This window comes from Enterobacter sp. BWH64 (assembly GCF_001037645.1).
In the GTDB taxonomy this organism is placed as follows: domain Bacteria; phylum Pseudomonadota; class Gammaproteobacteria; order Enterobacterales; family Enterobacteriaceae; genus Enterobacter; species Enterobacter hormaechei_C.
On record NZ_KQ089922.1, the window covers coordinates 875702 to 933372 of the forward strand.

The 57671-nt window shown below is 56.6% G+C and carries 53 protein-coding genes, 1 rRNA gene and 1 pseudogene (2 of these 55 running past the window's edge); 17 read left to right on the forward strand and 38 right to left on the reverse strand.

The window, feature by feature from the left end:
* Both SK50_RS04180 and SK50_RS04185 read left to right on the forward strand, forming a co-directional pair.
* Positions 1-594, forward strand: the final stretch of a protein-coding gene (locus SK50_RS04180; protein WP_048229109.1) for a sensor domain-containing diguanylate cyclase. The gene continues 807 nt to the left of window position 1, outside the view; the window shows 594 of its 1401 coding nt (coding positions 808-1401); the start codon falls outside the window, past its left edge; its stop codon occupies positions 592-594.
* Positions 595-859: 265 nt separating this feature from the next.
* Positions 860-2425, forward strand: coding sequence for an EAL domain-containing protein (locus SK50_RS04185; RefSeq protein WP_015570189.1), 1566 nt, complete (start codon positions 860-862; stop codon positions 2423-2425).
* Between the two features lie 6 nt (positions 2426-2431).
* Here SK50_RS04185 and soxS read toward each other — a convergent pair whose 3' ends face one another.
* Positions 2432-2758: a superoxide response transcriptional regulator SoxS gene (gene soxS, locus SK50_RS04190; protein WP_003860277.1), complete on the reverse strand. Its 327-nt coding sequence runs from the start codon at positions 2756-2758 to the stop codon at positions 2432-2434.
* A gap of 98 nt (positions 2759-2856) precedes the next feature.
* Between soxS and soxR the strand changes: the two genes are divergently transcribed.
* The 4 genes from soxR to SK50_RS04210 all read left to right on the forward strand — a co-directional run bounded on the left by soxR (position 2857) and on the right by SK50_RS04210 (position 7789).
* Complete coding sequence (gene soxR / locus SK50_RS04195) at positions 2857-3315, forward strand: redox-sensitive transcriptional activator SoxR (RefSeq protein WP_003860275.1); 459 nt, start codon at positions 2857-2859, stop codon at positions 3313-3315.
* A gap of 356 nt (positions 3316-3671) precedes the next feature.
* Positions 3672-4343, forward strand: a complete 672-nt coding sequence (locus SK50_RS04200) for a glutathione S-transferase family protein (protein WP_017694715.1) — start codon at positions 3672-3674, stop codon at positions 4341-4343.
* A gap of 297 nt (positions 4344-4640) precedes the next feature.
* The gene (gene ghxP / locus SK50_RS04205) at positions 4641-5990 is read left to right on the forward strand and encodes a guanine/hypoxanthine transporter GhxP (protein WP_006810466.1); all 1350 of its coding nucleotides are present in this window, start codon (positions 4641-4643) and stop codon (positions 5988-5990) included.
* A 152-nt stretch (positions 5991-6142) separates the two neighbouring features.
* Positions 6143-7789, forward strand: a complete 1647-nt coding sequence (locus SK50_RS04210; RefSeq protein WP_003860270.1) for a Na+/H+ antiporter — start codon at positions 6143-6145, stop codon at positions 7787-7789.
* Positions 7790-7864: 75 nt separating this feature from the next.
* On the opposite strand, the gene SK50_RS04215 is transcribed toward SK50_RS04210, so the two are convergent.
* A complete protein-coding gene (locus SK50_RS04215; RefSeq protein WP_017382631.1) occupies positions 7865-8752 on the reverse strand; it encodes a LysR family transcriptional regulator in 888 nt (295 codons plus the stop codon).
* Positions 8753-8854: 102 nt separating this feature from the next.
* Here SK50_RS04215 and SK50_RS04220 point away from each other — a divergent pair, with 102 nt between their 5' ends.
* Together SK50_RS04220 and SK50_RS04225 are read left to right on the forward strand one after the other, a co-directional pair.
* Positions 8855-9265: a CidA/LrgA family protein gene (locus SK50_RS04220; RefSeq protein ID WP_017382632.1), complete on the forward strand. Its 411-nt coding sequence runs from the start codon at positions 8855-8857 to the stop codon at positions 9263-9265.
* Positions 9258-9947 (forward strand): LrgB family protein, encoded by a 690-nt coding sequence (locus SK50_RS04225; protein WP_017382633.1) that lies wholly within the window; start codon positions 9258-9260, stop codon positions 9945-9947. The genes SK50_RS04220 and SK50_RS04225 overlap by 8 nt, the downstream gene beginning before the upstream one ends.
* A gap of 33 nt (positions 9948-9980) precedes the next feature.
* Here SK50_RS04225 and actP read toward each other — a convergent pair whose 3' ends face one another.
* The 3 genes from actP to acs all read right to left on the reverse strand — a co-directional run bounded on the left by actP (position 9981) and on the right by acs (position 14028).
* A complete protein-coding gene (actP, locus tag SK50_RS04230; RefSeq protein ID WP_017382634.1) occupies positions 9981-11630 on the reverse strand; it encodes a cation/acetate symporter ActP in 1650 nt (549 codons plus the stop codon).
* On the reverse strand, positions 11627-11941 hold the full coding sequence (locus tag SK50_RS04235; RefSeq protein WP_017382635.1) for a DUF485 domain-containing protein: 315 nt from the start codon (positions 11939-11941) through the stop codon (positions 11627-11629). Before SK50_RS04235 ends, actP begins: the two co-directional genes overlap by 4 nt.
* 128 nt (positions 11942-12069) lie before the next feature.
* Positions 12070-14028, reverse strand: a complete 1959-nt coding sequence (gene acs, locus SK50_RS04240; RefSeq protein ID WP_048229113.1) for an acetate--CoA ligase — start codon at positions 14026-14028, stop codon at positions 12070-12072.
* A gap of 423 nt (positions 14029-14451) precedes the next feature.
* Here acs and gltP point away from each other — a divergent pair, with 423 nt between their 5' ends.
* Positions 14452-15765: a glutamate/aspartate:proton symporter GltP gene (gltP, locus tag SK50_RS04245; protein WP_015570199.1), complete on the forward strand. Its 1314-nt coding sequence runs from the start codon at positions 14452-14454 to the stop codon at positions 15763-15765.
* A gap of 80 nt (positions 15766-15845) precedes the next feature.
* Here the strand turns inward: gltP and SK50_RS04250 are convergent, their stop codons facing one another.
* From SK50_RS04250 to fdhF, 3 genes are all read right to left on the reverse strand, one after another.
* Positions 15846-16520, reverse strand: a complete 675-nt coding sequence (locus tag SK50_RS04250; protein ID WP_015570200.1) for a tetratricopeptide repeat protein — start codon at positions 16518-16520, stop codon at positions 15846-15848.
* A gap of 121 nt (positions 16521-16641) precedes the next feature.
* Entirely contained in the window at positions 16642-16794 is a 153-nt protein-coding gene (locus tag SK50_RS04255; protein WP_023295770.1) for a Hok/Gef family protein, read from the reverse strand.
* Positions 16795-17115: 321 nt separating this feature from the next.
* Entirely contained in the window at positions 17116-19263 is a 2148-nt protein-coding gene (fdhF, locus tag SK50_RS04260) for a formate dehydrogenase subunit alpha (protein ID WP_080024796.1), read from the reverse strand.
* A gap of 256 nt (positions 19264-19519) precedes the next feature.
* Here fdhF and SK50_RS04270 point away from each other — a divergent pair, with 256 nt between their 5' ends.
* Complete coding sequence (locus SK50_RS04270) at positions 19520-20251, forward strand: response regulator (protein WP_015570202.1); 732 nt, start codon at positions 19520-19522, stop codon at positions 20249-20251.
* Here SK50_RS04270 and SK50_RS04275 read toward each other — a convergent pair.
* The 6 genes from SK50_RS04275 to SK50_RS04300 all read right to left on the reverse strand — a co-directional run bounded on the left by SK50_RS04275 (position 20233) and on the right by SK50_RS04300 (position 26390).
* On the reverse strand, positions 20233-21252 hold the full coding sequence (locus SK50_RS04275; protein ID WP_015570203.1) for a carbohydrate kinase family protein: 1020 nt from the start codon (positions 21250-21252) through the stop codon (positions 20233-20235). The genes SK50_RS04270 and SK50_RS04275 overlap by 19 nt on opposite strands.
* The gene (locus SK50_RS04280; RefSeq protein ID WP_023295772.1) at positions 21252-22112 is read right to left on the reverse strand and encodes a ketose 1,6-bisphosphate aldolase; all 861 of its coding nucleotides are present in this window, start codon (positions 22110-22112) and stop codon (positions 21252-21254) included. The genes SK50_RS04275 and SK50_RS04280 overlap by 1 nt, the downstream gene beginning before the upstream one ends.
* 10 nt (positions 22113-22122) lie before the next feature.
* Complete coding sequence (locus tag SK50_RS04285) at positions 22123-22809, reverse strand: D-lyxose/D-mannose isomerase (protein ID WP_045344647.1); 687 nt, start codon at positions 22807-22809, stop codon at positions 22123-22125.
* A 98-nt stretch (positions 22810-22907) separates the two neighbouring features.
* Positions 22908-23849: an ABC transporter substrate-binding protein gene (locus tag SK50_RS04290; protein WP_003860240.1), complete on the reverse strand. Its 942-nt coding sequence runs from the start codon at positions 23847-23849 to the stop codon at positions 22908-22910.
* Between the two features lie 28 nt (positions 23850-23877).
* Positions 23878-24873, reverse strand: a complete 996-nt coding sequence (locus tag SK50_RS04295; RefSeq protein ID WP_003860239.1) for an ABC transporter permease subunit — start codon at positions 24871-24873, stop codon at positions 23878-23880.
* Positions 24874-24875: 2 nt separating this feature from the next.
* Positions 24876-26390, reverse strand: coding sequence for a sugar ABC transporter ATP-binding protein (locus SK50_RS04300; RefSeq protein WP_023302933.1), 1515 nt, complete (start codon positions 26388-26390; stop codon positions 24876-24878).
* Positions 26391-26571: 181 nt separating this feature from the next.
* Between SK50_RS04300 and SK50_RS04305 the strand changes: the two genes are divergently transcribed.
* A complete protein-coding gene (locus SK50_RS04305) occupies positions 26572-28869 on the forward strand; it encodes a hybrid sensor histidine kinase/response regulator (RefSeq protein WP_015570208.1) in 2298 nt (765 codons plus the stop codon).
* On the opposite strand, the gene alsK is transcribed toward SK50_RS04305, so the two are convergent.
* The 6 genes and pseudogenes from alsK to alsR form a co-directional block, all read right to left on the reverse strand.
* Entirely contained in the window at positions 28802-29746 is a 945-nt protein-coding gene (alsK, locus tag SK50_RS04310) for an allose kinase (RefSeq protein WP_032620751.1), read from the reverse strand. The genes SK50_RS04305 and alsK overlap by 68 nt on opposite strands.
* Complete coding sequence (gene alsE, locus SK50_RS04315; RefSeq protein WP_015570210.1) at positions 29730-30425, reverse strand: D-allulose 6-phosphate 3-epimerase; 696 nt, start codon at positions 30423-30425, stop codon at positions 29730-29732. The genes alsK and alsE overlap by 17 nt, the downstream gene beginning before the upstream one ends.
* 10 nt (positions 30426-30435) lie before the next feature.
* Positions 30436-31416, reverse strand: a complete 981-nt coding sequence (gene alsC, locus SK50_RS04320; protein WP_048229116.1) for a D-allose ABC transporter permease — start codon at positions 31414-31416, stop codon at positions 30436-30438.
* Entirely contained in the window at positions 31395-32927 is a 1533-nt protein-coding gene (alsA, locus tag SK50_RS04325) for a D-allose ABC transporter ATP-binding protein AlsA (RefSeq protein WP_032620755.1), read from the reverse strand. The genes alsC and alsA overlap by 22 nt, the downstream gene beginning before the upstream one ends.
* A 76-nt stretch (positions 32928-33003) precedes the next feature.
* Positions 33004-33939 (reverse strand): annotated as a pseudogene (alsB, locus tag SK50_RS04330) (D-allose transporter substrate-binding protein).
* Between the two features lie 64 nt (positions 33940-34003).
* Positions 34004-34894 carry a MurR/RpiR family transcriptional regulator gene (gene alsR / locus SK50_RS04335; protein ID WP_015570213.1) on the reverse strand — a complete coding sequence of 297 codons (891 nt, stop codon included), beginning with the start codon at positions 34892-34894 and terminating at the stop codon, positions 34004-34006.
* Between the two features lie 351 nt (positions 34895-35245).
* Here alsR and rpiB point away from each other — a divergent pair, with 351 nt between their 5' ends.
* Both rpiB and yjdP read left to right on the forward strand, forming a co-directional pair.
* Positions 35246-35695, forward strand: a complete 450-nt coding sequence (gene rpiB, locus SK50_RS04340; protein WP_023295775.1) for a bifunctional allose-6-phosphate isomerase/ribose-5-phosphate isomerase RpiB — start codon at positions 35246-35248, stop codon at positions 35693-35695.
* A gap of 69 nt (positions 35696-35764) precedes the next feature.
* On the forward strand, positions 35765-36088 hold the full coding sequence (gene yjdP / locus SK50_RS04345) for a DDRRRQL repeat protein YjdP (protein WP_017382647.1): 324 nt from the start codon (positions 35765-35767) through the stop codon (positions 36086-36088).
* Positions 36089-36142: 54 nt separating this feature from the next.
* Here the strand turns inward: yjdP and phnP are convergent, their stop codons facing one another.
* The 16 genes from phnP to SK50_RS04425 all read right to left on the reverse strand — a co-directional run bounded on the left by phnP (position 36143) and on the right by SK50_RS04425 (position 48036).
* Complete coding sequence (gene phnP / locus SK50_RS04350) at positions 36143-36901, reverse strand: phosphonate metabolism protein PhnP (protein WP_032620756.1); 759 nt, start codon at positions 36899-36901, stop codon at positions 36143-36145.
* A gap of 9 nt (positions 36902-36910) precedes the next feature.
* Complete coding sequence (gene phnO, locus SK50_RS04355; protein WP_048229118.1) at positions 36911-37345, reverse strand: aminoalkylphosphonate N-acetyltransferase; 435 nt, start codon at positions 37343-37345, stop codon at positions 36911-36913.
* Positions 37338-37889, reverse strand: a complete 552-nt coding sequence (phnN, locus tag SK50_RS04360; RefSeq protein ID WP_032104477.1) for a ribose 1,5-bisphosphokinase — start codon at positions 37887-37889, stop codon at positions 37338-37340. The genes phnO and phnN overlap by 8 nt, the downstream gene beginning before the upstream one ends.
* Complete coding sequence (gene phnM, locus SK50_RS04365) at positions 37886-39022, reverse strand: alpha-D-ribose 1-methylphosphonate 5-triphosphate diphosphatase (protein WP_015570219.1); 1137 nt, start codon at positions 39020-39022, stop codon at positions 37886-37888. The genes phnN and phnM overlap by 4 nt, the downstream gene beginning before the upstream one ends.
* Positions 39019-39699 carry a phosphonate C-P lyase system protein PhnL gene (phnL, locus tag SK50_RS04370; RefSeq protein WP_045344645.1) on the reverse strand — a complete coding sequence of 227 codons (681 nt, stop codon included), beginning with the start codon at positions 39697-39699 and terminating at the stop codon, positions 39019-39021. The genes phnM and phnL overlap by 4 nt, the downstream gene beginning before the upstream one ends.
* Positions 39700-39856: 157 nt before the next feature.
* Positions 39857-40612 (reverse strand): phosphonate C-P lyase system protein PhnK, encoded by a 756-nt coding sequence (gene phnK / locus SK50_RS04375; RefSeq protein ID WP_015570221.1) that lies wholly within the window; start codon positions 40610-40612, stop codon positions 39857-39859.
* Positions 40609-41454, reverse strand: coding sequence for an alpha-D-ribose 1-methylphosphonate 5-phosphate C-P-lyase PhnJ (gene phnJ, locus SK50_RS04380; protein WP_006810438.1), 846 nt, complete (start codon positions 41452-41454; stop codon positions 40609-40611). The genes phnK and phnJ overlap by 4 nt, the downstream gene beginning before the upstream one ends.
* Complete coding sequence (locus SK50_RS04385) at positions 41447-42511, reverse strand: carbon-phosphorus lyase complex subunit (protein ID WP_015570222.1); 1065 nt, start codon at positions 42509-42511, stop codon at positions 41447-41449. The genes phnJ and SK50_RS04385 overlap by 8 nt, the downstream gene beginning before the upstream one ends.
* A complete protein-coding gene (gene phnH / locus SK50_RS04390) occupies positions 42511-43095 on the reverse strand; it encodes a phosphonate C-P lyase system protein PhnH (protein WP_032652244.1) in 585 nt (194 codons plus the stop codon). Before phnH ends, SK50_RS04385 begins: the two co-directional genes overlap by 1 nt.
* A complete protein-coding gene (gene phnG / locus SK50_RS04395; protein WP_017694700.1) occupies positions 43092-43544 on the reverse strand; it encodes a phosphonate C-P lyase system protein PhnG in 453 nt (150 codons plus the stop codon). The genes phnH and phnG overlap by 4 nt, the downstream gene beginning before the upstream one ends.
* On the reverse strand, positions 43545-44270 hold the full coding sequence (phnF, locus tag SK50_RS04400; RefSeq protein ID WP_048229121.1) for a phosphonate metabolism transcriptional regulator PhnF: 726 nt from the start codon (positions 44268-44270) through the stop codon (positions 43545-43547).
* Between the two features lie 20 nt (positions 44271-44290).
* Complete coding sequence (gene phnE, locus SK50_RS04405) at positions 44291-45070, reverse strand: phosphonate ABC transporter, permease protein PhnE (protein WP_023302942.1); 780 nt, start codon at positions 45068-45070, stop codon at positions 44291-44293.
* A 147-nt stretch (positions 45071-45217) separates the two neighbouring features.
* A complete protein-coding gene (phnD, locus tag SK50_RS04410) occupies positions 45218-46234 on the reverse strand; it encodes a phosphonate ABC transporter substrate-binding protein (protein ID WP_032104778.1) in 1017 nt (338 codons plus the stop codon).
* A 23-nt stretch (positions 46235-46257) separates the two neighbouring features.
* The gene (gene phnC, locus SK50_RS04415) at positions 46258-47046 is read right to left on the reverse strand and encodes a phosphonate ABC transporter ATP-binding protein (protein ID WP_003860210.1); all 789 of its coding nucleotides are present in this window, start codon (positions 47044-47046) and stop codon (positions 46258-46260) included.
* Positions 47047-47182: 136 nt separating this feature from the next.
* Positions 47183-47620 carry a VOC family metalloprotein YjdN gene (gene yjdN, locus SK50_RS04420; protein ID WP_048229124.1) on the reverse strand — a complete coding sequence of 146 codons (438 nt, stop codon included), beginning with the start codon at positions 47618-47620 and terminating at the stop codon, positions 47183-47185.
* 80 nt (positions 47621-47700) lie between these two features.
* Positions 47701-48036: a zinc ribbon domain-containing protein YjdM gene (locus SK50_RS04425; protein ID WP_003860206.1), complete on the reverse strand. Its 336-nt coding sequence runs from the start codon at positions 48034-48036 to the stop codon at positions 47701-47703.
* 591 nt (positions 48037-48627) lie between these two features.
* Here SK50_RS04425 and crfC point away from each other — a divergent pair.
* Positions 48628-50982 carry a clamp-binding protein CrfC gene (gene crfC, locus SK50_RS04430; RefSeq protein ID WP_015570228.1) on the forward strand — a complete coding sequence of 785 codons (2355 nt, stop codon included), beginning with the start codon at positions 48628-48630 and terminating at the stop codon, positions 50980-50982.
* Positions 50979-51857, forward strand: a complete 879-nt coding sequence (locus SK50_RS04435) for a diguanylate cyclase regulator RdcB family protein (RefSeq protein ID WP_048229126.1) — start codon at positions 50979-50981, stop codon at positions 51855-51857. The genes crfC and SK50_RS04435 overlap by 4 nt, the downstream gene beginning before the upstream one ends.
* A gap of 32 nt (positions 51858-51889) precedes the next feature.
* Here the strand turns inward: SK50_RS04435 and kdgT are convergent, their stop codons facing one another.
* Positions 51890-52882, reverse strand: coding sequence for a 2-keto-3-deoxygluconate transporter (gene kdgT, locus SK50_RS04440; RefSeq protein WP_017382657.1), 993 nt, complete (start codon positions 52880-52882; stop codon positions 51890-51892).
* Between the two features lie 646 nt (positions 52883-53528).
* Here kdgT and proP point away from each other — a divergent pair.
* Positions 53529-55031 (forward strand): glycine betaine/L-proline transporter ProP, encoded by a 1503-nt coding sequence (gene proP / locus SK50_RS04445; RefSeq protein ID WP_015570231.1) that lies wholly within the window; start codon positions 53529-53531, stop codon positions 55029-55031.
* Between the two features lie 33 nt (positions 55032-55064).
* Here proP and SK50_RS04450 read toward each other — a convergent pair whose 3' ends face one another.
* Positions 55065-56018 carry a nickel/cobalt transporter gene (locus tag SK50_RS04450; RefSeq protein ID WP_026094411.1) on the reverse strand — a complete coding sequence of 318 codons (954 nt, stop codon included), beginning with the start codon at positions 56016-56018 and terminating at the stop codon, positions 55065-55067.
* A gap of 485 nt (positions 56019-56503) precedes the next feature.
* On the opposite strand from SK50_RS04450, the gene SK50_RS04460 reads away from it, so the two are divergent.
* Positions 56504-57671, forward strand: a 16S ribosomal RNA gene (locus tag SK50_RS04460); it runs 374 nt beyond the window's last position.

A 57671-nucleotide genomic window follows, 5' to 3' on the forward strand; every position in this document is an offset into this window, starting at 1 on the left:
AACATCCTTTTGCCGGATAACTCCATTCTCAACATTGGCCTGGATATCACCGAACGTAAAAAAGCAGAACAGCAGCTGACCGTCAAAGCCACCACGGACGATCTGACGGGCTGGCTGAATCGCTCGACAATCTTACAGCGTCTCAAAATAGCGCTGGCAGCCAGTTCGCCGCAGGATGTCAGTAGCCGCTTCTGTCTCCTGATGTTCGATCTCGATTATTTCAAGCAGATCAACGATCGGTGGGGACATCAGGTTGGCGATGCGGCATTGATCCACTTTTGCGACCGTATTCGCGAGGTGAGCCCGGCCGGGTCGGCGCTGGGACGGGTGGGGGGCGAAGAGTTTGTTCTTCTGCTGGCGCACACGGATGGTATAGCCGCTACGTTGCTCTCTTCCCGGCTGCGTGCCGCGCTGATCTCAAAACCGCTGCGTGTGGGCGATAAAACGCTGGTACTCTCTTTCAGCGCCGGGGTGGTTGAAGTCTGTCAGGGGCAACGGGATACTTCTGCCATACTGATGCGTGCCGATAAGGCATTATATGACGCCAAGCGTACGGGAAGAGGAAAAACGGTCCTGGCGTCTGATTATTTATAAATCAGCATAAGAACAAAGAGCAGGCTATTTCAGCCAGCGAATTTTCCACACCTGTCGCGGGTAATTATTTTCCTTATCAGAAACGAAATGAATACTTTTAGTTTGGCTTACGGGAAAATATTATCGGCATCACGAATTTTAGGATTTTTAATACCAAAAGTCAGTTGCTAACTTCCCATGATTCATGCAACGTAATCACCTGTTTATCAAAGCAGCCGGTCTTCATTGCTACAGGCGTACAACATGCAGGGATACAGAGCGGGAAATGAATCGTAGCGCGCTGCGCAACATGCTCAAAGTGGTCGGGATTATCATGGTAGTTATGCTGCCGGTGATGCTTGCGCTATGGTTTGCCCAGCTTAGAGCCGTGTCGGAAATCAGCGCCCAGCTGCGCACGTTTGCTGAACTTGCTTTAAACAAAACTGAACGGGTTATTCAACAGGTTGATCTGGCCCGGGAAGACGCGGAAAAATATCAGGGAAAAGTGTGTACGCCGGAGCATCGTCAATATATGTTGAACGTTTCCCGCGGTCGTCTTTTTGTTGCCGATTTAATTTATGCTGAAGGCCAGTCGTTTCTCTGCTCGACCCTTTTTACGCCGGATCATCCTTACACCATTCCCGCTGCCAATTACACACGTAAACCCGACGTTGCTATCTATTATTTTCGCGATACGCCATTTTTTGATGGTTATAAAATGATATATATGCAGCGCGGAAATTATGTCGCAGTGGTCAACCCGCTTTCGTACAGTGAGGTGATGTCAGACGATCGTTCCCTGTCGTGGGGGGTGTATGACACCGTCAGCAATGCATTCTTTTCTGTAAGCCAGAAAGCCAATATTTCTTTATTGCATTCGATGCTTCGACATCAGGAAACGACTTTTCAGAAAGGTGACCGTTTTTATACGATCGTGAAATCCGGGCAGCGGCCGATTGCGGCCATCGTTTCAACCTCCAGCGCCCGTTTTTATAAAACGCTTTATCATCAGGCTACCCTGACGCTACCGCTGGGGATAATTTGCAGCATTATTATTCTGCTGGTGTGGTCGCGTACACACCGTGAATTCAATTCGCCTGGCCGACTTCTGCACCGGGCGCTGAATAAACGCCAGCTGTGCGTCCATTATCAGCCCATTATTGATATTAAAAATAACCAGTGCGTGGGGGCAGAGGCGTTGTTGCGCTGGCCTGGATTCAACGGTCAGGTTATGAGCCCGGCGGAATTTATTCCCCTGGCAGAAAAAGAGGGGATGATTGAGCGCATTACGGATTACGTCGTGGAGGAGGTGTTCAGCGATCTGGGCCATTTTCTTGCCGCTCATCCCGATCTGTATGTCTCGATTAACCTGTCGGCGTCGGATTTTCACTCTTCGCGTCTTATCGCCCTGATCTCCGACAAAGCCCGCTTTTACTCGGTTCGCGCGCAGCAAATCAAAATTGAGGTGACGGAGCGGGGGTTTATTGACGTGCCAAAAACCACGCCGGTCATTCAGGCGTTTCGCCAGGCGGGGTATGAAGTGGCGATTGATGATTTCGGAACCGGTTACTCTAACCTGCATAACCTCTATTCGCTGAACGTCGATATCCTGAAAATCGACAAATCCTTTATCGATACCTTAACCACCAACAGCACCAGCCACCTGATTGCCGAGCACATCATTGAGATGGCGCAAAGCCTGCGGCTGAAAACCATTGCGGAAGGGGTCGAGACGGGGGAGCAGGTGAGCTGGTTGCTGAAGCGTGGCGTGCAGTATTGTCAGGGATGGCACTTCGCGAAAGCGATGCCGCCCCAGGCATTTATGGCCTGGCAGCAGCAACCCTTGCGTTAACACGCATTAATTGAGCTGATGGCGGTAGTCGCTCGGCGTACGGTCAAACTCGCGGCGGAAGACGCGGGAAAAGGTCTGCTGCGACACATAGCCCAGATCCATTGCGATATCAAAAATGGGCCGCTGCGTTGAGCGTAACGCCTGCGCCGCCAGCAGGAGCCTGCGCTGGCGAATGTAATCACCCAGCGTTTGATGCATTACGGTGCGGAACATTCTCTGTAAATACCATTTCGAATAGCCCGACTTCTTAGCGACCACATCAATGTTCAACGGCTGGTCGATATGTTCATCAATCCATTCAATAAGTGTCTGAATAATTTGCTGATGCGACATAAGGTTACCCCTCTGTGGAGACATCTGTCCTGGTTGATTCGTCGTTTTCTCTGCGGGGGAGTATAATTCCTCAAGTTAACTTGAGGTAAAGAGGTTTTATGGAAAAGAGATTACCGCGCATCAAAGCGCTGTTAACCCCCGGTGAAGTGGCTAAGCGAAGCGGTGTGGCGGTGTCGGCACTCCACTTCTATGAAAGCAAAGGGTTAATAAAAAGTATCCGTAACGCCGGAAACCAGCGGCGCTACACCCGCGATGTGCTCCGCTACGTGGCGATCATCAAAATTGCGCAACGTATCGGCATTCCTCTGGCCACCATCGGTGACGCGTTCGGCGTATTGCCGGAAGGGCACTCGCTGAGCGCGAAGGAGTGGAAGCAGCTGTCGTCCCAGTGGCGAGAAGAGCTGGATCGTCGTATTCACACGCTGGTGGCCCTGCGCGATGAGCTGGACGGCTGCATTGGTTGCGGGTGTTTATCACGCAGCGATTGTCCGCTACGTAACCCGGGTGACAGGCTGGGCGAGCAGGGAACGGGGGCGCGGTTGCTGGAGGAGGATTGAGAGGTGTTTGCCGGATGGCGCTTCGCTTACCCGGCCTACGCTCTCGGTTTTGCTGGTCGGGTAAGGCGCAGCCGCCACCCGGCAACAAGCATAAAGAACTAAAGCGCCACTAAGGGCGCTTTAGTTTTTTCCGGTCTTTGTCTTTCTCTCTATCCCGCTGGCTCACGGGAGGGTTTCCCCCGACATCAGTACCCCTCGTGTCGAGCTTGTGGAGGAGGTTCCGGTTTGTACTGACACTTTAATTCTATGCCCGGCCGCCGTTTTTGCCACCGGAGACGGTGAGATTTTAGCCGAATTTTTTTCGTGAAGTTGTTCAGTTTTCTATAGTTAAAAAGTATGAATCACCGGAGAACATCATGCTAACGGTCCACCACCTTAATCAGTCTCGTTCACATCGCGTCCTCTGGGCGCTGGAAGAGCTGGGTCTGACGTATGAGATTGTGCGCTACCAGCGCGAGAAATCCATGCTTGCACCGGATTCGCTCAAAAAAGTGCATCCGCTGGGGAAATCCCCGGTACTGGAAGATAACGGACTGGTGCTGGCCGAATCAGGCGCGATTCTGGAATATCTTCAGGAAACGTACGATTCGGCGTCACGATTCAAACCGTTAGATCCCGCCCATAAAGTGCAGTATCGCTTCTGGCTGCATTACGCTGAAGGGTCTTTGATGCCGCTCCTGTTAATGAAGCTGGTGTTTAACAGCCTCGGCAAACCACCCGTCCCGTTTGGCCTGCGCACGCTGGGTAAGGCGCTGGGGCAGGGGGTGCAAAAAGCGTATCTCAACCGCCAGCTGGAAACGCATGCGCGCTTTATTAACGATCATCTTGCCGAAAACAGCTGGTTTGCCGGCGACACGCTGACCATGGCTGATATCCAGATGAGTTTTCCCCTCTTCGCCCTGCTGGCGAGAGGCGGCATCGACAATCTCGACCACATAGCGGCGTGGAAACAGAGAGTGGAGGCACGTCCGGGCTGGCAGACAACGCTTGCGAAAGGCGGCCCGCTGACAATCCCCGGCGAGGGATGAAATGTAACGAAATTGCGCATGGACGATAACGTTTGCGCATCCTCTGCTTAATTCTTCATCGTCATGAGGCAATTTTAGCGAAAAACGAGAAAGTTCAGTTGAAAAGGGCGGGTATTAGGCTAGATAATCGTTTGCCTACATTTGACCACCCGTTTTGTAAGCGCGGAGCTAAACGTTTGCTTTTTTTGTGACGCCCCTTTCGTCGCAAACGCAGCACAAGGATTTGACGTTTCGCTGGCAGTGGAGTCTCCACCACGCTTACGGACTTTCAATAAAAATTTTCAGGGGATGTTTTCTATGTCTACGCCATCTGCGCGTACCGGCGGTTCACTTGACGCCATGTTTAAAATTTCTGCTCGCGGCAGTACCGTGCGCCAGGAAGTTGTTGCCGGTCTGACCACGTTTCTGGCGATGGTGTACTCCGTCATCGTGGTGCCAGGCATGCTCGGCAAAGCGGGCTTCCCGCCAGCGGCGGTCTTCGTTGCCACCTGCCTGGTTGCGGGTGTGGGTTCGATTGTGATGGGCCTGTGGGCGAACCTGCCGCTGGCGATCGGGTGCGCCATCTCCCTGACCGCGTTTACCGCCTTCAGCCTGGTGCTGGGCCAGCATATCAGCGTCCCGGTAGCGCTCGGCGCCGTGTTCCTGATGGGCGTGCTGTTCACCGTAATTTCAGCAACCGGCATTCGTAGCTGGATTTTGCGCAACCTGCCGCAGGGCGTGGCGCACGGCACCGGCATCGGTATTGGCCTGTTCCTGCTGCTGATCGCTGCCAACGGCGTGGGTCTGGTCATCAAGAACCCGCTGGACGGCCTGCCGGTTGCGCTGGGTAACTTCGCGAGCTTCCCGGTGATCATGTCGCTGGTGGGTCTGGCGGTGATCATTGGCCTGGAAAAACTGAAAGTGCCGGGCGGCATTCTGCTGACCATTATCGGCGTGTCCATCGTCGGCCTGATCTTCGACCCGACCGTTCATTTCTCCGGGATTTTCGCCATGCCGTCGCTGAGTGATGACAAAGGCAACTCCCTGATTGGCAGCCTGGATATTGTGGGCGCGCTGAACCCGGTGATCCTGCCAAGCGTGCTGGCGCTGGTAATGACCGCGGTGTTTGATGCCACGGGCACCATCCGCGCGGTGGCCGGTCAGGCTAACCTGCTGGATAAAGACGGACAGATTATTGACGGCGGCAAAGCGCTGACCACCGACTCCCTGAGCAGCGTTTTCTCTGGCCTGGTAGGTGCGGCGCCTGCGGCGGTGTACATTGAGTCCGCAGCGGGTACGGCGGCAGGCGGTAAAACCGGCCTGACGGCCATCACCGTTGGCGTGCTGTTCCTGCTGATCCTGTTCCTCTCTCCGCTCTCTTATCTGGTGCCGGCTTACGCGACCGCACCTGCGCTGATGTACGTCGGCCTGCTGATGCTGAGCAACGTGGCGAAAATCGACTTCGCGGATTTTGTTGATGCTATGTCCGGCCTGATCACTGCGGTATTCATCGTGCTGACCTGTAACATCGTGACCGGCATTATGATCGGCTTCGCCTCGCTGGTGATTGGGCGTCTGGTCTCCGGTGAGTGGCGTAAGCTGAACATCGGTACCGTGGTCATCGCCGTTGCGCTGGTGGCGTTCTACGCGGGCGGCTGGGCCATCTGAATTGACTTTTTATGCGAAAACGGGTGGCTCAGGCCGCCCGTTTTTATTTTCAGGACTCATCCTGTTGCCTTTTACGTTACTCTGGAGAGGATAGAATAAGAGGCACGACGCCTCAGGTTTGGCATATAAGAAACACAGCAAACAGGGAACGCATGGAAATTTTCTTCACAATACTCATCATGACCCTTGTGGTCTCATTATCCGGGGTGGTTACACGCGTACTGCCCTTCCAGGTCCCCCTGCCTTTAATGCAAATAGCTATCGGTGCGCTGCTGGCGTGGCCGACGTTCGGTCTGCACGTGGAGTTCGATCCGGAACTGTTCCTCGTGCTGTTTATCCCGCCGCTGCTGTTTGCCGATGGCTGGAAAACGCCGACGCGCGAATTTCTGGAGCACGGGCGAGAGATCTTCGGCCTGGCGCTGGCGCTGGTGGTGGTCACCGTGGTCGGGATTGGTTTTCTGATCTACTGGGCCGTACCGGGGATCCCGCTCATACCCGCCTTTGCGCTGGCCGCCGTGCTGTCGCCTACCGACGCCGTGGCGCTGTCCGGCATTGTGGGCGAAGGGCGCATTCCAAAGAAAATCATGGGCATTTTGCAGGGCGAGGCGCTGATGAACGACGCCTCTGGCCTGGTCGCCCTGAAGTTTGCCGTGGCGGTTGCCATGGGCACCATGGTCTTTACCGTCGGCGGCGCGACCCTGGAATTCTTCAAGGTGGCGATTGGCGGTATCCTCGCGGGCTTCGTAGTGAGCTGGCTGTACGGACGCTCGCTGCGCTTCCTTAGCCGCTGGGGTGGTGATGAACCGGCGACGCAGATCGTCCTGCTGTTCCTGCTGCCGTTCGCCTCTTACCTGATTGCCGAACACATTGGCGTGTCGGGCATTCTGGCGGCGGTAGCCGCGGGGATGACCATCACCCGCTCCGGCGTTATGCGTCGCGCGCCGCTGGCGATGCGCCTGCGCGCGAACAGTACCTGGGCTATGCTCGAGTTTGTGTTTAACGGCATGGTGTTCCTGCTGTTGGGCCTGCAACTGCCGGGCATTATGGAATCCTCGCTGATTGCGGCCGAAGCGGATCCAAACGTTGAAGTCTGGATGCTGTTTACCGATATCGTGCTCATCTACCTTGCGCTGATGCTGGTGCGTTTCGGCTGGCTGTGGACGATGAAGAAATTCAGCGTTCGCTTCCTGACCAAAAAGCCGATGGAGTTTGGCTCGTGGACTACGCGCGAGCTGCTGATTGCCTCTTTCGCGGGCGTGCGCGGGGCGATCACCCTTGCTGGTGTGCTCTCCATTCCTCTGCTGCTGCCGACGGGTGACGTCTTCCCGGCGCGCTACGAGCTGGTGTTCCTGGCGGCGGGCGTGATCCTCTTCTCCCTGTTTGTCGGCGTGATTATGCTGCCGATTCTGCTGCAACATATTGACGCAGGGGACTCCTCGCAACAGCACAAAGAAGAGCGGATTGCCCGTGCGGCGACGGCGGAAGTGGCGATTGTCGCCATCGAGAAGATGGAGGAGCGTCTGGCCGCCGATGCCGAAGAGAACATTGATAACCAGCTGCTGAAGGAAGTCAGTTCACGCGTGATCGGTAATTTGCGTCGCCGTGCTGACGGACGTAACGACGTGGAAAGTTCGTTGCAGGAAGAGAACCTCGAACGCCGTTTCCGCCTGGCGGCGCTGCGCTCCGAGCGTGCCGAGCTGTATCACCTGCGCGCCACGCGGCAGATCAGCAACGAGACGCTGCAAAAGCTGCTGCACGATCTGGATCTGCTGGAAGCGTTGTTGATAGAGAATCAGTAGCGCTGTAATTGCCCGGTGGCGCTGCGCTTACCGGGCCTACGTGCTCGATCGGTTCCCTCTCCCTGTGGGAGAGGGTTAGGGTGAGGGTACCCAAAACCCCTCACAACATTGCAACCACGCCTGCGCGCTGTGCGACAGATAGACCCCTTCACGCCAGATCATCCCCAGCTGCCAGTGCAGGTCGCTCTCCAGCGGGATCCAGCGCAGCGTATTTTTATCCAGCCGCTCGCAGATCGGCTGCGGCAGAATGGCAATCCCCACGCCCGCCTGTACCATCGCCGCCAGAAAATCCCACTGGCCGCTGCGCACCGCAATGCGCGGCTTCACGTTATGCTGGTTAAACAGCGCCATCAGCTGGCGGCTTAAGGCGAAGTCTTCGTTGTAGATCAGCAGCGGGTGTTCACCGAGCAACTCGGGTTTCACCGAGTCTATCCTAAGCCAGTCGCCGCAGCGGGGCACCAGCACGCACAGCGGGTGGCTAAAGAGCGGCAGCGTCGCCAGTCCGCTCTCCTCCTCAACAGGGAGCGCGGTCATCGCCACGTCCAGTTCGCCGTTCATCACCGCCTGCTGCACGGTCAGGCCGCCAAATTCAGCAATTTTTAGCTCAACGCCGGGATAGCGCTGACGAAACAGGCTTATCGGGCCGGCCATCATCATGCCGACCATCGGCGGAATACCGAGCCGCAGCAGCCCTTTTGTCAGATGGTTGATGTCCCCAAGCTCGGCCTCCAGCTGGCGGAACTCCGCCAGAATTGCCAGCCCGCGCTCGAACACCACGCGACCGGTATCGGTCAGCAGTAGCTTGCGTCCGTCGCGGATCAGCAGGGTACAGTTCAGCTCATCTTCGAGGTTTTTCAGCATCTTGCTGATGGTTGGCTGGGTTACGAATAACTTCTCCGCTGCGCGGGTAAAACTTTGCTGGCGAACCACCTCGACAAAATAGCGCAGCGTTCTTATGTCCATGATTATTCCTCGAAACTATACCTTCGATGATTTTAATTCATTTCAGTCGATACCGTACGCTCACTATACTGGCGCCTCGTCTCATTTCTGAGGAAAACCCCCATGGCCGTGGCGTTAAGCCGTGTTACGCCTGCCGTTGTTCAACGACTCCAGGTACCGGTTCAGGTACTGCTTTACGCGGGACTGTTTGTTTTCGCGGAATATCTTGTCGACTGGCTGCATCTGCCTTTACCCGCCAACCTGGTGGGGATGGTGCTGTTGCTGACGCTGATCCTCTGTCGCGCGTTGCCCCTTAGCTGGGTGCGGGCCGGCGCACGCTGGCTGCTGGCGGAGATGCTGTTGTTCTTTGTGCCGGCTGTGGTGGCGGTGGTGAATTATGCCCAGTTGCTGATGGTCGACGGCTGGCGCATCTTTGCGGTTATCGCCCTGAGCACGATGATGGTGCTGGGCGCCACCGCCTGGGTGGTGGATAAAGTGTATCGCTTTGAAATCAGCAGGCAGAAGCATGACTAACTTTCAGATAAGCGTGCTGTGCCTGATTGCGACAGTCGTCATCTACTTTGCCAACAAGCGCCTGTATCGCCGCTTTCGCGCGCTGCCGCTGATGCCGCTGGTCTTTACGCCGATCCTGCTGGTGCTGATGCTGGTCTTCGGCCATATCTCCTGGCAGAACTACATTGGCGAATCCCACTGGCTGCTGTGGCTGCTTGGCCCGGCGACCATCGCCTTCGCCGTACCCGTTTATGACAACCTCGCTATTATCCGACGCCACTGGATGTCGCTCGGCGCGGGCGTCGTCACCGCGACGGTGGTGGCGGTGTGCAGCTCGGTCTGGCTGGCGCGGCTGTTTACCCTGTCGGATGAAATCCAGCGCAGTCTGGCGGTGCGTTCGGTGACCACGCCGTTTGCGCTGGCAGCCGCCAAACCGCTCGGTGGCCAGCCGGATCTGGTGGCGCTGTTTGTGGTGGTGACGGGCGTGTTCGGCATGGCAGTGGGGGATGTGCTGTTTCTGCGGCTTTCCATTCGCGAAGGGATGGCGAAAGGCGCGGGGTTTGGCGCGGCGTCGCACGGGGCGGGGACGGCACGTTCGTATGAGCTGGGACAGCAGGAGGGCGTTGTCGCGAGCCTGGTGATGATGCTTTCGGGCGTCACGATGGTGCTGATTGCGCCGCTGGTGGCGTGGGTGATGTTTTAAGCTCCCCGGCCAGAGCGACCGGGGAGAAAAGGCTTAGTGCGCGCGGCCCTGCTCAACGCCCAGGCCGGTTTGCGAGCGGATAAACTGGGCGCGGAATTTTTCACGCTCCAGGTTACCCTCCGGTGAATTATCGGTGGCAGAGAAGATCCAGATCCCGATAAACGCCACGGCAATGGAGAACAGCGCCGGGTATTCATACGGGAAGATAGCGCTTTCGTGACCGAGGATCTGCACCCAGATGGTCGGGCCGAGGATCATCAGAATCACCGCCGTCAGCAGGCCCAGCCAGCCGCCAATCATCGCCCCACGGGTGGTCAGTTTTGACCAGTACATGGAGAGCAGAATGATCGGGAAGTTACAGCTTGCCGCAATCGAGAAGGCCAGCCCGACCATAAAGGCGATGTTCTGTTTCTCGAACAAAATCCCCAGCAGGATGGCGACGACGCCCAGCACCAGCACGGTGATTTTGGAGACTTTCAGCTCATCGCGCTCGCTCGCGCCTTTGCGGAAGACGTTGGCGTAGAGGTCATGCGAAACCGCCGACGCGCCGGCCAGCGTCAGCCCTGCAACCACCGCGAGGATGGTGGCAAAGGCCACGGCAGAGATAAAGCCGAGGAACAGGTTGCCGCCCACCGCGTCGGCCAGATGCACCGCCGCCATGTTGTTACCGCCGATAAGCGCGCCCGCCGCGTCTTTAAACGCCGGGTTTGCCCCCACCAGCATGATTGCGCCGAAGCCGATGATAAAGGTCAGAATGTAGAAGTAGCCCATAAACCCGGTGGCGTAGAACACGCTTTTACGCGCTTCACGCGCATCTGACACCGTGAAGAAACGCATCAGGATATGCGGCAGGCCAGCGGTACCGAACATCAGGCCGAGACCGAGCGAGAGCGCGGATATCGGATCTTTCACCAGCCCGCCCGGGCTCATGATCGCTTCCCCTTTCGGGTGGACCGCCATCGCTTCGGTAAACAGATTATTGAAGCTGAACCCGACGTGCTTCATCACCATAAAGGCCATAAAGCTGGCGCCGAACAGCAGTAGTACCGCTTTGATGATCTGTACCCAGGTGGTGGCCAGCATGCCGCCGAACAGGACGTACATCACCATCAGCACGCCGACCAGCACCACCGCGACGTGGTAGTTCAGGCCGAACAGCAGCTCGATCAGTTTGCCCGCGCCGACCATCTGGGCGATCAGATAGAGTGCCACCACCACCAGCGAACCGCAGGCGGAGAGGGTACGAATCGGCCCCTGCTTCAGGCGATAGGAGGCGACGTCAGCAAAGGTATAGCGCCCCAGGTTACGCAGGCGCTCGGCAATCAGGAACAGAATGATTGGCCAGCCCACCAGGAACCCGAGGGAGTAGATCAGGCCGTCATACCCGGAGGTGTACACCAGCGCGGAGATCCCGAGGAACGAGGCGGCGGACATAAAGTCCCCCGCTATCGCCAGCCCGTTCTGGAAGCCGGTAATGTTGCCGCCCGCGGTGTAGTAATCGTTACGGGAGCGTACGCGTTTCGACGCCCAGTAGGTGATGTACAGCGTCAGCACCACGAAAATCAGGAACATGATAATCGCCTGCCAGTTGGTTGGCTGGCGCTGAACCTCGCCGGTAAGGGCATCTGCCGCATGGGCAGCAAAGGGAAGTGTGGCGGCTAGCGCCGTCAGGACTCGCTTCATGATGCTTTTACCTCGCGCAGAACTTCTCTGTTAAGACGATCGAATTCACCGTTCGCACGCCAGACGTACACACCCGTGAGCACAAACGAAATGATGATCACGCCAATCCCAATCGGAATACCGCGCGTGACGCTGGTACCCTCATGCAGCGGGGTGCCCAGCCAGTGCGGCGCAAAGGCGATCAGCAGAATAAAGCCGACGTAGATAATCAGCATGATGATGGAAAGGATGAAGGCAAACCGTTGCCGTTTTTCGACGAGCTCCCTGTAGTGCGCACTATTCTCTATCTGCTGACAAATATCGTTATTCATCACAGAGTCTCCAGAAGTAAGGTTGGTTTGTTTTTATCCCCTCTCCCCTGTGGGGAGAGGGTGAGGGGAGGAAGGTGCGGTCTGATGCCCTCACCCCGGCCCTCTCCCACGGGGAGAGGGAGAAAACACTAGGAAGGCATTGCGATGGCCTGCTTCTCTTCGAGCAGTTTGTCCACCACGCCAGGATCGGCCAGCGTTGAGGTATCACCGAGGTTACTGGTGTCGCCCGCCGCGATTTTGCGCAGGATACGGCGCATAATCTTGCCGGAACGGGTTTTCGGCAGCGAGTCGGTCCAGTGCAGCACGTCCGGCGTGGCAAGCGGGCCGATCTCTTTACGCACCCAGTTGCGCACCTCGGTATACAGCTCTGGCGACGGCTCTTCGCCGTGGTTCAGGGTGACGTAGGCGTAGATCGCCTGGCCTTTGATGTTGTGAGGAATGCCGACAACCGCCGCTTCGGCAATTTTCGGATGCGACACCAGCGCAGACTCAATCTCCGCCGTGCCCAGACGGTGGCCGGAGACGTTCAGCACGTCGTCCACGCGTCCGGTGATCCAGTAATAACCGTCTTCATCCCGGCGCGCGCCGTCGCCGCTGAAGTACATGTTTTTGAAGGTCGAGAAGTAGGTCTGCTCGAAGCGCTCATGGTCGCCGAACAGGGTACGCGCCTGGCCAGGCCAGGAATCGACGATCACCAGGTTGCCCTCGGTAGCGCCTTCCTGCGGATTGCCTTCGTTGTCCACCAGCGCAGGCTGCACGCCGAAGAACGGACGGGTGGCCGAACCGGCTTTCAGCTGCGTGGCACCCGGCATCGGGGTGATCATGAAGCCGCCGGTTTCGGTCTGCCACCAGGTGTCCATCACCGGGCACTTCTCGTTGCCGATCTTCTTCCAGTACCACTCCCAGGCTTCCGGGTTGATCGGCTCGCCCACGGAGCCGAGGATGCGCAGGGAAGAGCGGTCGGTCCCTTCGATGGCTTTATCGCCTTCCGCCATTAGCGCACGGATCGCCGTTGGCGCGGTATAGAGAATGTTGACCTGATGCTTATCAACCACCTGGCACATACGCGCCGGGGTCGGCCAGTTCGGTACGCCTTCAAACATCAGCGTCGTTGCGCCGCAGGCCAGCGGGCCGTACAGCAGGTAGCTGTGACCGGTGACCCAGCCCACGTCGGCAGTACACCAGTAGATGTCGCCCGGATGATAGTCGAAAACGTATTTAAAGGTGGTGGCCGCATAGACCAGATAACCGCCGGTGGTATGCAGCACGCCTTTCGGCTTACCGGTGGAGCCGGAGGTATACAGGATAAACAGCGGATCTTCCGCGTTCATCTCTTCCGGCTGATGCTGGTCGCTCGCGTTTTCAATCAGATCGCTCCACCACAGGTCGCGCCCCTCGTGCCAGTCGATTTTGCCGCCCGTGCGCTTGAGGACAATGACGTTGTTGATGGATTTTACGTTCGGGTTTTTCAGCGCTTCATCAACGTTTTTCTTCAGCGGAATACCGCGCCCGGCGCGCACGCCCTCGTCAGCGGTGATCACCAGCTTCGAATTTGAGTCGACAATACGCCCGGCAACCGCCTCCGGCGAGAAACCGCCGAAGATAACGGAGTGGATCGCACCGATGCGCGCGCAGGCCAGCATAGCCACGGCGGCTTCCGGCACCATTGGCATATAGATCGCCACCACATCGCCTTTTTTAATGCCCTGGGCCAGCAGCACGTTGGCAAAGCGGCACACGTCGCGATGAAGTTCGTTATAGGTGATATGTTTACTCTGAGAGGCATCGTCGCCTTCCCAGATGATGGCCGTTTCGTTGCCGCGTTCAGCAAGATGGCGGTCCAGGCAGTTCGCCGCCAGGTTCAGCGTGCCGTCTTCATACCATTTAATGGAGACGTTGCCCGGCGCGAAAGAGGTGTTCTTTACCTTCTGATAAGGTTTGATCCAGTCGAGGATGTGGCCCTGCTCACCCCAGAACGCGTTAGGGCTGGAAACGGACTGCTGGTATTTCTCCTGGTATTGCTCCGGGCTTATCAGGCAACGGTCCGCAATGTTTGCGGGAATGTCGTGTTTGTGTATTTGGCTCATGGCTTTTTTTCTCCTTGTAAGATGTTAATAATATGTCGCAAAAACGTTAATAGTAGGGGCTTTACAAGCTTTGTTTAGTATTTGGGCGACAGATCACGCAATGTCTGAAGAGTATGAAAATTGAGCGAATGAAACTTTGAAGAGAAATAATTCACCTGAAGAATTATTCACTTTTTTGAAGTGAAAATATTTTGTATAACAAATGGTTATTTATGCGAATTGCTATAAATTGCCGTCAATGACACTTTTTGCAGTGAAATGCCTTGTTCTTTAAGGCTTGCGCAGCATGCCGTGCAAATGATACTCATACGGCGCGTTAAAAAATCCCATAAACCAACGCAACACAATTCATACCCTTTCAGTATGTCTCCATATTCATGCAGTTTTGATGGTACGGAGATTTCATTGAGGAAGTCAGTTTCTATGAAAAATTTGAAAGTCAGCCTGGCCTGGCAGATCCTGCTGGCCCTTGTGCTGGGCATCTTGCTGGGCAGTTACCTCCATTATCATAGCGACAGCCGCGAGTGGCTGATTGCGAACCTTCTCTCACCTGCGGGCGATATCTTTATTCATCTGATCAAGATGATTGTTGTGCCGATTGTGATCTCGACGCTGGTGGTTGGTATCGCGGGTGTCGGTGATGCGAAACAGTTAGGCCGCATCGGCGTTAAAACTATTCTCTATTTCGAAGTGATCACCACGGTTGCCATCGTTCTTGGCATCACCCTGGCGAATGTGTTCCAGCCTGGTGCCGGGATCGATATGTCGCAGCTGGCGACGGTGGATATTTCGAAATACCAAAGCACAACCGCCGATGTGCAGAGCCATTCGCATGGGCTGATGGGGACTATTCTCTCGCTGGTGCCGACCAACATTATCGCGTCCATGGCGAAGGGCGAGATGCTGCCGATCATCTTCTTCTCGGTACTCTTTGGTCTGGGGCTTTCTTCCCTGCCTGCGACGCACCGTGAACCGCTGGTCACCGTGTTCCGATCTGTCTCCGAAACCATGTTCAAAGTCACCCACATGGTGATGCGTTATGCGCCGGTCGGGGTATTCGCGCTGATTGCGGTGACCGTAGCGAACTTCGGCTTTGCCTCCCTGTGGCCGCTGGCGAAGCTGGTGATTCTGGTGCACTTCGCGATTCTGTTCTTCGCGCTGGTAGTGCTGGGCATTGTGGCGCGCCTGTGCGGGCTCAGCATCTGGATCCTGATCCGCATCCTGAAGGATGAGCTGATTCTGGCCTACTCCACGGCAAGCTCCGAGAGCGTACTGCCGCGTATCATTGAGAAGATGGAGGCCTACGGTGCGCCGGCGTCCATTACCAGCTTCGTGGTGCCAACGGGTTACTCCTTTAACCTGGATGGTTCGACGCTGTATCAGAGTATTGCGGCAATCTTTATCGCGCAGCTGTACGGCATTGACCTGTCGCTGTGGCAGGAGATCGTGCTGGTTCTGACGCTGATGGTGACTTCAAAAGGCATCGCAGGCGTGCCGGGCGTCTCCTTCGTGGTGCTGCTGGCGACGCTGGGCAGCGTCGGTATTCCGCTGGAAGGCCTGGCGTTTATTGCCGGTGTGGACCGTATCCTAGACATGGCGCGTACTGCGCTGAACGTGGTGGGTAATGCGCTGGCGGTGCTGGTAATCTCCAAGTGGGAACACAAGTTCGACCGTAAAAAAGCGCTGGCGTATGAACGCGAGGTGCTGGGTCGTTTTGATAAAACGGCTGACCAGTAACATTCTAAGCCCGGTGGCGCTGCGCTTACCGGGCCTACGGGTTTTGTAGGCCGGGTAAGGCGAAGCCGCCACCCGGCACGTTACTCCCCGCTCAACGCATCAAACTCTTCACACCCGGTATCAAACCCTTCGGTACAGCTCAGGTTTAACCAGTAAAGCGCTTTCTGTTTATTCGGTGTGATAAAGCCTTTCTCACCCTGCCTGAACAGCATTCCTGCCCAGTACTCCGCATAGCCCGTCCGGGACAGAGCCGAACTCCGCTTGAACCACGACGCGGCCTGCACGTCATCCTGAGGGACTTCAACGCCGTTGGCATAGATCAGCCCCAGCAGCTGTTGCGCGTCTACCGCCGAGTCGCTATCGATGTCTTCGGTCGCCGATTGCAGCAGTGCGATGGCCTGCGGGTAGTCGGTTTTGCCCGCCTGCGTGTTCACCAGCACCCGCGCCAGCATGATCGCGCCGCGTTTGCTGCCCGCAATGTTTGCCTGCTGGGCCAGGGCTTTAGCCTGCGCATAGTCACCCTGCGAAAAGTGGATTTGCGACAGCAGCGCCATGGCGTCGACATCACCGCCTTTTGCCGCTTTTTCCGCCCACAGCGCCGCCTGCGCGCTGTCACCGGAACTGAACCAGGTATCGGCAAGATAATACTGCGCGCGCGCATCGCCCGCTTCAGCCTGCTTTTTATACTGGCTGCCTATCTCATCGGCATGGGCAAACGCGGTTAAAAATAACAACATCAGAAAAAGGGTTTTCATGGATTCTTATCATCTGGGTACACGCCGCGCAGTATAATCGCGGCGACAGAAGAAAAAAACGGGTGCGTTAAGACCTCAGCATCCCACAAGCCGGGCGGAACACGCGTTCCGCCCGAAGAGGTTAGCCTGCGTTACAGGCTAATTTCGCCGCCACCTCCTGATGTTCACTCTTTATTGAAAACTCACATAACTTATCGCGAGTAATAAAGGTAAAGATCACTATCGTCAGGCAAATAATAAAGACGATGCCTAACGTAGTTTTTAATGGCGTCATGCCTTTTACTCCTTGTGAAAAAAAGAATAAGAGGCTACTCTCAACCTGTTGGTTGTTGAGGGGTAGCCTCGGGTAAATGCAAATTTCCCGGGGCTTTCCACTTTCTGTCCCTCAACAATGCTCAAGACAGAAAGTCTTAAGCACCCGCCGCATATCTTATCTCGCTGAATTAAAATGCAAAGATGTAATTAATTTTCGTGCAAATTACATTTTTTCTGCGAGACATCTTCAGAAATATATATAGATGTAATTAATAGCGATGCCAGAAATAATAATGGGGTGAATATCTCACCCCATTTAGTCAGCGATTAATTAACGGCTTCATCCCATTGCGCTTTCGCGCAGGCGGGCTTTCAGCTTGTTATATTCGTCGATCACATACTGTTCCGCAGCGTGTTGATCCGCTATTGGCTCCACGTTTACGGCGCAGTATTTATACTCCGGCGTTTTGGTTATCGGGCTTAAGTTCTCCGTCACCAGCTCGTTACAGGCGCCAATCCACCACTGGTAGGTCATATAGACTGCCCCTTTGTTTGGACGGTCGCTGACCTGCGCGCGGGTAATGATGCGGCCTTTACGCGAGTTCACCCACACCAGCGCTTCATCTTCAATACCGAGACGTTCGGCATCGGCGGTGTTGATCTGCGCGTAGCCCGGTTCATCCGCCAGCGCCGCCAGCGCGGCGCAGTTACCGGTCATGGAACGGCAGGAGTAGTGGCCCACTTCACGCACGGTGGAGAGCACCATCGGATACTCGTCGGTGAGCTTATCGATCGGCGCGACCCAGTCGCAGGTGAAGAACTGCGCCAGCCCGTTCGGGGTGTCGAACTTCTCTTTAAAGAGGTATGACGTCCCCTGATCGGATTCTGATTCATCCCGGCACGGCCACTGGATGTAGCCCAGCTCACCCATTTTTTCATAGGTTGCCCCATAAAAGTCCGGGCACAGATGCCGCAACTCGTCCCAGATCTCCTGGGTGTTGTTGTAGTGCATCGGGTAGCCCATGCGGGTGGCGATTTCGCTGATGATCTGCCAGTCCGTTTTCAGATCCCACTTCGGCTCGACGGCCTTGAAGAAGCGCTGGAAGCCGCGGTCTGCCGCCGTATAGACACCTTCATGCTCGCCCCAGGAGGTCGACGGCAGAATCACATCCGCCGCCGCCGCGGTTTTGGTCATAAAGATATCCTGAACAATCACCAGCTCCAGATCCTCAAAGCCTTTGCGCACCGCAGACAGTTCGGCGTCGGTCTGGAGCGGATCTTCACCCATGATGTAGGCCGCACGTACTTCACCGTGCGCCGCGCGGTGCGGCAGCTCGCTGATGCGGTATCCGGTGTGTGCCGGCAGACTTTCCACGCCCCAGGCCTTCGCAAACTTCTCGCGGTTTTCCGGGAATTTGACGTACTGGTAGCCCGGATAGGTGTCCGGCAGCGCGCCCATATCACACGCACCCTGCACGTTATTCTGACCACGCACCGGGTTCACGCCCACATGCGCTTTACCCAGATTGCCGGTCAGCATGGCGAGGCTGGTGAGCGAGCGCACGGTTTCCACGCCCTGGTAGAACTGGGTCACGCCCATGCCCCACAGAATGGCGGCGGTTTTCGCTCCGGCGTACATCCGCGCCGCCTGGCGGATCTCCTGCGCGCTGACGCCGGTTATCGCCTCTACTGACTCCGGCGTATAGCCTTCGACAATCTTGCGATACTCTTCAAACCCTTCCGTACGGCTCGCGACAAACGCCTGGTCGTAGAGGTTCTCCTCAATAATGACATGCCCCATCGCATTCAACAGCGCGATGTTCGAGCCGTTTTTCAGTGCGATGTGCATATCCGCAATGCGCGCGGTTTCAATTTTACGCGGATCGCAGACGATGATTTTCGCCCCGTTCTGTTTGGCGCGAATAACGTGATTCGCGACGATAGGGTGAGAATCCGCCGGGTTATAGCCGAAGATGAACACCAGATCGGTGTTATCTATCTCATTGATGGCATTACTCATTGCGCCGTTACCGACCGACTGGTGCAGACCTGCAACCGATGGGCCGTGTCAGACGCGAGCGCAGCAGTCGACGTTATTGGTACCAATAACGGCGCGCGCGAATTTTTGCATCACATAGTTGGTTTCATTCCCGGTTCCGCGTGAGGAGCCGGTGGTCTGAATCGCATCCGGGCCATACTTGGCCTTGATGGCGCTGAGGCGCGTGGCGACGTAATCCAGCGCTTCATTCCAGGAGACGGCTTCCAGCTTGCCGCCGCGCTCGCGGCGGATCATAGGGGTTTTCAGGCGCGGCGTGAGGATTTGGGTATCGTTAATAAAATCCCAGCCGTAGTACCCTTTCAGGCACAGCGTGCCCTGATTGGTTTTACCCTGCGCCGCTTCCGCCCGGACGATTTTGCCGTTATCGACCACCAGGTGGATCTTGCAACCTGAGGCACAATAAGGGCAAACCGTGACGACTTTTTTCATCACTTTGCTCCAGTTAAACAGTTCTTACCTGCCCAATATGCAGCTTCTATGCCATGTTTTTACTATGGGTATTTCCTGACTTTACGACCCTTTGCGGGGCAAAACCCTGACGAAAAACAGCCAATCGTCAAAATTGACGTGTCGAAAGGGCAGGGGATGTGACATGGATTGAATTTCCGTCACGTAAAAAACAATTCGGCTGGAGCCAGCGGCAGAATGGTTCAGACTTAACATAATCCCCTGACGGAAGCATGCGATGAAACCGGCGATTCTGGTGGTTGATGATGATGTCGCAGTCTGCGAACTGCTACAGGATGTGCTCAGCGAGCACGTCTTTACCGTGCTGACGTGTCACACCGGTCAGGACGCGGTGAACCGTGTCCAGCAGGACCCTGGCATTGCGCTGGTTCTGCTGGACATGATGCTGCCGGATATCAACGGATTACAGGTTTTGCTGCAACTGCAAAAGCAGCGACCATCGCTACCGGTGGTGATGCTGACGGGGCTGGGAAGTGAATCAGATGTGGTCGTCGGGCTGGAAATGGGCGCCGATGATTACATCGGAAAACCGTTCAATCCGCGCGTGGTGGTCGCCCGCGTTAAGGCGGTGCTGCGTCGAACCGGCGCGCTGGACGCGGAGCCTGCCGCGCCGCGCGTTGAAGGTATTACCTTTAACGGCTGGACGCTGGACACCACCCGCTGCGAGCTGAGCGATCCGCAGCGTAATACCGTGCCATTAACCCAGGGCGAATACGGCCTGCTGCTGGCATTAACGCAAAACGCCCGCCGGGTACTGAGCCGTGAACAGCTGCTGGAGCTGACCCACAGCGAAAGCGCCGAGGTCTTTGACCGCACTATCGACGTGTTGATCATGCGGCTACGGCGAAAAATTGAGGTCAATCCGCACCAGCCTTTGCTGATCAAAACCATTCGCGGTCTGGGCTATGTTTTTGCCACGGACGTTTCCCATCATGAGAAAGCCGCCTGACCGTTCTCCTGAATAAACGCCTGAAGCTCGGCCAGCGTTTTCGCGCCGTCAATCGCATTGGCCGCCAGCAGGCTGGCCCGCGCGCAGGCGTGCGCCAGATAAATACTCTCGGTAAGCGACAGCGATTCATGGCAACCGTATAAAAAGCCTGCGCAAAACGCGTCGCCCGCACCGACGCTGCCGATAATCTCGTCCTGCGTCAGCTTCCACGAAGGAACCCATTGCCCTTTTTCACCCGGCGCTTCACCCCATGCCCCTTCCGGACAGTGGATCACTACCCGCTGCCGCACGCCTGCCGCCAGCAACTGTGCGGCAGCGTCGGCGATATGGACCATGTTCAGCGCACCATGACCGTCGCGGATCTCAAGCCCGCTAAACTCACCGGCTTCCAGCTCGTTAATCACCATATAATCAAGATGACGCAGGGCAGGGAGCACCAGCGGCTGATAGCGCGGATCGCCCTTGCGGGAGACCAGATCGAGCGAGGTTTCATACCCCTGATCGCGCATCTGTGCCAGTAACCGCGCGCTGCGGGTGCCAAACTCCTCGTCCGGCATGTCCAGGCTGTCGAGCAGCAGCAGATAGCCGAGATGGAAGATCTTCAGCGATCCGTCTAAACGATCGAAGGCGGGAAGATCCAGCAGGCGGTTGGCGCCCGGCGAGTGGAAAAAGGTGCGCTGTCCGCTGGGGTCGGTCATTACCTGCGACATCGACGTTGGGGCGAACGTCGTGCGCTGCACGCGCTGGCGATTGACGTGATACTGGTCGAGCATCGCCAGAATATAGTCTCCGTCGCTGTCTTCCCCAATCAGCCCCACCGCCTGTAACGGCAGGCCGACGTGCATTTTCGCCAGCGTCAGCAGAACGTTGAGCGGCGCACCGCCGGTTGAGCGCTCACTGTGGGTGATTTCCGCCAGCCAGCCGCGCTCCGGCCACTGTACGATCTGGTGGACGTGATCCACCAGCATGTTGCCTGCGGCGATAATCCCTTTGCGTTCCATTATGCCTGCCCCGCGCTGCCGAAGATGCGCATCTGCTCCGCGACCGTATCGGTAATGGCCTCTTCAATGCCCAGCAGCAGTTCGGCAAACTCATCGTACAGCGGCTGGCGGTTTGCCATGCGCTGCTCAACGGCGGCGAGCGCGGCCTGCGACATGCCGGTATAGAAGTTGATTTTATGAATGCCCAGCTCGATGGCGCGGCGGAAGTCGGCATCGCTGATGCCAGAGCCGCCGTGTAACACCAGCGGCAGGCCCGTCTGCTGGCGAATGGCGTCCAGACGGGGGAAATCAAGCTTCGGCTCGCCCTTGTATTTGCCGTGCGCGTTGCCAATGGCGACCGCCAGCGCGTCGATACCGGTTAAATCGACAAACTCGCGCGCCAGCTGTGGGTCGGTAAAGAACGCTTCATCCGCATGCCCATACAGTGCGCCGCCTTCATCTCCGCCGACTGCGCCCAGCTCCGCCTCCACCGAGACGCCCACCGCGTGGCACATCTTCACCACTTCCCGGGTCTGGCGGATATTTTCCTCATAGCTCAGCGTCGAGCCGTCGAACATCACCGAGCTGAACCCTAAGCGCAGGGCGCGCACGACGGCCTCAAAATGCAGCCCGTGGTCGAGGTTCAGCACCACGGGAATATCGTGACGGGCGGCTTCGAACTTCACCGCTTCAACAAGCGACTCCAGAGACACGTACTTAAAATGCACTTCGGCGATGTTGATGATAAACGGCGAGCGTTCCTGCTTCGCGGCGGCAAACAGCGCGCGCAGAAAATGGGAGTCGAGAACGTTGAACGCGCCCAGGGCGTAGCGGTGTTCTCTGGCGTGTGCCAGACCGTCGGCAAGAGAAATCAATGGCATCATTCACTCCTTATATCCGAAACAGGTTGTACTCGTTGCACAGCACCAGCACCGCCGGTTCGTCTTCTTCGATGGTGTTGTAGCGATCGATGGGCTGTAAAAAGTGGTTGTCGTGTTCATCGTCATTGACCGACGACACTTCGCCCACCAGCACGTCGCCAAAGCCGCGTTCACCCCAGAAACTGTGGTACAGGCCGGGCGTCAGGCAGATGCTCTCCCCTGGCGTGAGGCGCAGCTGGCTGCCGGGCGCGTGCGTCTGCCGACAGCCGTCTATCGTGACGATCACGTCGGTGTTTTCGGTCTCCTCATGCGCGCCCGCATTCCATAACTCAATAATCAGATTCCCGCCGCCGCGGTTGATGATGTCCTCCCGCTTGCGCCAGTGGAAATGCATCGGCGTCACCTGGCCGTCGCGCACGTGCATGATTTTTTCGGCATAGCACTTCTCATAAGGCACACCGTTGGGGGAGCCGTTGCGCAGGGTAAACAGCGTTAACCCCTGTGCGGCAAAGCTGTTGCTGCCAAACGCCGTCACGTCCCAGCCGAGCCTGAGGTCGAACACCTCCTGCCAGGCGGCCTGGTCAAGCTGCTGCCATTTTGTTGGCGGAAAGCTGGCAAACGGTGGGAGATGCACGTTGTGCATGGAGAAGAACTGCCGCGTGTGGCCGAGGATTTCATTGATGTCGGAGCGTTTCATGGGGACTCCTTGCGTTTTATGCCACCCCCTCACCCCGGCCCTCTCCCTCAAGGGAGAGGGGGAGAGGGTTAGGGTGAGGGCATCAGGCCGCACCGGGGTTACTTAACCGTCCACCCCTTATACGTGCCGACGTTCTTTTTATCGATCATCGTCACCGGGATCAGCACAGGCTCTTTCGGCGCAGGTTTGCCCTGAAGAATGTCATAGCCGATCTCCACCGCCTTCGCCGCCATCACCTGCGGATCCTGCGCCGGCGTCGCCACAAACAGGGAGTTTTCGCGCTTCAGAGCTTCTTCACCGTCCGGGCTGCCATCCACGCCAACGATAAAGAACTCATTACGTTGAGCCTGTTTCGCCGCCAGATCGGCACCGATCGCCGTCGGATCGTTAATTGCGAATACGCCGTCGATCTTCGGATTGGCCGCCAGCAGGGAGGTCATGACCTCCAGTCCGCCTTCGCGGCTGCCTTTGGCGTTCTGATTATCCGAGAGCACTTTGATATCCGGGTGGCGCCTGAACTCGGTCTGGCAGCCCTCCACGCGGTTTTGTACCGCAGAAACCGGCGGCCCGTTGATGATCACCACGTTGCCTTTACCTTTCAGGCGGTCGGTTATGTACTTACAGGCCATCTCCCCCGCCTGGGTGTTATCGGAGGTGATGGTCGCATCGGCCCCTTCCGCCGCCACGTCAACCGCCACGACCACGATCCCCGCCTCTTTGGCGCGTTTTACCGCCGGGCCGATCCCTTTGGAATCCGCGGCGTTGAGGATGATCATGTCCACTTTCGCCGCAATGAAGTTATCGATCTGCGACACCTGCTGGCCCAGATCGTACCCGCTGGAGACCAGCGTCACCTTGACGTTATCTCCCGCCAGCTTGCGCGCTTCCAGCTCGGCGCCTTTGGTGATCTGTACGAAGAACGGGTTAGCCAGGTCGCCCACCGTCACGCCGATGGACTTCAGATCTTTTGCCTGCGCAAACGGGGTTGCGGCCAGCAGCGCGCCAGCACAGAGCGCGGTCACTAAGGGCTTCAATCTCATGCTGTATTCCTCACGTAGGGTATTGTTGTTATGCACTTTGATGGTGTCGGGTACGGTATTTGTCGATCAGCACCGCTATGATGATCACCGCCCCTTTGATCACCAGCTGCCAGAAGTAGGAGACGCCCATCAGCGTCATGCCGTTGTTGAGGGTGGCGATGATCAAAGCACCCACCAGCGTGCCGGTGATCGTGCCGATCCCGCCGACGAAGCTGGTTCCGCCGAGGATCACCGCCGCAATCGCATCCAGCTCGTACCCCGTGCCGAGGTTGCCGTTGGCGCTGTAGAGGCGCGAGGCGCTCATCACGCCGCCTAATCCCGAGAGCAGGCCGCTCATGCCGTAGACAAACAGCAGCACCAGCCAGACCTTGATGCCGGTTAAGCGTGCCGCCTGCATATTGCCGCCGACCGCATAGATGTGAACGCCGAGGGTTGTGCGACGCAGAATAAACCAGCACACCACAATCACCGCCAGGGCGATCACCACCAGCCACGGAATCGGGCCGAGGTAGTTGTTGCCGATCCACTCGAAGTTAATGTTGGAGTTAATGACCGTCGTGCCGTCCGCCAGCAGATACGCCGCGCCGCGCAGTGCCGTATAGGTGCCGAGGGTGACGATAAACGGCGGCAGCCCGGCAAAGGCCACCAGCGCGCCGTTGAACAGCCCCAGCACCATACCGAGCATCAGCGCCGCCGGAATGGAGAGCATCGCAAATTCCGGGATAAGCGAGACCACCATCGCCGCTACCGCCGTAGTGCCCAGAATCGAGCCCACAGAGAGGTCAATCCCGCCGGTCAGGATGATGAAGGTCATCCCCGCCGCCAGCACGATGTTGATCGACGCCTGCCGGGTAATATTCAGCAGGTTGCTCTCGGTGAAAAAGTTCGGGGCGATAAAGCCAAATACCGCCACAATCAGGATTAAAATTGGCAAAATGCCGATCGTTTGCATCAGATCGCTCATCAGCATTTTTTTGGCGGAGGCGGATTTCGCCACCTGCTGCGGATGGGTTGGAGTTGTCATAATTACACCGCCTGATGATGTGTGTCGTTCACGCCGGTTGCCAGCGTCATAATGTTTTCCTGAGAGATGTCGCGTCCGTGGAGTTCACCCGCGATGCTGCCTTCCCGCATCACGTACACCCGGTCGCTCATGCCCACCACTTCCGGCAGCTCGCTGGAGATCATCAGAATCGCCACCCCTTTGCGCGCCATCTGGTTCATGATGCGGTAGATCTCGCTTTTCGCGCCGACGTCCACGCCGCGCGTAGGTTCGTCCAGAATCAGAATGCGCGGGCCAATCGCCACCCAGCGGGAGATCAGCAGCTTTTGCTGGTTGCCGCCGGAGAGCCCGCCCGCGCGCACCTGAGAATGCGGCACGCGGATATTGAGCAGGGCGATGGCGTCATCGGAAATAGACTGCGCTTTTTTGCGGTTCAGCCAGCCGAAGGTGGCGTCGCGCTCCAGCGTCGCCATGGTGATGTTCTCCTGCGCCGCCAGCTCCAGAAACAGCCCCTGCTCCTTGCGGTTCTCGGTAAGAAAACCGATGCCGTTTTCAATGGCCGCGCGCGGGGAGTGGATCACCACCGGTTCGCCGTCGACCTCGATCATGCCGCCGGTGGCTTTGCGCACGCCGAAGATCAGCTGCGCCAGCTCGGAGCGACCGGCCCCGACCAGCCCCGCCAGCCCGACGATTTCACCGGAGCGAACCTGCAAACTGCACGGCAGCACTTTTTTGCCATCTGTCAGGTGGTGCACGTTCAGACGCGGGCTGCCGAGCGGAATATCGCGCTCTTTGTTAAACAGATCGCTGAGCGGGCGGCCCACCATCATGCGCACCAACTCAGAGGCATTCAGCTTGTCGCGCGTCAGGCTGCCGACGTACTGCCCGTCGCGCAGGACGCTGACGCGATCGGAAAGCTCATACACTTCCGCCATGCGGTGGCTGATGTAGATAATCGCCATCCCTTCATCGCGCAGGCGCAAAATCAGTTCAAACAGGCGGTGCGTTTCGCGCGAAGAGAGGGCGGCGGTGGGTTCATCCATCACCAGAATGCGGCTGTTGCGGTGCAGCGCGCGGGCGATCTCCACCTGCTGCTGCTCGGCGATGGTCAGCTTCATCACCAGGTCGGTGGCGCTGAACTGCGCGCCGAGACGGTCAATCACCGCCTGCGCCTGGGCGGCCATCTCTTTGCGCTGCACCAGCCCGCCGCGCGACAGCTCGCTGCCGAGAAAAATGTTTTCCGCCACGGTCAGGTTAGGAGCAAGCTGCATCTCCTGATAAATCAGGGTAATGCCTGCGGCCAGCGCATCCTTCGGACCTTTGATGTGAAACGGCTGACCGTCGATGAGGATGTCGCCGCTGCTGGCGGTATAAGCGCCTGCGAGGATCTTCATCAGCGTGCTTTTTCCGGCGCCGTTTTCCCCCATCAGCGCGTGGATCTCACCGGGGAAAACCGTCAAATCCACACCCTTGAGCGCGTGGAAATTGCCAAAGGTTTTGGCAATGTGGCGCATCTCTAAAACCGGGGTTCTGCTCATGGCGGATCTCCTGTGAATGTCGATATCTGTACTTCATCACAGGCGCGTAAATGCAAAATGTCAGAAGCTGTTCATATTTGTCATAGTTATGAATAGCTAATCGCCATCACATTTTCCTTTTCCCTCTCCCGGCGGGAGAGGGTCAGGGTGAGGGCACCAAACCGCAGAGGAGCCCAAACCCATGTCTTCACGCCCCCCGTTCTTCACCAGCGCCCGCGGTCGCCTGCTGATATTTAACCTGCTGGTGGTGGCGGTAACGCTGATGGTAAGCGGCGTGGCGGTGCTCGGCTTTCGTCATGCCAGCCAGATCCAGGAGCAGGTGCAGCAGCAAACGCTGGATGATATGACTGGCAGCATGAACCTCGCGCGTGATACCGCGAATGTGGCGACGGCGGCGGTGCGGCTGTCGCAGGTAGTCGGTGCGCTGGAGTACAAAGGCGAAGCTGAACGGCTTAAACAGACGCAGATGGCGCTGCGCCACTCGCTGGAGCAGCTTGCCGATGCGCCGCTGGCGCAGCAGGAGCCGGCGCTGGTGGCGCGTATTATCCGCAGGAGCAATGAGTTACAGCAGAGCGTGACGGGAATGCTGGAGCGCGGGCAAAAACGGCATCTGGAGCGTAACGCGCTGCTCAGCGCGCTGTATCAAAGCCAAAGCTATCTGCGTCATTTGCAGGATATCAACCGCCGTTACGCGAGCAATGTGCCAGACGCCCGGCAGCTTGCAGAGATGGACAGGCTGATCGTTGCCGCCATTGATACCCCTTCACCGCGCGCCACGGTGCAGCAGCTGGATGCAGTAACCGCGATGTTACCCGCGAGCGCCCTGCAACCGGTGGTCAACCTGGTGCTCCCGGATTTTAATGATGAGCTGCGCAAGCTCGCGCCACTGTCAAAGCAGCTGGAGGAGAGCGATCTGTCCATCAGCTGGTACATGTTCCACATCAAGGCGCTGGTGGCGATATTAAACCGCGACATCAATCAGTACGTTGAACAGGTGGCGCAGGCCTCCCGGCTGCGTACCGCCCAAAGCCACCAGGAGCTGCGCTCCATCAGCGTGTTTATCAGCGTCTTCGCGGTGCTGGCGCTGATCATCACCGGCTGCGCCTGCTGGTATATTTACCGCAATCTGGGCTCCAACCTGACGGCTATCTCAAGGGCAATGTCGCGCCTCGCTCACGGCGAGCAGGATGTGTCGGTGCCCGCGCTACAGCGGCGTGATGAGCTGGGGGAACTGGCGCGCGCGTTTAACGTTTTTGCCCGCAATACCGCTTCGCTGGAGCACACCACGCGGCTACTGAAGGAGAAGACCTCGCAGATGGAGGTCGACCGCATCGAACGTCAGGGGCTGGAGGAGGCGCTGCTGCACAGCCAGAAAATGAAGGCGGTTGGGCAACTGACGGGCGGGCTGGCGCATGATTTTAATAACCTGCTGGCGGTGATTATCGGCAGTCTGGAGCTGACCGATTCAGCGTCACCGGACGCGCCGCGCATCACTCGTGCGCTCAAAGCCGCGGAACGCGGGGCCATGCTCACCCAGCGTCTGCTGGCCTTCTCGCGCAAGCAATCCCTGCAACCTCATGCGGTAGAGATGAAGCCGCTGCTGGAGAACCTGAGCGAGCTGATGCGGCACTCGCTTCCCGCCACGCTGACGCTGGATATTGAAGCGCAAACCCCGGCCTGGCCCGCATGGATTGACGTCAGCCAGCTGGAAAACGCCATTATCAACCTGGTAATGAACGCCCGTGATGCAATGGAGGGGCAAAATGGTGTGATCAAAATCCGCACCTGGAACCAGCGTGTGACCCGCAGCGACGGGCGTAGGCAGGATATGGTCGCGCTGGAGGTGATTGACCACGGTTGCGGGATGTCGCAGGAGGTGAAATCGCAGGTCTTTGAACCGTTCTTCACCACCAAACAGACCGGCAGCGGCAGCGGGTTAGGGCTGTCGATGGTGTACGGCTTTGTGCGTCAGTCCGGGGGGCGCGTTGAGATCGAAAGCGCGCCGGGGCAGGGAACCACCGTGCGGCTCCAGCTGCCGCGCTCGACGCTGCCCGCGTTCTCCGATGATGCCGCGCTGGCGACCACGGCCCCGGCAGAGAGTGAGCTGCTTGTGCTGGTCCTGGAAGATGAGGCGGGCGTGCGGCAGACCCTGTGCGAGCAACTGCACCAGCTTGGCTACCTGACGCTTGAAGCCGAAAACGGCGAGCAGGCGCTGAACATGCTGGACGCATCACCGGATATCGGCATGTTTATCAGCGACCTGATGTTGCCGGGCGGCCTGAGTGGTGCGGAGGTGATCGGCCATGTACGCAGCCACTATCCGCAGTTGCCGGTGCTGCTGATCAGCGGGCAGGATTTGCGCCCGGCGCATAACCCGCAGCTGCCGGACGTTCAGTTACTGCGAAAACCTTTCACCCGCGCACAGCTGGCGCAGGCGCTGCGCAAGGTGATGGCAGGAACCGGCAGCGAGCCAGGGTAGCGGCCCCCTGAGCGCCGTTAAAAGACGACGACGAGGCAGGGATAAATTTCACGGACTCATGCGGCAGCGGGCGGCGCAAATGCTGCTTTATCCCGACAATCAGCGCTTCGCGCGGAAAGCCAGGCATATCCATTACGCCGCCTCCGAGGATCACCGCATCCGGATCGAACAGATTTACACTGGTGGCAATGGCGCGGGCTGCATGATTCAGGAGTTGCTGTACGAAGGGGTCATCGGGTACGGCTGAAAAGATATCTCCCATCGCATACTCGCGGGGCTGCTGTTCGTACCACTGTTTCAATACGATACCGGAACAAACCGTTTCCAGACATCCCGGGTTGCCACAACCACAGTGCCGCGTCATATCCCCCTGTGGAATATGCCCGAGCTCGCCCGCTACGCCGTGCGCGCCCGTCCATGGAGCACCGTTTAGCCAGATGGCAAATCCCATGCCGGTGCCAAGGTAGGCCGCCAGAACCTCTTGCTGCTGGAGATTGTGTTGCACCACGTCAAACGAAAGCTGAAGGTTAACGTCGCGGGAAAATTCGACCGGGCAGCCTAGCGCATCTTCAAGTTTTCCCGCCAGATCGCGGAGCTCATTCGCCTGCAAAGGCAGATTTGGCGTCGAAATAATGGTGCGTTTGTCTTTGCCGACCAGTGCCGGAAAGCCCATGACCAGACCGCGACAGTGAACCTGTAAATGACGCAGCTGAGCCGTGATCATTTCCGTCACGCCGCACACCACACCAGAGCGGATAACCTCCGCGGTGCGCTGTTTTTCACAATGCAACACCGCACCGTCGGCCGTTTGCAGGCAAAAACGGATATGAGTGGCCCCCATATCCACTCCGGCGACGACATCAGGCTGTTTTTGCATGAGGAACAACCTCGTTTCGTGCCGACAGGATCTGCCCGGCCATAAGCTGCCATGCATCCCCGATATTCTCTGCATGGTTGAACAGACCAGACGTTCCGACGATAAAGACATCTGCGCCGGCGGCCATCAGTTTTTTATAGGTGGCCTGATTGCATGAGCCATCGATCTCAATCTCATAGCTCAGCCCTTCGCGTTCGCGCCAGGCTTTCAGCTCGGCAATTTTCTCCAGCATTTCCGGAATGAACGGCTGCCCGGCAAAGCCTGGATCGACGGTCATCACGGTGATTTTGTCCGCCTTATGAATATAGTATTTCATTGCCTCAACCGGGGTTTCCGGGTTGAGGATGAGTCCCACCTTCATACCGTGACGACGGATCTCTTCAATCAGGCGGAAAGCCTGACCGTTGATGGTCTCCGGGTGCAGTGTGATGAAGTCTGCTCCGGCCTGCGCCAGCTGGCTTATGTAGTCCTGCGGGCGAGTCACCATCAGGTGACAGTCCAGTGGTTTGGTGGCGAGCTTCTTCACCTGGCCGACAAAGAACGGAGACAGCGTCAGATTAGGCACAAAGTGGCCGTCCATGATGTCGATATGGAAGTAGTCCGCGTGCTGGTCAATAAATTCGATCTGTTCTTTGAATTTCAGCAGATCCATACACATCAGGGAGGGTGAAATTTTCATAGTGATTTCCTTACTTACTGATCAATCTGTCGAGGGCAACAGCGGCGATAATCAACCCGCCCATTACCACCAGCTGGTAGTAGGTTTGTACCTGTAAGATATTGAGTCCGTTATTGATGGTGCCGATGATGAGACCACCAATCACGACCGAGAAGATGCGGCCTTTACCGCCGAAGAAGCTGGTTCCGCCGATGATGGCGCTGGCGATGGCGTATGTTTCAAATCCCATCCCGGCCAGCGGCTCCGCTGCGCCCAGACGCGCAGTCGACACCACGCCCGCCAGCCCGGCGCATACGCCAGAAATAATGAACACCACCAGAATATGAAACTTCACGTCGATGCCGGAGTAGAACGCCGAGTTTTTGTTACCGCCCAGGGCGTAGATATTGCGCCCTAGCCGCATACGGGTGGTGAGGAACCAGAGGATCACCGCGACGATCAGCGAGAAGATGACCGATACGGGTATCCCGAGGACGCTGGCAGCGAAGAAGTTTACAAAGTCGAACGAGAAGCCATAGACGGAATTAGCGTCGGAAATCACCAGCGTGATGCCGCGAAAAATGGCGTTAGTACCGAGAGTGATAATGAACGGATGTAGCCCGGTCCAGTTGACCAGACAGCCATTGATCGCCCCCAGCGCGCCGCCGACCAGTACGCCGCCAATCAGTGCTGCAAAAAACGGGTCGACACCAGCCAGCATCAGTTTGGCAGTCACCATGCCGGAGAGTGCCAGAATGGCTCCGACGGACAGATCAATACCCGCGACAAGGATGGCAAAGAATTCGCCCATTCCGATCAGCACCGTTACCGAGCTCTGGACAAAAATCTGCGTGATGTTGTTGGTGGTGAGGAAGTACTCCGATGACAGCGTGCCAAAGATGGCGACTATAATCGCGAGGATAAAAAAGGTACCGTACTTGTCCCAGAACAGCGCGAAGTTAAATGGCTTTTTCTCCGCCATATCGCCTTTCACTCTTGTGGTAATGCCCATGCCATGATCTCCTCTTCGCTCATGTCGTCGCGATTGGTCAGGATTTGCGTCAGCCGCCCTTCGCAGAACACGGCGATGCGGTCGCAGACGGCGATAATTTCAGGTAATTCAGATGACACCATCAGGATGACCTTGCCTTCGTCAGCCAGCTGGCGCATCACCTTGTAGATTTCGGCCTTTGCGCCGACGTCGATGCCTCGCGTGGGTTCATCAAAAATGATGACGTCCGGGTTGCAACACAGCCATTTAGAAATCAGCACCTTTTGCTGATTGCCGCCGGAGAGTTCGGTGATGTTTTGCTCTACGCTTTGGCACTTCAACGCCAGCAACTGGCGCTGTGCTTCGGCGGTCTTGCGTTCTTCATGCTCGCGAAAGAGCCCCATGGCCCCTTTATAGCCACCGTTTTTCAGGCTCTGGCTGACGGCCATGTTTTGGGCGATAGAGAAATTAGGGAAAAAGCCATTTTCGCGGCGGCTTTCGGTGATGTAGGCCATCCCTTTTTTCAACGCATCCAGAGGCGAATGCGGGGAGATGGTTTTGCCGTTGAGGCGAATTTCACCGCTCGCGCGTTTATCCACGCCGAAGAGACAGTCCATCAGTTCGGTACGTCCCGAGCCGACCAGACCCGCAAAACCCAGTATTTCGCCGCGGTTCACGCTGAACGAAATATCACGCACTTTTTTCTTGTCCCGGCTGGTGACGTTGTTCACCTCAAACACCGTGTCGCGTTCGATGTTGCCGGTGCTCTCTTTCATGGCGTTAAAGCTGTTTTGCAGTTCGCGGCCGACCATCAGGCGCACAATGTCGTCGTTTGAAACGTCACTCACCAGGCCACTGCATACGCTGGAACCGTCTTTCATTACCGTGTAGCGGTCGCAGATGCGGCGGATTTCCGCGAGCTTATGCGAGATATAGACAATGGCGGTGCCTTCTTTACGCAGCTGATTCATGATCAAGAAAAGATAATCCACCTCTTTATTGGTTAATGAAGATGTGGGTTCATCCATAATGATCACTTTGGCATCGAGCATTAAGGTTTTCGCGATTTCCAGCATCTGTTTATGGCTGATGGATAAATTCGCTACTTTTTCATCTAAATCGACTTTTAATCCGACGCGTAAGAGCATCATCGCACCGCGAATGCGCATCTCTTTCCAGTCAATAATCCTGATGCCACAAACCTTTTTAGTCAGGTGACGGCCTATATATAGATTTTCCAGCACGGTTAATTCATCAATAACGCTGAGTTCCTGATATATAATGCCGATGCCCAGTCTTGCTGCCAGTTTATGATCCAATTTGTCGTAATTCTTTTCATTAATAATAATGGAGCCTTTGGTCGGTTCATGAATTCCCGATAATACTTTCATTAAGGTTGATTTACCGGCACCATTTTCCCCTAATAACGCGTGGATCTCATGAGGGTATATAGTTAAATCAACCGATTTTAATGCGTGAACCGGACCAAAGGATTTGCCGATCCCCGCCATAGAGATATATGGCGTGACCATGTTTATTTCCTTCTCTGTTCACCCTCTCCCTGTGGGAGAGGGCCGGAGTGAGGGCATCAAGCCGCACAGTTCTGCGTTATTTTGTCACCAGAATCGAATCCACCAACTTGAATTCAGGCGTTTTTTCCAGCGGGATGACTTTCCCGGTTTTCGCGGCATCCACCATTAATTTCAGGCCGGTCGCCCCGATGTCCGCCGGGTTTTGTGCGACGGTTGCCGTCATCTGACCGGCTTCGACCATCTTACGCGCCTCTGGGATACCATCGGTGCCGACCACCAGCACTTTGCCGATTTTACCGGCGTTTGCCACCGCCTGTGCCACGCCCATTGCCATGGTATCGTTCGCGCAGTAGAAGGCTTTCAGATTCGGGTTTCGTTGCAGCACGTTGGTTGCCACATCCAGAGCTTTAATGCGATCCCAGTCAGCGGGCTGGCTGGCAACCAGCTTAATTTGGTTTGCTTTTTTGAAGGCTTCTGTTGCGCCATTGCGGCGCGCCTCGCCCGATGCGTTACCGGCTTTACCCTCAATGATTGCGACTTCGCCCCCCTCCGCACCAAGTTTATTGATAATAAAATCGACCCCTTTTGCGCCGACGGCCACGTTGTCCGTTGTGACAAACCCCTCTACATTGCCACCTGCTTTTTTCAGGTTATCCATATCGATTTTTTCATCGAGATTCACCAGATAGAGACCTTTCTGCCAGGCGCGCGCGACGGGCATGACCAGATTCACGGAGGAGAGTGGGGCAAAAGCGATACCCTTGTATTTTTTATTACTCAGATCTTCGAACAGCTGTAGCTGGGACTAAAAATCCCCTTCTGACGGCGAGGCAAAAATATCAACGCTTACTCCCAGGGTTTTGGCTTCATCTTCAATCCCTTTCTTCATATCCACCCAGAATGGATTGGAGAGCGTTTTTAATACCACCGCATATTCCGCAGCAGCAAACGCGCTGGTGGATAACATTAAGCCCATAGCGGCGCCGCTGAAATATTTCAGATATTTATTCATAGCAGTGTTCTCAATGTAGGGTATGTTGTTGTTAATCCCGCCTGAGCAGGATTAACCTTTTAATTTACTTCAGTGCGCCAGGAGAGAAGAAATCCACAATAGCGCCGGTTTTTTGCATATTAAGTGTGGCCTGTTCGATGTTTTGTTGTGCAACGGAAACAAATAACGCATCTAATAATGTAAGCTGTAATATACGCGCGGAGGCGTTGCGCCCTAATAACGGGGTCTCTGGTGCTGGCGAACAAATAATATAATCAGCAAGTTTAGCAATCGGTGAATGGTAGCTATGAGTAATACAGATAATTTTGGCGCCGTTCTTTTTTGCTAACTCAACTGCTGCTTTCACATCACTGGTGCGGCCGGAATGGGAGACCACCAGTACCACATCCCCTTCCTTCAGCAGCGATGCCGACATCATCATAATGTGCGCGTCCTGATACGACTGGCAGCGCACGCCGATGCGTAGAAACTTATGCTGGATGTCGGCGCAAATAGCGTTAGAACCACCCACACCGTACAGATCGCGCTGGTTGGCCTGGGCGAAGAAACGTGCCGCGCGGTGAATTTCATCCACGTTCACTATCGACTGGCCTTCCATAATGGTGCGCAGCGTAATATTGAACACTTTGTTAACCACATCCTGTGGTGCTTCATCAAAAGCGAGTTCCGCAGGTAATACTTGTTCGGATTGCGAGAAGTAGTCGACCAGCGCCGCACGCAGGTTACGGAAACCGCTAAAGCCGAGCAGTTTGGCCACTTTCACGATCATCGCTTCCGACACCATCAGCGTTTCGGCAACGTCTTTAATCGCAGGCGCGCCGCTCAGGTTACCCGGCTGGAGCAGCCAGTCGACGATACGGCTTTCGTTGTCGGTCATGCCTTCCTGCTTCATGCGCAGGTACGGTGCAAGGCCAATGCCGTTAGGCAGCTCTTTTTTAAATTCTGACTGACTCATCGCTCTCTTTTGTCCTTAAAAATGAAGACGACACTATATCACCACACTCTGGCATGAAAATATGCTGGCAACTTCACAATATTTGAAAATTCATAAAGTTTTATTGTCTGTGAAGTTTTGATGGGCGGTTGCTTTAGGATGACCTTAAAAATCAATAATATAATTATGACACGTTAACGGATTTTAATGCATGCCGTAAGAAATATACCGTCATGAGAGAGTTGAAATGTCAAAGTCAGGGGTGTAGAACACGCGCAGAACTCGATGGTTTTGAGGTTTTATTGCACAACTGACCGGTCTTAAATCACAACTCCATCGAGTTCGTAAAGTTAACCCACGATGAGGTTTATTATGAAAAAGATTGCATTTGGCTGCGATCACGTAGGTTTTATGCTGAAAGAGGATATTCTGGCCCATCTGCGCGCGCGTGGCATCGACGTGGTGGATAAAGGCACCTGTTCCCCGGAGCGTACTGACTACCCGTATTATGCCAGCGCGGTTGCACAGGCTATTATCGATAAGGAGGTGGATGGCGGCATCCTGATCTGCGGAACGGGGGTAGGGATCTCCATTACGGCCAATAAGTTCCCGGGCATCCGCGCAGTGGTCTGTAGCGAACCTTATTCAGCTCAGCTTTCAAGGCAGCATAACAACACGAATGTGCTGGCATTTGGTTCGCGCGTGGTCGGACTGGAGCTGGCAAAAATGATCGTCGATGCCTGGCTAAATGCACCGTTTGAAGGGGGACGACATCAGGCGCGAGTCGATGCGATAGGGGCGATTGAACAGGCCAGGAATTGAGATTCCTCCGCTACCCCGGTTCCCTGCCATTCATTACCGTAAGGCCAGTTCACCTGCGAGTCTGGCCTTATGAAACGTTACTCTACCGCTCTGTTATTGGGTCTGCTGACTTTAACCAGCCAACTGGCGCATGCCGATGTGATTGATGATGCCATTGGCAATATTCAGCAGGCGATCAACGACGCCTATAACCCCGGCAGCAGCCGTAATGATGACGACGACGATCGTTACGATCGCAGCCGTCAAACCGACAGCCGCCAGTACGACGATCGTCGTCGACAGTTAGAAGATCGACGCCAGCGTTTAGACGAGCGTCAGCGGCAGCTGGATGACGATCGGCGTCGGTTAGAAGAGGATGAGCGCCGGTTAGAGGATGATTACGATCGGTGGTAACCCTGGTATTGCAACGCGTAGGCCGGGTAAGGCGCAGCCGCCACCCGGCAAAATTTAATCCAACACCAGCACCATCCCGTCATACCCCGCTTCAATGCCGGACGGCAGCGGGTTATTCATCATCCACACGTCAAACTGATGGCTGATATGCGTCAGGATCACCTGCGGACAGCCAATCACCTCGTTCAGCGCAATCACCGTATTCAAGTCACAATGGTTGCGCGGCGTCTCCGGGCGCGGTTCATGGCTACAGTCGATAATCATCGCCTGCGGCTGATTGTTTAGCAGAAACGTCACCGTTTTATCCGGTAGCCCGGCGGTATCAGAAAGCCACGCCACGCGGCTGTGGGCGGACTCCAGCAGATAGCCAAACGTGAGTTTTGAATGGTTGAGCGGCAGCGGCGTGACCCGCAAGCCCTGAAGTTCAAACATCACAAACGGCTCCACCGTGTGGCTGAAATCGAGAAGGCCCGGATGCCTGAACAGGTCGTCACAGCCTGCGTCGTCCGGCGGACCGTAAACCGGAATGGTCGCTCCCACGCCCCAGCGCAGAGGAAAAAGCCCCTGAACGTGATCCATATGATAATGGGTAAGCAAAATCTGCCTGAAACTCCCCGCGGGCCAGTCGTCCATCAGGTGTGGAATACCCGCGTCCAGCAAGGTGACCGAATCGTTGAATTTCACCGCCGCGCTACAGGGGCGACGGCGATAATTTTCCTGTAAACGCGCCCGTCGGCACGCCGCGCAGTCGCAGCCAAACACCGGCACCAGCTGAGCCCCTCCGGTTCCTGTCAGCGTGATCGTCAGACTCATAACGCACCTCTACAGCGGTTTGGTGAAGCGGAAATGGCTTTGCGTATATCCTTCACGAACATAAAAACGGTGCGCGTCCACGCGCTTCACGCTGGTGGAAAGCTCGATCAGCTCGGCGCCTGCCTGTCGCGCGACGTCCTCTGCCCAGGCCAGCAGCTGGCTGCCCACTTTTAATCCGCGCGCCTGCGGCATCACCACCAGCTCCTGGATCTCGCCGATCCAGCGGGCGTGATGCAGGTGAAACTGCATATGCAGGCCGATCATACCGATGATCTGCCCGTCCAGCTCGGCCAGCTGGTAACGCATATTGTGATCCTGCAAGTTGGCCAGATACCCGGCGTGAAACGCCTGATGATCGAACTCGGCCTGCTTAAGTTCGCAGATCAGCGCGTAAACGATCGGCGCATCGTCGGCGGTGGCGGGGCGAAGCTGGCAGTCAGGCATGCTGTTTCTCCTTCTGGCGAATAAGCGATAGCAAGGTCTCGACTGACTGTAGCAAACTTCCGTCGTTATTGAGGAGATGGCAACCCGACGGGGTGTAGCGCGCCGCCCGTTCCAGCCGCTGGTCGATCTCGCGCGCGTTTTCGCGCCCCCGCTTTTGCAGCCGGCTACGGAGAACGTCCGGGGAAACCTGCAAACAGACCGGGAGCAGCGCCGCTTCGTACCGGGCGCGAGCCTGCGGGAGATGCGCCCGCGAGCCGTTAACCAGTACGTCGAACCCCGCATGCAGCCAGAGGTCAATCTCAATACCGACGCCATAGTAGTAACCGTTGGCATGCCAGCTCAGCGCCAGCAGGTTTTGTCCGGCGCGGGTAAAAAACTCCTGCTCGCTCAGGGCGATATGGTTCTCGCTTCCGGCGTTGGCATCGCGCGTGATATAGCGGTGCGCGACCAGCAGCTGTGAATGTTCCCGCTGCCGTAACGCCGACAGCAGGCTGTCCTTCCCGGAGCCGGACGGGCCCATTAACCAGATGAGTCTTCCCATCAGAACACCCTTTTTCCCTGACGCCAGACGTGGTCGATATGAATGTGCTCGCCCTTACGGTGGGCGAGCACCAGATCGGCCCGTTTCCCCTCGGCAATTTCACCGCGATCGTGAAGATTAAGCGCGCTGGCCGGGTTTTTCGTCACCAGGCGAATCGCCTGTGGCAGCGTGAAGCTGTTGTTCTCGTCGTCCGCGACGCGGAAGGCCGCGTCCAGCAGGCTGGCGGGGTAATAGTCAGAGGAGAGGATATCCAGCAGGCCGAGCGAGGCGAGCCTGCTTGCCGCCACGTTGCCGGAGTGCGATCCGCCGCGCACGATATTTGGCGCGCCCATCAGGACGTTCATGCCGTGCTTACGCGATGCCTCTGCCGCTTCAAACGTGGTGGGAAATTCAGCTATCACGCTGCCAAGCTGGTGGGATTCGCGCACGTGATCGTGCGTGGCGTCGTCATGGCTGGCCAGGGCAATATTACGGTCCCGGCACATCGCGGCAATGGAGAGGCGATTCGGCTGCGACCACTGGGCCGCCAGCTGGAGCTGCTCTTCTTCGTAGCGCGCCATCTCCGCGTCGTTGAGCGAATATTTGCCCTGATAGTATTCGCGATACTTTTCAATGTTGGCGAACTGGCGCTGCCCCGGCGAGTGATCCATCAGGGAAACCAGCGAGACCGGCTCGCGGCCCACCAGCTTCTCAAACAGCGGCAGGGTGGTGTGGTGCGGCAACTCGCAGCGCAGGTGCAGGCGGTGCTCGGCGCGGTTGAGGCCGCGCTTTTGCGTCTCCTCCACGGCGTTGATCATCTTCTCCAGATTCTCCAGGCGATCGCCGCCGTCGCGCACGTCGCCAATCGCCACCGCGTCCAGCACCGTGGTGATGCCGCTGGCGACCATCAGCGCGTCGTGGCTGCTCATCGCTGAATGAGCAGGCCAGTCCACCTTTGGGCGCGGGGTGAAGAATTTATCGAGATTATCGGTATGCAGCTCAATCAGCCCCGGCAGCAGCCAGCCGCCTTCGCCGTCCATCGCTTCAGGAGTGCGGCTCCGGGTTTCGGCAAAGGCGCGTATGACACCGTCCCGCACCTCAACCGAGCCGTTCACGACCTCATTTTCCAGCACCAGCCTGACATTATTGATAATCATACGTTTGTCCCCATCGGGTGCAGTCTGTCCGCCACGCGTTGGCGGACGGCGTCGTCGTGGAAGATCCCGACGATCGCCGCGCCGCGCGCTTTGGCCTGTTCGATCAGTTCCATCACCGCTGCGCTGTTCTTACTGTCGAGCGAGGCGGTGGGTTCATCCAGGAGTAAAATCGGGTAATCGACGATAAAGCCGCGGGCGATGTTGACGCGCTGCTGCTCGCCGCCGGAAAAGGTCGACGGGGCGAGGTGCCACAGACGCTCCGGTACGTTGAGGCGCGTCAGCAGGCTGGCGGCTTTAGCGGCGCAGGTTTCGCGCGGCACGCCGAGATCCAGCAGGGGTTGCATGACCACGTCCAGGGCGGAGATCCGCGGGATCACTCGCAGGAACTGGCTGACCCAGCCGATCGTCGAGCGGCGCACTTCCAGCACTTTGCGCGCGGGAGCCTGAACCAGATCGAACCATTCATTGTTATGGCGAATATGAATATGGCCTTCGTCCGGCAGGTAGTTGGCATACAGGGAGCGCAGCAGGGTGGATTTTCCGCTGCCGGAATGGCCATGCAGCACCACGCATTCGCCGTTGCTGACCTCTAACGAGGCATTTTGCAGTACCGGCAGGCGGACGCCGTTTTGCTGGTGGAGCACAAAGGTTTTACTGACATTTTCAACGTGGATCATTTTGGCCTCGCGATTCGTTTTGCCGGGTGGCGGCTTCGCCTTACCCGGCCTACGGGTGCGGTGTTCGTTTTGCCGGGTGGCGGCTTCGCCTTACCCGGCCTACAAGGTGCGGTGTTCGTAGGCCGGGTAAGCGCAGCGCCACCCGGCAACCGCGCCCTCAGTTCTGCAATACGGACGACACCAGCAGCTGGGTATAAGGATGATGGGGATCGTCGAGCACGCGGTCGGTTAACCCACTTTCCACCACCTGACCCTGCTTCATCACCAGCAGGCGGTCTGCCAGCAGGCGCGCGACGCCTAAATCGTGGGTGACAATCACCACCGCCAGGTTTAGCTCCACCACCAGGCCGCGCAGCAGGTCGAGCAGGCGAGCCTGTACAGAGACGTCCAGCCCGCCGGTCGGTTCATCCATAAACACCAGCTTCGGATGGGTGACGAGATTGCGGGCAATCTGTAAACGCTGCTGCATGCCGCCGGAGAAGGTGGTCGGCAGGTCGTCGATGCGCGAGGCGGGAATTTCAACCTCTTCCAGCCAGTGCTGCGCCGTGGCGCGGATGTTGCCGTAGTGGCGCGCGCCGGTGGCCATCAGCCGTTCGCCGATGTTGCCCCCCGCCGACACCTGGCGGCGCAGGCCATCCATCGGGTGCTGGTGCACCACGCCCCACTCGGTGCGCAGCAGGCGGCGGCGATCGGCTTCACTCATGCCATACAGCGACACGCCCTCATACAAAATGTCGCCATTCTGCGGCGTCAGGCGCGCGGAGATGGACTTCAGCAGGGTGGTTTTACCGGAGCCGGACTCGCCGACAATGCCCAGCACTTCGCCCGGCCACAGCTCAAACGACACGTCGCTAAAGCCTTTGCCCGGCGCATAAAGGTGAGTCAGGTTATTAACCGAAAGCAGCGGTTTCATTGGCTGTTCGCCTCGCTCTGTTGGCGGCAGTAATCGGTGTCGGAGCAGACAAACATCCGTTTGCCCGTGTCGTCCAGCACCACTTCATCCAGATAGCTATGCTTCGAACCGCAGATGGCGCACGGCTCGTCCCACTCCTGCACCGTAAACGGGTGATCGTCAAAATCCAGGCTCTCCACACGGGTGTACGGCGGTACGGCGTAGATGCGTTTTTCACGTCCGGCGCCAAAAAGTTGCAGGGCGGGCATCATGTCCATCTTCGGGTTATCGAATTTCGGGATCGGCGACGGGTCCATCACGTAGCGGCCGTTCACCTTCACCGGGTAGGCGTAGGTGGTGGCGATATGGCCGAAGCGGGCGATGTCCTCATACAGTTTGACCTGCATGATCCCGTACTCTTCCAGGGCGTGCATGGTGCGGGTTTCGGTTTCCCGCGGCTCAATAAAACGCAGCGGCTCCGGGATCGGCACCTGGAAAATCAAAATCTGATCTTCAGTCAGCGGGGTCTCCGGAATGCGGTGACGGGTCTGGATCAGCGTCGCGTCTTCGGTTTTTTCGGTAGTATTAACGCCCGTTACGCGCTTAAAGAAGTTGCGGATCGACACGGCGTTGGTGGTGTCGTCTGCCCCCTGGTCAATGACCTTAAGCACGTCCGCTTCGCCGATCACGCTGGCGGTGATCTGAATACCGCCGGTGCCCCAGCCGTAGGGCATTGGCATTTCGCGGCCGCCGAATGGCACCTGGTAGCCGGGGATCGCCACTGCCTTCAGGATGGCGCGGCGGATCATGCGTTTAGTTTGTTCGTCCAGATAGGCAAAGTTGTAGCCGCTTAAGTTAGCCATTGGCGCGCTCCCGTTGCAGGCGTTTCAGCAGTTCCAGTTCGGCCTGGAAATCGACGTAGTGCGGCAGCTTGAGGTGCGAGACAAAGCCGGCGGCCTCAACGTTATCCGCGTGGGCCAGCACGAACTCTTCGTCCTGTGCCGGGCCTGCAATATGCTCGCCGTAGTCCGGCGCCTGGAGCGCACGGTCAACCAGCGCCATCGCCATCGCCTTGCGCTCGCTCAGGCCATACACCAGCCCGTAGCCGCGGGTAAAGTGCGGATCTTCATTCTCTGGCGCGACAAAACCGTTGACCATTTCGCACTCGGTCATCAGCAGTTCGCCGATGTTCACCGCAAAACCCAGCTCTTCCGGCACGATTTCAATGTCGATATAACCGCTGCGGATCTCTGCCGCGAACGGGTGGTTGCGCCCGTAGCCGCGCTGCGTGGAGTAGGCCAGCGCCAGCAGATACCCTTCGTCACCGCGCATCAGCTGTTGCAGGCGGGACGAGCGCGAACAGGGATAGACCGGCGGCGTGCGGGTGATGTCATCCGGTGTGCTGCCGGTGTCCTCTTCCGCCTTCGCCAGCCCCTGGTTTGCCAGCAGGCTAAAGACGTGCGGGGAGGCGTCTTGTTCAGCGTCAGAGACGCTGAGCTGCGGTGTTTCACCGTTCGCCAGCAGAGTGAAGTCCAGCAGGCGATGGGTGTAGTCGTAGGTCGGACCAAGCAGCTGGCCGCCAGGAATATCTTTGTACACCGCAGAAATACGGCGCTCTAATCGCATTTCCGCCGTATTCACCGGCTCGCTAACCGCCAGCTTCGCAAGCGTAGTGCGGTAAGCGCGCAGCAGGAAGATGGCTTCCACGTTATCGCCGCTGGCCTGTTTCAGCGCCAGCGCCGCCAGTTCGCGGTCCGCGATGCCGCCTTCGGTCATCACGCGGTCGACGGCCAGGTTTAACTGCTGCTCAATCTGGGCGACGCTCAGCTCGGGAAGGGCGTCATCCCCCCGGCGTCTGTGCGCCTGCAAGGCATGGGCGGCGGCGATCGCCTTCTCGCCCCCTTTGACGGCAACGTACATCAGCACACCTCCACGTGAGTGGTTCTCGGGATCGCCAGCAGGCGCTCGCCGCAGGTCAGGATCAGGTCGATACCGAGCGGGAACGGATGCGGGCGCTCGGTCAGCTCATGAATGATGCACTCCGGCAGCTGGGGGGCGACCATCCGCTCGTCGGCAATCCCTGCACCCGTCAGGCGCAGCATGCGGCCACCGCTCAGGCTGGAGACCTGCAAAATCAGCGTGGCGCTGGTTTCCGGTGCGACGGCGCTGCCTTCGCTCAGGGCGTTAAGCTCTTCGTGGCTGATTTGCTCGTCGACCACGGCGAAGACCGCCTGCTGGGGCTGCTCGACCAGCGGCGCGTTGGTGTGAAAGCGCAGGTTCTGGCTGGCGATATCGTTCAGCAATGCGCCTGACAGCCATACCGGGGTGTCGTTGTCCGCCAGGGTCAGCAGCACGCTGGTCGAGGCGAGGTTCAGCGGCAGCCAGCCCTGGGAGAGCTGGTGCAGCGAGACAATGACGCCCGGCTCGCTCATGGCTTTCAGCAGGCGACGGAAACTCTGTTGGGCATCCTGGACGGCCAGGGTAAAAGCAGGTTGAAGCGTCATGCGTTGTCTCCGCGAACGAGCGTAAAGAAGTCGACCCGACTGGTATTCACTTCGGCCTGACGCGCGGCAAGGCGTGCGGCGCGGTCGGCTTCCAGCGGGGCAATAAGGGTTTCCATTAACGTCTGAAAATGCGGCTGTTCCTGTAAAAGCGCGTCGATCGCTGCGCAGCGTTCGGCGTGCGTTTTGTCGCGCCCAAGTACGTAGCCGTAGCCTAGCGTGCCGCTTTTCAGGCGGATCACCGCGCGGGTGAGGGTGGCATCGCCGGCGAAGAAGCGCTCGCCGGTGCCGCCCATGCGTGCCTGGATCTGCACCAGGCCGATCTCCGGCGCGCGGATCGTGTCGTAGTCCGGCGTCAGGCCGAGCGCGCTCATGCGGGCAGCCAGCGCATCAGGCTGGCTGTGGGCCAGCACGCGCATCCAGCGCTGACGAGTGGAGGTGTCGAAGTGCATTCAGTGCTCCATGGTAAATTCAATCATGTCGGCGCGGGTCAGGCTGACGGAGTATTCCGTTGCGTTGACGTCGCCGTCACGGTGGTTGAGGGTGCGCACGCAGAGCAGCGGGGCCATGTTGGGGATCTCCAGCACCTTGCTCTCTTTCGCCTGCGCGCGGCGGGCGCTGATGCGCGTCTGGGTGCGTTTGAGCGCGATACCCGTCGCGTCCTGAAGAAAATCATGCAGGGAACCGCTGGCGAAATGTTGCAGCACGGGCCAGAGGGTGAGGTCCGCGAAGTAGTGGTCGATCTGACAGACCGCCACGCCGTTCACCCGGCGCAACGTGCGCAGGTGAACGACGTTGTCGCCCTCCTGAATCCCCAGCGCGTCCGCCACGTGGCGGGAGGCGGGGCGCAGGACTGACAGCAGCTTTTCGCTGGTGGGGTGGCTGCCCTGATCGAGCAGGTTCTGGCTAAAACGCGCCTGGGCATTGAGCGGGTAGTCGAACGGACGCATCAGCACCAGTACGCCGACGCCCTGACGGCGCTGGACCCAGCCGCGCTCCACCAGTTGATCGATGGCGCGACGCAGGGTGTGGCGATTCACTTCGTAGCGGTCGGCAAGCTGCTGCTCAGCGGGCAGGTAGTCTCCGCAGCGGTAGTGCGTGCGCAGCTCCACTTCGAGCTTTGCCGCAATCTCTTGCCAGCGGGTGGGGTAACTGGTCTGATGTCTGGATAAGTGCATACAAATCAAAGCCTCGCTTCTCAGATGAAGTGCTTACGCAAACGTTGAGAGAGGAAATCCAGCAGGCTCACGGTGACGATGATGAGCACCATCAGGGCGCAGGTTTGCTGGAACTGGAAACCACGAATGGCTTCCCACAGGGTGACGCCAATGCCGCCTGCGCCCACCATGCCGACCACGGTGGCGGAGCGAACGTTGGACTCGAAGCGGTACAGGGAGTAGGAGATGAGCAGCGGCATCACCTGCGGCAGGACGCCGTACAGGATCTCTTCGATTTTGTTCGCTCCGGTTGCGCGGATGCCTTCCACCGGGCCGGGCTCGATGGCTTCAACCGCTTCGGAGAGCAGCTTGGAGAGCACGCCGGTGGTGTGGATGAACAGCGCCATCACGCCCGCGAACGGACCCAGGCCGACGGCGACCACGAACAGCATCGCAAAGACCATTTCGTTGATGGCGCGACAGGCGTCCATCAGGCGACGCATCGGCTGGTAAACCCACCACGGCACGATGTTTTCGGCGCTCATCAGGCCAAACGGAATGGAAAGGATCACGGCGAGGGCGGTGCCCCAGACGGCAATTTGCAGGGTGATCGCCATTTCACCGAGGTAGTCCTGCCACTGGCTGAAGTCCGGCGGGAAGAAGTCGGCGGCGAAGGTCGCCATGTTGCCCGAGTCTCTGAAGAGCAGCAGCGGATCCATCTCCGCGCCCTTCCAGGAGATAACGAGCACCGCCAGCAGAACGGCCCAGCTTATGAGCGAGAACCAGCTGCGCTTTGGCGGCGGGAGGGTGATGGTTTGCATGTTTTACTCCGTGGCTCTTTGTGTGCCGGATGGCGCTACGCTTATCCGGCCTACGATCTGTTCTCCCTCTCCCTGTGGGAGAGGGCCGGGGTGAGGGCATCAGCGTGCGTATTTCCCCCTCACCCTCAAGGGAGAGGGAGAAAAGCGTTACTGCACCGCTTTATTCACGCTGGTCATGGCGCCGAGCGCGGCGGTCAGGCGGTCGAGATCGTCCAGCTGCGCCTGAATTTCCGACACTTTGCTGGTCTTCTCTTCTTCCTTCAGACCCTTGTTGTCCTTCACGCCCTGCATCTGCTTGAACAGCGCCAGCTGGCGAATCGGCACCAGCTGCAAATCGCTGGACGCGCGGAACGGCGCCCAGCCCAGACGCGCCAGAACCGCTTTCTCTTCCGGCGTTTTGCCGTAGTTCATAAAGAAGTCGTAGACCTTGTCCTTGGTATTCTCAGAGAGGTTTTTGCGCCACACGATCGGGTCGCCCGGGATCAGCGGCGATTTCCAGATAACCTTGATTTCCTTCAGCTTGTCCGGCGCGGAGGTCTTCAGCTTGTCGAGGTTTTCAGTGTTGTTGGTGGCGACGTCAACCTGCTTATTCGCCACGGCCAGGGCGTTGGTTTCGTGGCTGGCGTTGACCGTGCGCTTAAAGTCGCTGGCGGAGACGTTGTTTTTCGCGAAGACGTAATAGCCAGGGACGAGGAAGCCGGAAGTGGAGTTCGGGTCGCCGTTACCAAAGGTCAGCTCTTTGCGTTTGGCGAGCATGTCGTTGAGATTGTTGATCGGGCTGTCTTTGTTAACGATCAGCACGCTCCAGTAGCCCGGGGAGCCGTCTGCCGCAACGGTCTGGGCGAAGACTTGGCCGTTCGCGCGATCTACCGCTTCCATAGCAGAGAGGTTGCCATACCAGGCGATGTCGACTTTGTTGAAGCGCATTCCCTGAATGATGCCCGCGTAGTCCGGGGCGAAGAAGGCGTTTACTTTGATCCCCAGTTTGGTTTCCATATCTTTCAGGAACGGTTCCCACTGCGGCTTCAGGTTTTGCTGTGATTCCGTTGAAATGATGCCAAAGTTCAGCGCTTTTTCCTGTTCCTCAGCGTAAGCAGGGCTTAGCAGGGTGCTGATGCTGAACATGCTGGTGAAGGCCAGCGCGGCAACGGCTTTGTAGTTCATGTCCATTCCTCGTTATGGGGACGTTAAGCAGCCTGCGCGCGCTCTTCGACGCGGTTTACGCTGCGGTAGAGATGATCGAAACGTTCGTTATCAAACTGGTGGCTTGCGCCATCGAAGAACACATGGCCCTGACGCAGGGCGACGATGCGCTCGCAGTAGCGCAGGGCGTAATCCACCTGATGCAGCGTCACCACCACGGTGATGCCGTCGTTCTGGTTGATGTCGCGCAGGGTTTCCATCACGATGCGGGCCGATTCCGGATCCAGCGAGGCGATAGGTTCATCGGCCAGAATGATTTTGGCTTTCTGCATCAGGGCGCGGGCGATGGCGACGCGCTGCTGCTGTCCGCCGGAGAGCGTGGAGACGCGCTGGTGGGCGAAATGCGCCATGCCGACGCGGGTCAGCGCCTGTAAGGCTTCTTGCTTCTGGGATGGGGAGAACCAGCGCAGGCAGGTGCGCCAGAACGGGGTGCTGCCGAGCGCGCCAATCAGCACGTTCTCGAGCACGGTCAGGCGGTTCACCAGGTTGAACTGCTGAAAGATATAGCCCGTCTGAGCGCGGCTTTTGCGAATATCGCTCGCCAGACGCCCCGCATGTTGCACGGTGTTCCCCAACAGTTCGACGCGGCTTTCCGGCGTTTTGTCACAGGTAATCAGGCCGCTCAAGTGACGAAGAAGGGTTGATTTACCTGAACCAGACGGCCCCAACAGCGCCACCATTTCGCCCTGCTGGACGGTCAGATCAACGGCATGCAGCGCCTTGTTGTGATGGAAGGTTTTGCTCAGTTTCTCGACGCGAATGACAGTTTGCATGTGCCGGGCCTCACGATAAATGTGGCCTCATGCTGGCGCATCAATATGACATTTGGGTTAAGTCTCGGTTGCGGGAATTTGAAGAGTTGAGGGGAGTTTGATGACAGGCGGAGGCAGACTGCCCACCGCCCGAAAATTAGTGCTGCTGCTTAACGACGTTAATCATCCACGGCACGCCGTATTTGTCGGTGACTTTCCCGAATCCGTGCGCCCAGAAAGTCTCCTGCCAGGCCATTTCGACATTGCCGCCATCAGAGAGGTTGTCGAACCAGCGTTTGCCTTCATCCACGTCCTGCGTGTCGAGCACCTGCGTAAATCCGGCGTACTGCGCGCTGCTGCCGGGTGGCAGACCATCGCTCATCATGATATCGCTGCCGGCAATGCGGACGTTAGAGTGGGCGATGGCGGTATCCGGGAAGTTCATGCCTGACGGACAGCCTTCTTCACTGTTTTCGTCTTTGGGCATTTCGCCGAAGGTGATTTTGTAGAGGAGCTCTGCGCCGACGGCCTGCTGATAGAAGGCCGTCGCCTCCGCACAGTTGCCGGCGAAAGAGATGTAGGGACTTAACGGCATAATCTTTACCTCACGTAAGAAAAGCCCGTTAAGTGTAGTTCCCGAACGCCCGGTAAGCGAAGCGTCACCGGGCGGGACAATCAGTTCTTTTTCACGAACTCAGATTTCAGTTTCATCGGACCGAAGCCGTCAATTTTGCAGTCGATATTATGATCGCCTTCAACCAGACGGATATTTTTGACTTTAGTGCCGATCTTCAGCATGGAGGAACTGCCTTTTACCTTCAGATCTTTCACAACGGTAACGCTGTCGCCGTCTGCCAGCAGGTTGCCGTTTGCGTCTTTCACGATCAGCGCATCGCTGTCCTGTGCAGGCTCCGCATCGTTCCATTCATGGGCGCATTCCGGGCAAACGAACATGCCATTGTCTTCATAGGTGTATTCAGAATTGCATTTCGGGCAGTGTGGAAGTTGCATGTTGGTATCCTCAAAAGTGTTAACACGCTGGAAAACGCCAGCTAAATGACGGCAGTGTGCCGAAAAAGGCAGCGAGTATAACGCAAATCCCCACTTTTGTCGGTGATATTGTTTTATAAAAATAGCGCATAAATGCGCAAGCGATGACACGAACTGTCAGTGAATTAAGGGAAGCTTAAGCCCTGAACGGCAGAGATCGTAATCATGCTAAATGTATCGAATATTTTATTACAGCAAATTGCTACGCTGTGCCATTTCGGATAAGGTGAAGGAACAAGCCGTTATTTATCTATCCTCTTCTGACGCCATACATCTTTTGGCGCCAGGGAATACCTCTCTTTTTTGGTGGGTAAATAACGATGATATATCCTGATGTTTCCTGAAAATGCGTTTTGTCTATTCACTTTTGGCTTTCTGGCCAGGGGATGTTTTACACGTATTACGAGGGTGGTTTTTAAATTCTCATTATCTTCAGTTAGTTGTATTAAATGAACATGTTTTCCATACGTGACCATATAAGCCTGAAAAGTATAATTAAAACATCGTGGCTTAATAAAAGTAATAAATTTGCGTTAAGGGAAGGCTTTTATCATGCACACACAGACCATATTTGAATTAAGCCAGGAAGCTGAACGATTGTTACAGCTCGCTCTGAACAATCTTGATTCATTAAAATCTATGCCGATTGCAAAGCTGGATAGCACAGCCGCTGCGATGAGCGGCGTTAATAACAACGTTTTGCCGTTACATTTTAGCGCACGGGGTGTCGACGCTCAGCAGGCGATGCTGAATAACGAATTACGCAAAATAACCCGCCTCGAAATGGTGCTGGCGATTGTGGGTACCATGAAAGCGGGAAAATCGACCACCATTAATGCGATTGTGGGCACGGAAGTGCTGCCGAACCGCAATCGTCCGATGACGGCACTTCCCACGCTGATCCGCCATACGCCGGGCCAGAAGGAGCCGGTGCTGCATTTTTTGCACGTTTCGCCCATCGATACCCTGATTACCCAGTTGCAGAAAAAACTGTGCGATAAAGATCGCGGCAAGCTGGCGCGGCGTCTGGAAATCGACAAGGACATGAATACGCTGCTGGAGCGCATAGAAAGAGGTGAGGCGTTTGAAAAACATCACCTGGGCGCGGAGCCCATCTTTCATTGTCTGAAAAGCCTGAACGATCTGGTGCGGCTGTCTCAGGCGCTGGGCGTGGAGTTTCCGTTCTCTGAGTATGCCGCGATAGAACATATTCCGGTGATTGAGGTGGAGTTTGTGCATCTCGCCGGTCTGGATGCGCACCTGGGGCAACTGACGCTGCTTGACACGCCGGGGCCGAACGAGGCCGGTCAGCCGCACCTGCAAAAAATGCTCAGCGAGCAGCTGGCGCGCGCCTCCGCCGTGCTGGCGGTGATGGACTATACACAGCTTAAATCTATTTCTGATGCGGAGGTTCGTCAGGCAATTTCGGCTGCCGGGAAATCCGTACCGCTTTACGCCCTGGTCAACAAATTCGATCAGAAAGATCGTAACAGCGACGATGAAGAGCAGGTGCGGGCGATGATTTCCGGCACGCTGATGAAAGGAAATATTTCTCCGGGGCAAATTTATCCGGTCTCTTCCATGTGGGCCTATCTGGCAAACCGCGCCCGCTATGAGATGAACGTTCATGGGCGCCTTCCCGATCATCAGGATCAGCGTTGGGTACAGGATTTTGCCGAGGCCGCGCTGGGCCGCCGCTGGCGAACGGCCGACCTGGACGATATTGACCATATTCGCCATGCGGCGGATCTGCTGTGGGAGGATTCGCTGTTCGAACAGCCCATCCGCAAACTGATTTACGCGGCTTACGCCAACGCCTCGCTGTTCGCTTTGCGGTCGGCATCGCATAAGCTGCTGAACTATGCGCAAAATGCCAGAGAATACCTGGATTTTCGCCATCAGGGACTGACGGTCGCTTTTGATGAGCTGGAGCTGAATATTGCGCGTCTGGAAGAGGATATGACGTTGCTGCGTCAGCGGCAGAGCGTGGTGAGCGATGAGGTCCAGCATGAAGTTGAAGAGGCGCTCAACACAACGGATGCATTCCTGCTTCGCCAGAAAGGTGAACTTCACCAGGCGCTGGGCGACATTTTTAGCCGCCCGTCTATTCTTGATTTAGCAGGGCGCGAGCCATCCAGTTTGCGTGCAGACGACGCGGATGCAATCCAGCAGCTGGTGCTTGACGATGAAGGGCAGGCGCAGATTGTCCTGAGCAAGATTCGATCGTCATGCGAGCAGATTATGCTGAATGCGCAGAGCAGAATTGGCCGGGAGCTGGCGTTACGCTTCGATCAGCTGGAGTCTACGCTTGCCCGATCGTTGAATGAGGCGATGCGCCCTATCGAGACGCGAATCAAGGAACAGCTCAGTCATGCCGGATTTCGGGCGCGGATTAGCTTCCCGGCGTTTCAGGCAAACCAGCTTAATTTCAATACGCGCGGCTTATTTAATGATGCCATTGTGCAGGACACCCCTCCCGCCAGTCAGCCAGCCGGGGCAGGCAGCGTACGTAATACCGTCTCGCGCTGGCTCAATAATCCCGGCTGGGGCTGGGAAGAGTATGTCGTGACGCGCACACGCTATGTCATCGACATCGTTCAGCTTCATGGCAAATTTACGCAACATATCGATCAGTTTTGCGATCAAATACGTAAAGCTTTGGCCGCGCAGGTCGATGTCTCTGTTACGGCAGGTATGGCAACGTTCTTTGCAGAGTTTTCGTTGTGCCTGACCGGGTTACAGGAAAGCTTGCGTGATAGCCTTGCCGTGCGGCAGCAGAATGAACATTCAACCCGGGCGCTTAGCCAGTTGTTGAAGCAAAGTATGACTACTGCGGCGTGGATTCAGGAAGATACCCGACTGTTACGCGATGATATTCAAACCTTATTCGCGGCAGAGCAACCATGACAACACAGCTACTGGACGGTCCCGGGCGGACGCTGGAGTGTATTCACCCAAAATTTATGGTCGATTTGCTCCAGGGGGCGGACGCTGCACGTCACTCCCTCCTGGGGCCACAGCAACTGCAATTTCGTGAGCGTTTGACGCAGGAGATCATTACGCAGACCCGGCTGCGGCCGTGGGCAATGGCGGGAATGCTCAACGAAAATGCAGCGCTGCGGCTGGGTCTGGCGGAGAAACTGGCCGGTATGCTCGACCCCGGACACCTTGCGCTGACCCGTATGTCCGACAGGCTGGTAGCCCTGCGCCAGCAGGTGAATCCACGCCTCCCTCAACCGCCCGGATTGTTGCAACAGTACGAAGAGCTCTCCTCACATTTCAACCAGCGTGCCGCCTATAAAGAGAAAGCGCTCGCGCAGCGCGGCCTTACGGTTCAGGCGGGTGAGCACAGTGAGCAAATTTTTACCCGCTGGCGAGCCGGGCAGTATGACGGCTGGTCGCTGGCTGGCCGCTGCTTTATCGTGCTGGAAGAGTTGCGCTGGGGGGCGTTTGGCGATGCCTGTCGTCTGGCGAATAGCGATGTGGCGGCCATGCTGAAAGATAATCTGCGCAGCATGGCCGCAAACTATCTGGCACAGGGAATTAATGCTTCTCCCACCACCCGGCATTTTTACCATCAGTGGCTGACGACGCCCGCTTCTCCCGGTCTGATTGATTATAAAGATATGCTGGGCTGGCTGGGGGACTGGTGTCAGGCGGATAAACATCCGGTGAGCTGGTCAGTGACGCAGAGCTGGCAAACGGTCGCGCTGGGAATGCCGAGACTCTGTTCGGCAAAACGGCTGGTGGATGGCATGGTGGAAGAGATATTTGGTACGTGATTGCCCCTCTTTTTAAGGAGGGGGCGAAAGGGTTAGTGGTGCATTTCTACCGCTTCAGGTTCTGTCCGGGACTCAGGCACATGCCCAAAGCGTCTGGCATACAGTGCCGTGATGACAGGGACCAGAATTGCCGTCACAATCACGCTGGCGGCAACCAGAGCCGTGGCGGAAGCGGCCACGGGTTCAAAGGCCGGGTTAATCTGGGCGATAATCACCGGGTTGGCTACCGCAGCGCCTGCGGCCGAAGAGGCGGCCACGCCCGCGGTTCCGTTGCCGCCTCCGATGACGCGGTCTGCAATAATCAGTGGAATACCCGTGATGACGATGACGGCAACACCCAGCACAATGCCCAGCAGGCCGGTTTCCAGAATCACGTTCAGGTTGATGGTATTGCCCAACGCGAAGCCGAAGAACGGGATCAGTACCGGGGTGGCTTTGCTGAAGAAATCACGCAGATCGTGATCGAGGTTGCCCAGCGCAAAACCAATCAGGAACGGCAGGATCGCCCCGACAAAATGGTGTGGTTCAAAAGAGGCAAGGCCGGCAGAACCCAGAATCAACATCGTCATCAGCGGACCCGACTCCAGGGACATCAGCACGAACGCGCCCGATTCTTCTTTGGTGCCATATTGATTCATCAGGCTGGCATAGAGACCGCCGTTGGTCATATCCATTGCTGAGACTATGGCCAGAACAGATAATCCGGCGAAGAAGCCGGTCTGAATTCCATTCTCCGGAATGAACATCGCACAGATCATCGCAACAACCCAGGCGACCGCAATTTTAGTAATGACCAGCGTCCCTGATTTACGTAATACCGTACCTGTTGCACGCAAGTTAATAGATGCGCCGATGCAAAAGAACCAGACTGCCAGAATCGGTACCGTTCCGGTAATCATACCTTTTGTAAAACCGCCAAAATAAGCACCGGTATTCGGGGCTAGCGTATTTAATATCGCGCCAAGTACCAGCGGGACCAGCATCATCCCGCCCGGGATGCGTTCTATTGTTGCTTTAATCTTCATCATTAACCCTCACATCTCGTCCGCATGGCTGGCGGAAAGCTCAAAAAATAGATCAACAAATTCAAACGATTGCCTTTTTTGGGACCAATCGATTCGTTATTTATGCTGTAGAGCGAAATTCAGGTGTTCAGCATTCCTTCATTTGAAAGCTGCTGGGATATCGTGTTCGGATTTATCATGCGATCTTTGGAATTGTGATTCAACGAAAATAAAACGCCGTTTTAGTTATCTTCGTCACATATTGAATGTAAACAGGATTGCCCACTGTTAATAATTGAATTTTGTGTAAATTTGCTGTGAAGAAATGTGCTTGCATTTTGTTTGGGGAAGAATAATAACGGGCGTTAAGATCTGTTTGATAAGGGGGTTTAGAATGACCTTATTTATCGTGAATTGACAAAAGCTGAAGGCAACTTACGAACAGGAAAAATATGTGTGAAGTTGATCACATATATAAACGCTGGTAGGGTAAAAAGGTCTTTAACTGCCCAGACAGGCGTCAACAGGTTCGGTTGTATTGAGGTAAAACGTCAATGTAAGTAAACCTGCTACGCTTGAATAAGGAGATTCGCATGGAGCGGGTCTCTGGTTCACAGCTTGCAAAATGCGCTGTGAAACGGACGGGGCTGAGTCTACGAGGAAAGCTATGCTTAGAAGGAAAAAAGTAAAACCCATCACGCTGCGCGATGTCACCATTATTGATGACGCGAAACTGCGCAAAGCGATTACAGCGGCCTCGCTCGGTAATGCGATGGAGTGGTTCGATTTTGGTGTTTACGGCTTTGTGGCCTATGCACTTGGTAAAGTGTTCTTCCCTGGTGCCGATCCCAGCTTGCAGATGATTGCTGCGCTGGGTACGTTCTCCGTTCCCTTCCTGATTCGTCCTCTCGGTGGCCTTTTCTTCGGCATGCTGGGTGATAAATATGGTCGCCAGAAGATCCTGGCTATTACCATTGTCATCATGTCGATAAGTACATTCTGTATCGGCCTTATTCCGTCGTATGCAACTATTGGTATATGGGCGCCGATTCTGCTGTTGATCTGTAAGATGGCGCAGGGCTTCTCCGTTGGTGGCGAATATACCGGCGCATCGATTTTTGTCGCTGAATATTCTCCGGACCGTAAACGTGGCTTTATGGGCAGCTGGCTGGACTTTGGTTCGATTGCCGGTTTTGTCATGGGCGCGGGGGTTGTGGTTCTGATCTCAACCGTAGTGGGTGAAGAGAACTTCCTTGACTGGGGCTGGCGTATTCCGTTCTTCCTGGCGCTGCCGCTGGGCATCATTGGGCTTTATCTGCGTCACGCCCTGGAAGAGACGCCTGCGTTCCAGCAGCACGTTGAAAAGCTGGAGCAGGGTGACCGTGAAGGGTTACAGGATGGCCCGAAAGTGTCGTTCAAGGAGATTGCGACCAAACACTGGCGCAGCCTGCTGACCTGTATTGGTCTGGTGATTTCCACCAACGTCACCTATTACATGCTGTTGACCTACATGCCGAGCTACCTGTCGCATAACCTGCACTACTCGGAAGACCACGGTGTGCTGATTATTATCGCCATCATGGTGGGTATGCTGTTTGTGCAGCCGATTATGGGTCTGCTGAGCGACCGCTTTGGCCGTAAGCCATTCATTATTCTCGGCAGCGTCGCCCTGTTCGCACTGGCAATCCCGGCCTTTATTCTGATTAACAGCAATGTGCTGGGGCTGATTTTCGCCGGTCTGCTGATGCTGGCGGTGATCCTCAACTGCTTCATCGGGGTGATGGCTTCTACGCTGCCGGCAATGTTCCCGACGCATATTCGCTACAGTGCGCTGGCGGCAGCCTTTAATATCTCCGTTCTGATTGCGGGCCTGACGCCGACGCTTGCTGCTTCACTGGTGGAGAGCACGCAGAACCTGATGATGCCTGCTTACTATCTGATGGTCATTGCGGTGATCGGCCTGATTACCGGTATTACCATGAAGGAGACGGCGAATCGTCCGTTGAAAGGGGCAACGCCTGCGGCGTCTGATATTCAGGAAGCGAAAGAGATCCTGCGTGAGCACTACGATAATGTAGAGCAGAAGATTGAAGATATTGACGCAGAGATTGAGGCGCTCCAGACAAAACGCTCTCGCCTTGTCGATCAGCATCCGCGAATTAACGAGTGATAAAAAAACCCGCCGCTGGCGGGTTTTCTTTTATTAGCATCCTGCGGCAATATAGTCGCCGCCGGCGCTGACGGGGATCACCGTAAGGAACAGGATCGTCGCGAACAGTATCAGAACAACCCCTCCGGCAATTTTGACCATCGGCATTACCCAGTTCAGGGACGTGCCGCCGCCAAACCAGGTTACTGTGCGTTCACGCGCGTAACGTACTGCCAGCGACAGCCCCATAATCGACAGCGCCGTGCCCAGCGACATTGTCATCACAGCAGCAATCCCCCAGCTAATAATACCGAGCGCATTCGAGAACATCAGGATCATAATTGCCCCGCTGCACGGGCGTGCGCCAATGGCCAGCACCACGCCCAGACGGGTTTTCCAGTCGCTTTTAGTCAGATCCACCCCTACGCCGTGACGGCCGCAGCCACAGCGTTCATTATGCTGGTGAAGCGGCTTGATGGCGCTAATCGCCATTTTGCGCGGACGCAGGCTGCTGAGCGCCTGATAAATGATAAACGCACCGAAGACGGCAATCAGCACGGCGCTGATTTTCTCGACGTACCAACGGCTGGTGCTGATATCTCCTGACGCGAGGTTCAATCCAACCGCCAGGATAAAGACAAAGACGATCGCGCTGACGCCCTGCATCATGCTACCGATAAACGGTACGACGCGCGCCGCGAGCTGGCTCTCTTTATTGGTGGTGAGATACGTGGTGACGATAAATTTGCCGTGCCCAGGTCCAACGGCATGGAGTACACCATAAAGAAACGCACCGGTTAACAACCATAGCCCACCGCTGTACTGATGATTATTAAGTTGCAGCAGATACATCACCAGATATCGGTGCAGGGTGATCTGGGTGGCGAGGCACCACTGAATAAAAGCATTCCAGTGCGTATGCAGTGCAAAACCTGCCATAAGTAACACCAGCACGGCGAGCCCGGCGGTTGGGATACGCCAGTCACGTTGAAGTCGTTGTGTCGTCATGAGGTTGGCCCGCGAGAGAAATATTTGCCGCTAGTATAGTGTTCAAATCGCTGGATCACACCGGGATCGTCAATAGATTGTGGATAAGTCTGTGTGTAAAAAGGTATAAGGCGGGGTTTTGCTGTGGAATGCAGCAGTCAGTCATTTTTCTGTCATTTAGCGGTTGCGGCCTGCGGAGAACTCCCTATAATGCGCCTCCATCGACACGGCGGATGTGAATCACTTCACAGATAACCCGGTCGGTTGAAGAGAAAAAATCCTGAAAATCAGGGTTGACTCTGAAAGAGGAAAGCGTAATATACGCCACCTCGCGACAGAGCGCTGAAGCGCGTCGCAACTGCTCTTTAACAATTTATCAGACAATCTGTGTGGGCACTCAAAGTGACATGGATTCTTAATGTCCTCGGACACTAAATGAATACCAAGTCTCAACGAGTGAACACGTAATTCATTACGAAGTTTAATTCATTGAGCATCAAACTTTTAAATTGAAGAGTTTGATCATGGCTCAGATTGAACGCTGGCGGCAGGCCTAACACATGCAAGTCGAACGGTAACAGGAAGCAGCTTGCTGCTTCGCTGACGAGTGGCGGACGGGTGAGTAATGTCTGGGAAACTGCCTGATGGAGGGGGATAACTACTGGAAACGGTAGCTAATACCGCATAATGTCGCAAGACCAAAGAGGGGGACCTTCGGGCCTCTTGCCATCGGATGTGCCCAGATGGGATTAGCTAGTAGGTGGGGTAACGGCTCACCTAGGCGACGATCCCTAGCTGGTCTGAGAGGATGACCAGCCACACTGGAACTGAGACACGGTCCAGACTCCTACGGGAGGCAGCAGTGGGGAATATTGCACAATGGGCGCAAGCCTGATGCAGCCATGCCGCGTGTATGAAGAAGGCCTTCGGGTTGTAAAGTACTTTCAGCGGGGAGGAAGGCGATAAGGTTAATAACCTTGTCGATTGACGTTACCCGCAGAAGAAGCACCGGCTAACTCCGTGCCAGCAGCCGCGGTAATACGGAGGGTGCAAGCGTTAATCGGAATTACTGGGCGTAAAGCGCACGCAGGCGGTCTGTCAAGTCGGATGTGAAATCCCCGGGCTCAACCTGGGAACTGCATTCGAAACTGGCAGGCTAGAGTCTTGTAGAGGGGGGTAGAATTCCAGGTGTAGCGGTGAAATGCGTAGAGATCTGGAGGAATACCGGTGGCGAAGGCGGCCCCCTGGACAAAGACTGACGCTCAGGTGCGAAAGCGTGGGGAGCAAACAGGATTAGATACCCTGGTAGTCCACGCCGTAAACGATGTCGACTTGGAGGTTGTGCCCTTGAGGCGTGGCTTCCGGAGCTAACGCGTTAAGTCGACCGCCTGGGGAGTACGGCCGCAAGGTTAAAACTCAAATGAATTGACGGGGGCCCGCACAAGCGGTGGAGCATGTGGTTTAATTCGATGCAACGCGAAGAACCTTACCTACTCTTGACATCCAGAGAACTTAGCAGAGATGCTTTGGTGCCTTCGGGAACTCTGAGACAGGTGCTGCATGGCTGTCGTCAGCTCGTGTTGTGAAATGTTGGGTTAAGTCCCGCAACGAGCGCAACCCTTATCCTTTGTTGCCAGCGGTTAGGCCGGGAACTCAAAGGAGACTGCCAGTGAT

Bases quoted from the DNA above. Each gene is read 5' to 3' on its own strand.
- SK50_RS04185 (WP_015570189.1), top strand. From the start codon at position 860: ATGAATCGTAGCGCGCTGCGCAACATGCTCAAAGTGGTCGGGATTATC.
- soxS (WP_003860277.1), bottom strand. From the start codon at position 2,758: ATGTCGCATCAGCAAATTATTCAGACACTTATTGAATGGATTGATGAA.
- soxR (WP_003860275.1), top strand. From the start codon at position 2,857: ATGGAAAAGAGATTACCGCGCATCAAAGCGCTGTTAACCCCCGGTGAA.
- SK50_RS04200 (WP_017694715.1), top strand. From the start codon at position 3,672: ATGCTAACGGTCCACCACCTTAATCAGTCTCGTTCACATCGCGTCCTC.
- ghxP (WP_006810466.1), top strand. From the start codon at position 4,641: ATGTCTACGCCATCTGCGCGTACCGGCGGTTCACTTGACGCCATGTTT.
- SK50_RS04210 (WP_003860270.1), top strand. From the start codon at position 6,143: ATGGAAATTTTCTTCACAATACTCATCATGACCCTTGTGGTCTCATTA.
- SK50_RS04215 (WP_017382631.1), bottom strand. From the start codon at position 8,752: ATGGACATAAGAACGCTGCGCTATTTTGTCGAGGTGGTTCGCCAGCAA.
- SK50_RS04220 (WP_017382632.1), top strand. From the start codon at position 8,855: ATGGCCGTGGCGTTAAGCCGTGTTACGCCTGCCGTTGTTCAACGACTC.
- SK50_RS04225 (WP_017382633.1), top strand. From the start codon at position 9,258: ATGACTAACTTTCAGATAAGCGTGCTGTGCCTGATTGCGACAGTCGTC.
- actP (WP_017382634.1), bottom strand. From the start codon at position 11,630: ATGAAGCGAGTCCTGACGGCGCTAGCCGCCACACTTCCCTTTGCTGCC.
- SK50_RS04235 (WP_017382635.1), bottom strand. From the start codon at position 11,941: ATGAATAACGATATTTGTCAGCAGATAGAGAATAGTGCGCACTACAGG.
- acs (WP_048229113.1), bottom strand. From the start codon at position 14,028: ATGAGCCAAATACACAAACACGACATTCCCGCAAACATTGCGGACCGT.
- gltP (WP_015570199.1), top strand. From the start codon at position 14,452: ATGAAAAATTTGAAAGTCAGCCTGGCCTGGCAGATCCTGCTGGCCCTT.
- SK50_RS04250 (WP_015570200.1), bottom strand. From the start codon at position 16,520: ATGAAAACCCTTTTTCTGATGTTGTTATTTTTAACCGCGTTTGCCCAT.
- SK50_RS04255 (WP_023295770.1), bottom strand. From the start codon at position 16,794: ATGACGCCATTAAAAACTACGTTAGGCATCGTCTTTATTATTTGCCTG.
- SK50_RS04270 (WP_015570202.1), top strand. From the start codon at position 19,520: ATGAAACCGGCGATTCTGGTGGTTGATGATGATGTCGCAGTCTGCGAA.
- SK50_RS04275 (WP_015570203.1), bottom strand. From the start codon at position 21,252: ATGGAACGCAAAGGGATTATCGCCGCAGGCAACATGCTGGTGGATCAC.
- SK50_RS04280 (WP_023295772.1), bottom strand. From the start codon at position 22,112: ATGCCATTGATTTCTCTTGCCGACGGTCTGGCACACGCCAGAGAACAC.
- SK50_RS04285 (WP_045344647.1), bottom strand. From the start codon at position 22,809: ATGAAACGCTCCGACATCAATGAAATCCTCGGCCACACGCGGCAGTTC.
- SK50_RS04290 (WP_003860240.1), bottom strand. From the start codon at position 23,849: ATGAGATTGAAGCCCTTAGTGACCGCGCTCTGTGCTGGCGCGCTGCTG.
- SK50_RS04295 (WP_003860239.1), bottom strand. From the start codon at position 24,873: ATGACAACTCCAACCCATCCGCAGCAGGTGGCGAAATCCGCCTCCGCC.
- SK50_RS04300 (WP_023302933.1), bottom strand. From the start codon at position 26,390: ATGAGCAGAACCCCGGTTTTAGAGATGCGCCACATTGCCAAAACCTTT.
- SK50_RS04305 (WP_015570208.1), top strand. From the start codon at position 26,572: ATGTCTTCACGCCCCCCGTTCTTCACCAGCGCCCGCGGTCGCCTGCTG.
- alsK (WP_032620751.1), bottom strand. From the start codon at position 29,746: ATGCAAAAACAGCCTGATGTCGTCGCCGGAGTGGATATGGGGGCCACT.
- alsE (WP_015570210.1), bottom strand. From the start codon at position 30,425: ATGAAAATTTCACCCTCCCTGATGTGTATGGATCTGCTGAAATTCAAA.
- alsC (WP_048229116.1), bottom strand. From the start codon at position 31,416: ATGGGCATTACCACAAGAGTGAAAGGCGATATGGCGGAGAAAAAGCCA.
- alsA (WP_032620755.1), bottom strand. From the start codon at position 32,927: ATGGTCACGCCATATATCTCTATGGCGGGGATCGGCAAATCCTTTGGT.
- alsR (WP_015570213.1), bottom strand. From the start codon at position 34,894: ATGAGTCAGTCAGAATTTAAAAAAGAGCTGCCTAACGGCATTGGCCTT.
- rpiB (WP_023295775.1), top strand. From the start codon at position 35,246: ATGAAAAAGATTGCATTTGGCTGCGATCACGTAGGTTTTATGCTGAAA.
- yjdP (WP_017382647.1), top strand. From the start codon at position 35,765: ATGAAACGTTACTCTACCGCTCTGTTATTGGGTCTGCTGACTTTAACC.
- phnP (WP_032620756.1), bottom strand. From the start codon at position 36,901: ATGAGTCTGACGATCACGCTGACAGGAACCGGAGGGGCTCAGCTGGTG.
- phnO (WP_048229118.1), bottom strand. From the start codon at position 37,345: ATGCCTGACTGCCAGCTTCGCCCCGCCACCGCCGACGATGCGCCGATC.
- phnM (WP_015570219.1), bottom strand. From the start codon at position 39,022: ATGATTATCAATAATGTCAGGCTGGTGCTGGAAAATGAGGTCGTGAAC.
- phnL (WP_045344645.1), bottom strand. From the start codon at position 39,699: ATGATCCACGTTGAAAATGTCAGTAAAACCTTTGTGCTCCACCAGCAA.
- phnK (WP_015570221.1), bottom strand. From the start codon at position 40,612: ATGAAACCGCTGCTTTCGGTTAATAACCTGACTCACCTTTATGCGCCG.
- phnJ (WP_006810438.1), bottom strand. From the start codon at position 41,454: ATGGCTAACTTAAGCGGCTACAACTTTGCCTATCTGGACGAACAAACT.
- SK50_RS04385 (WP_015570222.1), bottom strand. From the start codon at position 42,511: ATGTACGTTGCCGTCAAAGGGGGCGAGAAGGCGATCGCCGCCGCCCAT.
- phnH (WP_032652244.1), bottom strand. From the start codon at position 43,095: ATGACGCTTCAACCTGCTTTTACCCTGGCCGTCCAGGATGCCCAACAG.
- phnG (WP_017694700.1), bottom strand. From the start codon at position 43,544: ATGCACTTCGACACCTCCACTCGTCAGCGCTGGATGCGCGTGCTGGCC.
- phnF (WP_048229121.1), bottom strand. From the start codon at position 44,270: ATGCACTTATCCAGACATCAGACCAGTTACCCCACCCGCTGGCAAGAG.
- phnE (WP_023302942.1), bottom strand. From the start codon at position 45,070: ATGCAAACCATCACCCTCCCGCCGCCAAAGCGCAGCTGGTTCTCGCTC.
- phnD (WP_032104778.1), bottom strand. From the start codon at position 46,234: ATGAACTACAAAGCCGTTGCCGCGCTGGCCTTCACCAGCATGTTCAGC.
- phnC (WP_003860210.1), bottom strand. From the start codon at position 47,046: ATGCAAACTGTCATTCGCGTCGAGAAACTGAGCAAAACCTTCCATCAC.
- yjdN (WP_048229124.1), bottom strand. From the start codon at position 47,620: ATGCCGTTAAGTCCCTACATCTCTTTCGCCGGCAACTGTGCGGAGGCG.
- SK50_RS04425 (WP_003860206.1), bottom strand. From the start codon at position 48,036: ATGCAACTTCCACACTGCCCGAAATGCAATTCTGAATACACCTATGAA.
- crfC (WP_015570228.1), top strand. From the start codon at position 48,628: ATGCACACACAGACCATATTTGAATTAAGCCAGGAAGCTGAACGATTG.
- SK50_RS04435 (WP_048229126.1), top strand. From the start codon at position 50,979: ATGACAACACAGCTACTGGACGGTCCCGGGCGGACGCTGGAGTGTATT.
- kdgT (WP_017382657.1), bottom strand. From the start codon at position 52,882: ATGAAGATTAAAGCAACAATAGAACGCATCCCGGGCGGGATGATGCTG.
- proP (WP_015570231.1), top strand. From the start codon at position 53,529: ATGCTTAGAAGGAAAAAAGTAAAACCCATCACGCTGCGCGATGTCACC.
- SK50_RS04450 (WP_026094411.1), bottom strand. From the start codon at position 56,018: ATGACGACACAACGACTTCAACGTGACTGGCGTATCCCAACCGCCGGG.